The 57,671-nt window shown below is 41.4% G+C and carries 52 protein-coding genes and 1 rRNA gene; 36 read left to right on the top strand and 17 right to left on the bottom strand.

Features of this window, described 5'->3' with window-relative positions:
• Positions 1–48 precede the first annotated feature (48 nt).
• The 13 genes from GJU41_RS13255 to GJU41_RS13195 all read left to right on the top strand — a co-directional run bounded on the left by GJU41_RS13255 (position 49) and on the right by GJU41_RS13195 (position 18,694).
• On the top strand, positions 49–561 hold the full coding sequence (locus GJU41_RS13255) for a P-loop nucleotide/nucleoside kinase family protein (RefSeq protein ID WP_070879701.1): 513 nt from the start codon (positions 49–51) through the stop codon (positions 559–561).
• A 120-nt stretch (positions 562–681) separates the two neighbouring features.
• Positions 682–1,422, top strand: a complete 741-nt coding sequence (gene map / locus GJU41_RS13250) for a type I methionyl aminopeptidase (RefSeq protein ID WP_070879702.1) — start codon at positions 682–684, stop codon at positions 1,420–1,422.
• 206 nt (positions 1,423–1,628) lie between these two features.
• A complete protein-coding gene (locus tag GJU41_RS13245; RefSeq protein WP_070879703.1) occupies positions 1,629–3,176 on the top strand; it encodes an HNH/ENDO VII family nuclease in 1,548 nt (515 codons plus the stop codon).
• Between the two features lie 15 nt (positions 3,177–3,191).
• On the top strand, positions 3,192–3,638 hold the full coding sequence (locus tag GJU41_RS13240) for an SMI1/KNR4 family protein (RefSeq protein ID WP_070879704.1): 447 nt from the start codon (positions 3,192–3,194) through the stop codon (positions 3,636–3,638).
• A gap of 132 nt (positions 3,639–3,770) precedes the next feature.
• On the top strand, positions 3,771–3,968 hold the full coding sequence (locus GJU41_RS13235; protein WP_070879705.1) for a hypothetical protein: 198 nt from the start codon (positions 3,771–3,773) through the stop codon (positions 3,966–3,968).
• 452 nt (positions 3,969–4,420) lie between these two features.
• Complete coding sequence (locus GJU41_RS13230; RefSeq protein WP_070879706.1) at positions 4,421–5,077, top strand: Type 1 glutamine amidotransferase-like domain-containing protein; 657 nt, start codon at positions 4,421–4,423, stop codon at positions 5,075–5,077.
• A gap of 212 nt (positions 5,078–5,289) precedes the next feature.
• Positions 5,290–6,426, top strand: a complete 1,137-nt coding sequence (locus GJU41_RS13225; RefSeq protein WP_070879708.1) for a DEAD/DEAH box helicase — start codon at positions 5,290–5,292, stop codon at positions 6,424–6,426.
• A 444-nt stretch (positions 6,427–6,870) separates the two neighbouring features.
• On the top strand, positions 6,871–9,252 hold the full coding sequence (gene nirB / locus GJU41_RS13220) for a nitrite reductase large subunit NirB (RefSeq protein WP_154318910.1): 2,382 nt from the start codon (positions 6,871–6,873) through the stop codon (positions 9,250–9,252).
• Positions 9,253–9,282: 30 nt separating this feature from the next.
• Positions 9,283–11,430 carry an assimilatory nitrate reductase catalytic subunit NasC gene (nasC, locus tag GJU41_RS13215; protein WP_070879711.1) on the top strand — a complete coding sequence of 716 codons (2,148 nt, stop codon included), beginning with the start codon at positions 9,283–9,285 and terminating at the stop codon, positions 11,428–11,430.
• A 179-nt stretch (positions 11,431–11,609) separates the two neighbouring features.
• Positions 11,610–14,021, top strand: a complete 2,412-nt coding sequence (gene nirB / locus GJU41_RS13210) for a nitrite reductase large subunit NirB (RefSeq protein ID WP_083328405.1) — start codon at positions 11,610–11,612, stop codon at positions 14,019–14,021.
• A 35-nt stretch (positions 14,022–14,056) separates the two neighbouring features.
• Positions 14,057–14,377: a nitrite reductase small subunit NirD gene (gene nirD / locus GJU41_RS13205; RefSeq protein ID WP_070879712.1), complete on the top strand. Its 321-nt coding sequence runs from the start codon at positions 14,057–14,059 to the stop codon at positions 14,375–14,377.
• A 73-nt stretch (positions 14,378–14,450) separates the two neighbouring features.
• A complete protein-coding gene (gene cobA / locus GJU41_RS13200) occupies positions 14,451–15,221 on the top strand; it encodes a uroporphyrinogen-III C-methyltransferase (protein WP_070879713.1) in 771 nt (256 codons plus the stop codon).
• 302 nt (positions 15,222–15,523) lie between these two features.
• Positions 15,524–18,694 (top strand): ATP-binding cassette domain-containing protein, encoded by a 3,171-nt coding sequence (locus GJU41_RS13195; RefSeq protein ID WP_070879714.1) that lies wholly within the window; start codon positions 15,524–15,526, stop codon positions 18,692–18,694.
• A 200-nt stretch (positions 18,695–18,894) separates the two neighbouring features.
• On the opposite strand, the gene GJU41_RS13190 is transcribed toward GJU41_RS13195, so the two are convergent.
• The 6 genes from GJU41_RS13190 to GJU41_RS13165 all read right to left on the bottom strand — a co-directional run bounded on the left by GJU41_RS13190 (position 18,895) and on the right by GJU41_RS13165 (position 24,157).
• Positions 18,895–20,100: a NarK family nitrate/nitrite MFS transporter gene (locus GJU41_RS13190; protein WP_070879715.1), complete on the bottom strand. Its 1,206-nt coding sequence runs from the start codon at positions 20,098–20,100 to the stop codon at positions 18,895–18,897.
• Between the two features lie 481 nt (positions 20,101–20,581).
• The gene (locus GJU41_RS13185) at positions 20,582–20,764 is read right to left on the bottom strand and encodes a YfhD family protein (protein WP_070879716.1); all 183 of its coding nucleotides are present in this window, start codon (positions 20,762–20,764) and stop codon (positions 20,582–20,584) included.
• Between the two features lie 81 nt (positions 20,765–20,845).
• Complete coding sequence (locus GJU41_RS13180) at positions 20,846–20,974, bottom strand: YfhE family protein (protein ID WP_083328406.1); 129 nt, start codon at positions 20,972–20,974, stop codon at positions 20,846–20,848.
• Positions 20,975–21,234: 260 nt separating this feature from the next.
• On the bottom strand, positions 21,235–21,792 hold the full coding sequence (locus GJU41_RS13175; protein ID WP_070879717.1) for a GNAT family N-acetyltransferase: 558 nt from the start codon (positions 21,790–21,792) through the stop codon (positions 21,235–21,237).
• A gap of 310 nt (positions 21,793–22,102) precedes the next feature.
• Entirely contained in the window at positions 22,103–23,230 is a 1,128-nt protein-coding gene (locus tag GJU41_RS13170) for an amidohydrolase (RefSeq protein WP_070879718.1), read from the bottom strand.
• A 24-nt stretch (positions 23,231–23,254) separates the two neighbouring features.
• On the bottom strand, positions 23,255–24,157 hold the full coding sequence (locus GJU41_RS13165; RefSeq protein ID WP_070879719.1) for a TIGR01777 family oxidoreductase: 903 nt from the start codon (positions 24,155–24,157) through the stop codon (positions 23,255–23,257).
• A 111-nt stretch (positions 24,158–24,268) separates the two neighbouring features.
• Between GJU41_RS13165 and recX the strand changes: the two genes are divergently transcribed.
• A complete protein-coding gene (recX, locus tag GJU41_RS13160; protein ID WP_070879720.1) occupies positions 24,269–25,078 on the top strand; it encodes a recombination regulator RecX in 810 nt (269 codons plus the stop codon).
• 5 nt (positions 25,079–25,083) lie between these two features.
• Here the strand turns inward: recX and GJU41_RS13155 are convergent, their stop codons facing one another.
• Positions 25,084–25,755, bottom strand: coding sequence for an SDR family NAD(P)-dependent oxidoreductase (locus tag GJU41_RS13155; RefSeq protein WP_070879721.1), 672 nt, complete (start codon positions 25,753–25,755; stop codon positions 25,084–25,086).
• 69 nt (positions 25,756–25,824) lie between these two features.
• Between GJU41_RS13155 and GJU41_RS13150 the strand changes: the two genes are divergently transcribed.
• On the top strand, positions 25,825–26,163 hold the full coding sequence (locus GJU41_RS13150; protein ID WP_070879722.1) for a YfhH family protein: 339 nt from the start codon (positions 25,825–25,827) through the stop codon (positions 26,161–26,163).
• A 39-nt stretch (positions 26,164–26,202) separates the two neighbouring features.
• Here the strand turns inward: GJU41_RS13150 and GJU41_RS13145 are convergent, their stop codons facing one another.
• Together GJU41_RS13145 and GJU41_RS13140 are read right to left on the bottom strand one after the other, a co-directional pair.
• On the bottom strand, positions 26,203–26,361 hold the full coding sequence (locus GJU41_RS13145) for a YpzG family protein (RefSeq protein ID WP_083328407.1): 159 nt from the start codon (positions 26,359–26,361) through the stop codon (positions 26,203–26,205).
• Between the two features lie 30 nt (positions 26,362–26,391).
• A complete protein-coding gene (locus GJU41_RS13140; protein WP_070879723.1) occupies positions 26,392–26,556 on the bottom strand; it encodes a small, acid-soluble spore protein K in 165 nt (54 codons plus the stop codon).
• Between the two features lie 114 nt (positions 26,557–26,670).
• On the opposite strand from GJU41_RS13140, the gene GJU41_RS13135 reads away from it, so the two are divergent.
• On the top strand, positions 26,671–26,940 hold the full coding sequence (locus GJU41_RS13135) for a YfhJ family protein (RefSeq protein WP_070879724.1): 270 nt from the start codon (positions 26,671–26,673) through the stop codon (positions 26,938–26,940).
• Positions 26,941–26,968: 28 nt separating this feature from the next.
• On the opposite strand, the gene GJU41_RS13130 is transcribed toward GJU41_RS13135, so the two are convergent.
• Positions 26,969–27,949: a metal-dependent hydrolase gene (locus tag GJU41_RS13130; protein ID WP_070879725.1), complete on the bottom strand. Its 981-nt coding sequence runs from the start codon at positions 27,947–27,949 to the stop codon at positions 26,969–26,971.
• 370 nt (positions 27,950–28,319) lie between these two features.
• Here GJU41_RS13130 and mutY point away from each other — a divergent pair, with 370 nt between their 5' ends.
• Positions 28,320–29,420 carry an A/G-specific adenine glycosylase gene (mutY, locus tag GJU41_RS13125; RefSeq protein WP_070879756.1) on the top strand — a complete coding sequence of 367 codons (1,101 nt, stop codon included), beginning with the start codon at positions 28,320–28,322 and terminating at the stop codon, positions 29,418–29,420.
• 190 nt (positions 29,421–29,610) lie between these two features.
• Here mutY and GJU41_RS13120 read toward each other — a convergent pair whose 3' ends face one another.
• Positions 29,611–29,835, bottom strand: a complete 225-nt coding sequence (locus tag GJU41_RS13120; protein WP_070879726.1) for a hypothetical protein — start codon at positions 29,833–29,835, stop codon at positions 29,611–29,613.
• An 88-nt stretch (positions 29,836–29,923) separates the two neighbouring features.
• On the opposite strand from GJU41_RS13120, the gene fabL reads away from it, so the two are divergent.
• Together fabL and GJU41_RS13110 are read left to right on the top strand one after the other, a co-directional pair.
• Positions 29,924–30,676 (top strand): enoyl-[acyl-carrier-protein] reductase FabL, encoded by a 753-nt coding sequence (gene fabL, locus GJU41_RS13115; RefSeq protein WP_070879727.1) that lies wholly within the window; start codon positions 29,924–29,926, stop codon positions 30,674–30,676.
• Positions 30,677–30,781: 105 nt separating this feature from the next.
• Positions 30,782–30,970: a gamma-type small acid-soluble spore protein gene (locus tag GJU41_RS13110; protein ID WP_070879728.1), complete on the top strand. Its 189-nt coding sequence runs from the start codon at positions 30,782–30,784 to the stop codon at positions 30,968–30,970.
• Positions 30,971–31,059: 89 nt separating this feature from the next.
• Here the strand turns inward: GJU41_RS13110 and GJU41_RS13105 are convergent, their stop codons facing one another.
• A complete protein-coding gene (locus tag GJU41_RS13105; protein WP_070879729.1) occupies positions 31,060–32,568 on the bottom strand; it encodes a phytoene desaturase family protein in 1,509 nt (502 codons plus the stop codon).
• Positions 32,569–32,589: 21 nt separating this feature from the next.
• A complete protein-coding gene (locus tag GJU41_RS13100) occupies positions 32,590–33,141 on the bottom strand; it encodes a methyltransferase family protein (RefSeq protein ID WP_070879730.1) in 552 nt (183 codons plus the stop codon).
• 230 nt (positions 33,142–33,371) lie between these two features.
• Between GJU41_RS13100 and GJU41_RS13095 the strand changes: the two genes are divergently transcribed.
• The 9 genes from GJU41_RS13095 (at position 33,372) to GJU41_RS13055 (ending at position 43,728) form a co-directional block, all read left to right on the top strand.
• The gene (locus tag GJU41_RS13095) at positions 33,372–33,620 is read left to right on the top strand and encodes a YgaB family protein (protein WP_070879731.1); all 249 of its coding nucleotides are present in this window, start codon (positions 33,372–33,374) and stop codon (positions 33,618–33,620) included.
• Positions 33,621–33,769: 149 nt separating this feature from the next.
• Positions 33,770–34,300, top strand: a complete 531-nt coding sequence (gene ntdP, locus GJU41_RS13090) for a nucleoside tri-diphosphate phosphatase (protein WP_070879732.1) — start codon at positions 33,770–33,772, stop codon at positions 34,298–34,300.
• A gap of 527 nt (positions 34,301–34,827) precedes the next feature.
• Positions 34,828–36,549, top strand: coding sequence for an ABC transporter ATP-binding protein (locus tag GJU41_RS13085; RefSeq protein ID WP_083328409.1), 1,722 nt, complete (start codon positions 34,828–34,830; stop codon positions 36,547–36,549).
• A 339-nt stretch (positions 36,550–36,888) separates the two neighbouring features.
• Positions 36,889–37,890: an ABC transporter ATP-binding protein gene (locus GJU41_RS13080; RefSeq protein WP_154319016.1), complete on the top strand. Its 1,002-nt coding sequence runs from the start codon at positions 36,889–36,891 to the stop codon at positions 37,888–37,890.
• Positions 37,871–38,839, top strand: coding sequence for an ABC transporter ATP-binding protein (locus GJU41_RS13075; protein ID WP_070879734.1), 969 nt, complete (start codon positions 37,871–37,873; stop codon positions 38,837–38,839). The genes GJU41_RS13080 and GJU41_RS13075 overlap by 20 nt, the downstream gene beginning before the upstream one ends.
• A gap of 50 nt (positions 38,840–38,889) precedes the next feature.
• Positions 38,890–40,497 (top strand): ABC transporter substrate-binding protein, encoded by a 1,608-nt coding sequence (locus GJU41_RS13070; protein ID WP_070879735.1) that lies wholly within the window; start codon positions 38,890–38,892, stop codon positions 40,495–40,497.
• A gap of 154 nt (positions 40,498–40,651) precedes the next feature.
• A complete protein-coding gene (locus GJU41_RS13065) occupies positions 40,652–41,653 on the top strand; it encodes an ABC transporter permease (RefSeq protein ID WP_070879736.1) in 1,002 nt (333 codons plus the stop codon).
• A 17-nt stretch (positions 41,654–41,670) separates the two neighbouring features.
• On the top strand, positions 41,671–42,567 hold the full coding sequence (locus GJU41_RS13060; protein ID WP_070879737.1) for an ABC transporter permease: 897 nt from the start codon (positions 41,671–41,673) through the stop codon (positions 42,565–42,567).
• Between the two features lie 597 nt (positions 42,568–43,164).
• Positions 43,165–43,728 (top strand): YdhK family protein, encoded by a 564-nt coding sequence (locus GJU41_RS13055; protein WP_070877009.1) that lies wholly within the window; start codon positions 43,165–43,167, stop codon positions 43,726–43,728.
• A 165-nt stretch (positions 43,729–43,893) separates the two neighbouring features.
• On the opposite strand, the gene GJU41_RS13050 is transcribed toward GJU41_RS13055, so the two are convergent.
• From GJU41_RS13050 to GJU41_RS13040, 3 genes are all read right to left on the bottom strand, one after another.
• The gene (locus GJU41_RS13050; protein WP_070877010.1) at positions 43,894–44,976 is read right to left on the bottom strand and encodes an aromatic acid exporter family protein; all 1,083 of its coding nucleotides are present in this window, start codon (positions 44,974–44,976) and stop codon (positions 43,894–43,896) included.
• 205 nt (positions 44,977–45,181) lie between these two features.
• On the bottom strand, positions 45,182–49,654 hold the full coding sequence (locus GJU41_RS13045) for a glutamate synthase-related protein (RefSeq protein WP_154318908.1): 4,473 nt from the start codon (positions 49,652–49,654) through the stop codon (positions 45,182–45,184).
• A gap of 312 nt (positions 49,655–49,966) precedes the next feature.
• Positions 49,967–51,262: a glutamate-1-semialdehyde 2,1-aminomutase gene (locus tag GJU41_RS13040; protein ID WP_070877012.1), complete on the bottom strand. Its 1,296-nt coding sequence runs from the start codon at positions 51,260–51,262 to the stop codon at positions 49,967–49,969.
• A 130-nt stretch (positions 51,263–51,392) separates the two neighbouring features.
• Between GJU41_RS13040 and modA the strand changes: the two genes are divergently transcribed.
• The 6 genes from modA to perR all read left to right on the top strand — a co-directional run bounded on the left by modA (position 51,393) and on the right by perR (position 55,844).
• Entirely contained in the window at positions 51,393–52,181 is a 789-nt protein-coding gene (gene modA, locus GJU41_RS13035; protein WP_154318907.1) for a molybdate ABC transporter substrate-binding protein, read from the top strand.
• A complete protein-coding gene (gene modB / locus GJU41_RS13030; protein ID WP_154319014.1) occupies positions 52,171–52,827 on the top strand; it encodes a molybdate ABC transporter permease subunit in 657 nt (218 codons plus the stop codon). The genes modA and modB overlap by 11 nt, the downstream gene beginning before the upstream one ends.
• A 318-nt stretch (positions 52,828–53,145) precedes the next feature.
• Positions 53,146–53,550: an ion channel gene (locus GJU41_RS13025; RefSeq protein WP_070877014.1), complete on the top strand. Its 405-nt coding sequence runs from the start codon at positions 53,146–53,148 to the stop codon at positions 53,548–53,550.
• A gap of 63 nt (positions 53,551–53,613) precedes the next feature.
• Positions 53,614–54,084 carry a thioredoxin-dependent thiol peroxidase gene (gene bcp, locus GJU41_RS13020; protein ID WP_070877015.1) on the top strand — a complete coding sequence of 157 codons (471 nt, stop codon included), beginning with the start codon at positions 53,614–53,616 and terminating at the stop codon, positions 54,082–54,084.
• A 326-nt stretch (positions 54,085–54,410) separates the two neighbouring features.
• Positions 54,411–55,289, top strand: coding sequence for a D-2-hydroxyacid dehydrogenase (locus GJU41_RS13015; protein WP_154318905.1), 879 nt, complete (start codon positions 54,411–54,413; stop codon positions 55,287–55,289).
• 117 nt (positions 55,290–55,406) lie between these two features.
• Positions 55,407–55,844: a peroxide-responsive transcriptional repressor PerR gene (gene perR, locus GJU41_RS13010; RefSeq protein ID WP_070877016.1), complete on the top strand. Its 438-nt coding sequence runs from the start codon at positions 55,407–55,409 to the stop codon at positions 55,842–55,844.
• 80 nt (positions 55,845–55,924) lie between these two features.
• Here the strand turns inward: perR and GJU41_RS13005 are convergent, their stop codons facing one another.
• A complete protein-coding gene (locus GJU41_RS13005) occupies positions 55,925–56,278 on the bottom strand; it encodes a YgzB family protein (protein WP_070877017.1) in 354 nt (117 codons plus the stop codon).
• Between the two features lie 214 nt (positions 56,279–56,492).
• On the opposite strand from GJU41_RS13005, the gene GJU41_RS13000 reads away from it, so the two are divergent.
• Both GJU41_RS13000 and GJU41_RS12995 read left to right on the top strand, forming a co-directional pair.
• The gene (locus tag GJU41_RS13000; protein ID WP_070877018.1) at positions 56,493–57,365 is read left to right on the top strand and encodes a nucleotidyltransferase-like protein; all 873 of its coding nucleotides are present in this window, start codon (positions 56,493–56,495) and stop codon (positions 57,363–57,365) included.
• A gap of 242 nt (positions 57,366–57,607) precedes the next feature.
• Positions 57,608–57,671, top strand: a 16S ribosomal RNA gene (locus GJU41_RS12995); the annotation flags it as partial.

Here is a 57,671-nt window from a genome sequence, read left to right as displayed (position 1 = left end):
ATAAAAACAGTACATGTTCAGCAATTATTAACAAGGGCGGGATTTAAATTGAAACAACTTGGAACGCTATACTTTTTCTGCGGAAAAATGGGCGCGGGAAAATCTACGGAGTCAAAGCGATTGGCGACAGATAAACGTGCAGTACTGCTGTCAGAGGATGAATGGCTTTCATCACTTTATCCGAATCAGATTGAATCATTTGTGGATTACAAACGATTTTCCCTTCAGCTAAAGCCATTGGTAAAAAAGCACGTTCAAAACATATTATGTGTCGGTACAGATGTAGTGATGGACTTTCCGGGCAACACTCAAAAGCTGCGAGAATGGTTTTTGACTATGGCTGCAGAGGTTCATGCAGACCATCAGCTGATTTATCTTAACCTGAGTGACGAAAAGTGCTTGCGCCAAATTGCTCAAAGACGTAAGGAACAACCCGAACGAGCGGTTTTTGATACGGAAGCGGTGTTTCATTATGTCACAAGTTTTTTTGAAGCGCCAGATGCATCTGAGGGTTTACATGTTTTAGAATTGAGTGGAGGATCAAAAGAGTTGAATCAGTAATTTAACAAAACGCCCTCCAAATATAGCCGGCAGATTGATCCTGAAGCATAATCCGGGTATTTTCAATTAAACAATGGAATAATGACTCCTATAGAAGAAAAAGAAAACGAGGTAGAAAAAATGATTGCTAAGACAGAAGAAGATTTCAGCGGTTTAAAGGAAATCGGAAAGATTATCGCGTCCATTCGGGATGAGTTGGTTCGAAAAACGGTTCCCGGCATTACGACGAAAGAGCTTGATGATTTTGCCGGGGAGCTTTTTGAAAAAGCAGGGGCCGTTTCAGCACCAAAAAGCGAGTATGATTTTCCAGGGTTTACGTGCATCAGTGTGAATGAAGAGGTGGCACACGGGATTCCTGGTGACCGGGTGATCCAGGAAGGGGATCTCGTCAATATCGATGTGTCTGCTTCCAAGAACGATTATTTCGCTGATACGGGAATCTCATTTGTCGTGGGAAAAGGTGAAGAAGTCTTAACGAAATTATGTGACGCTGCGAAGAAGGCTTTTGAAGCAGGCCTTGAGAAAGCAAAGCCCGGTTCCAAAAAAAGCAGAATTGGAAAAGCGGTCTTTGAAACAGCGCGACAGCATGGGTTCACCGTTATCAAAAACCTTACCGGTCACGGGATCGGCCGTAAAATCCACGAAGCCCCTGACCATATTTTAAATTATAATGACCCGTGGGATGATGAGATACTGAAGGAAGGAATGGTTATCGCCTTCGAACCGTTTATCTCCACCTCTGAAGAAGAAGTGTTCCAATTGGAAGACGGCTGGACCTTTGCTACGGAAAAGAGCTATGTCGCTCAAGTGGAACATACGATCATCCTGACGAAAAACGGGCCGATTGTTTTAACCCTTTAATGCTGGTTAGAAACAATTTTGAGAAAAGGTAACCAATATGATGCCCAGCTCCGTTCCACCAAGGATCGGGGCGTTACAATTTGTTCTAAAACAAGAAGCAGGAACGCGTCAACAGGTTCCTGCTTCTTTTCATTTACATTAAAACAGGATTCCATCGCGCCTTTCATGATAAAATAAAATTGGAAAATTACGACAAGAGGAGGCGGTTGGTTCTGAATGCGGTGTATGAAGCGGACAGTCTAATTTCAGCAATGGAAAAGCGTGCGAATGACTATAAAAACGTTAGGGAACAGCTGCTTGTCTTACAGAAGACCTTGGATAAAGTCGCTCAATCCCATGATAGTTTTCAGGGGGAAGGGGCGGAGGCTGTTCAGAGCTTTTACCAGGAAGAGGCGTCACTGGTGGATGAGTGGCTGATCCTCATTGATATGCAGGTTGCCTTCCATAACGGAGTTGCAGCAGATGCGGCTGATTCGAATTTGGCCGGCCGCACATCTATCCATATGGTGTTTCTTGAACATGACCTTGCTAATGGCTACAGACGGTCCAAGGAGATGGTTGCCGATCAGCAAAAGTCCCTGACCGGAATTTTAAGCAGCATCAGTGACCTTGTAGAGCTGCAGCCTTTCTATGCCGGCCCCTATCTTTCGTTTAAAAAGGAACAGGCCAAAGAGCGCAGAATCCAGGAACTTCAACAACAGCTCGAGCATCCAACTCTTTCTTTGGACGAGTACTTGAAAATAGCAGAGTCCATCGGGAATGAGCATTTAACCTCTGACCAGAAAGAAATTGTCAGGCTAATAAAAGTAAAAAAACAGCACGGAGAAAGGATAAAAGGGGTCAGCGCCGGCTTATGGAACTTCACGAAAGATATTGCTTCCGGCTTATGGAACTTCACGAAAGATACTGCTTCCGGCTTATGGGATGTTTTGATGACTCCTCCCGAACAGGTTCTCTGGGATCTAGGGAAAGCTGTAATCAACTATGAAGAAACCTATGCCCAAATCAGTGCAGCCATCGCCAGTTCCTACGAACGTGATATGGTCAACGGAAACGACTATACCCGGGCAAGATGGGTCACCTATGCAATCGCCACGACCGCAACTTCACTTGTAGGATTAAAAGGTGTTGATAAAACGGGGAAAGCGGGCTTTGCGGCGGGGAAGAATGCTGTGAGGGAGACGAAGAAGGCTGTTTCTAGTAAGATGAACTCTTTAAATTACTCTAGTTCTTTCCCACTAAGATATGCATTTGCTGAGGGCTTTGATGGTGTTCCTTATAATGCAGTTAAGTCGCTTGGATATAAGGAGCAGTTGGAAAAGCAGGTTTATATGTTTTTTAAGAGTACGGGTAAAGAATATAAAAACTATAAGGTTGTGGATTTCACTGGATCAACAAAGGTTGATGGAGAAATAAGAGATATTAGCAGACGAGTTTTTCAAAGGATTGACATTGATTATAAGAGAATTGATCCTAATACCGGCTTAACAAATCTACAATTAATGAAAAAAGGCAGAGCACCAATCTGGCAAGATGGAACAGTTATCGAGCTGCATCATTTAATCCAAAGAGAGCCAGGATCAATGGTGGAGATTCCTGCGAGTATGCATGATGAATATCATAAAATTTTGCATGGTTTGGTGGAGAATGGTGGGAGTTTTAGAAATAATCCTGTACTAAAAAAGCAATACGACAACTTTAGGAGCAAATATTGGAGATGGAGAGCTAAGCAAATAGATAATAGTAAATTATAGAGGGAGGAACCTTGAATGGATAAAGAGGAGTTAACAAATTTTATTAATGAACATAAGGAATCAGATGACTTTACAGGTGGAGTAGATGAAAGTCAAATCAATCTTGTCCAAAACGAGTTAGGGGTGGAATTACCAGGAAGTTTTAAGTGGTTTTTAACTGCCTATGGTTCTGGTGGTTTATTTGGAGTTGATATTTTAGGAGTGGCTAAGTCAAATCGAACTCCCGTGGTTGATAATACAAAGAGGTTTAGAGATTTAGGGTTGGAAAAAGATCTAGTGGTTATCGAAAATGCTGGAGAATATGTTTATTGCCTATATACAAGCAAAATGCAGAATAATGAGTGCCCAGTAATAGCTTGGAATAGACCAGGAGGACTTGATGACGACAACACAGCAAATAACTTTTATGAATTTTTATCACAAAGGTTGTTGGATGCACAAGAAGCATGGGAGGATTTTTAAGACATTTAAATACAAAACAATAGCCATATCTGCTTTGAATCAAAATTCATGGTTATAGACTTATCTTGGAGTAAGCACAGGCACGGTTTTGTTTCATTATATAAAAATCTGAATACAGGAGGCTGTTGTTATATGGAGGCAAATAAAAAATGGCTCTCTATTCCTAAAGAAATCAGAAGCGAACTTATAAACAATGTTTTTTGCAGGAATTGTAGTGATGTCGTTGCTATTGAGAGTTTTACGATTGAGGACAACCAATTTGGAATTGTATTAAAGGGAAAGTGCCAGCAGTGCGGACATGCAGTGGCAAGAGTAATTGAATCTGAGTAGTTTGAGATATTGATGCCTGCCCCGCCTTAACCCATATAAGAGGTAATATAAAGGAAAAATAAAAGGTGTTTGTCTAAAAGTACTTTTATTCATTAATGTACTGGGGGACAGGCGCCTTTTTTGCTTACACTTGAAAGTGTTATCTTTTCGGAATATTATAAAAATAAAATGTTGAAAATTGGTAGTCTAAAAAGTTTATGAAAAACTATCTTTAAAGCTTCGAAGATAGGGGGTGCATAAACCTGAAAATTGTTATTGCTTCTTAACTTGTTCATCAGAGGGGTTCTTAAGTAGGTTCTTACCAGGAAGTAAGGTTAGTAAGTACTTTATAACATCTATTTGAACAAGAATTGTACTAATCATGCTTTATATAAAGTTAGAAAAATCAGTTGCTGTCTTAGGAATATGGAAAACTTTTATGGTACACACAACTACAAGGAGTTGATTAAGTTATGAAATTTCTCCTCACATCTGCAGGCATCAAGAACAAGAGCATACATGACGCGCTGGTTAACATGCTGGACAAACCGATTTCCGAGGCGAGCGCCCTCTGCATTACCACTGGGATATACGCCATAACCGGTGGTGCAGGCAAAGCATGGCAGTTCTTCAGCGGACAGGCCACCACACCGATGTGTGAACTGGGCTGGAAGTCCATGGGGGTGCTGGAGCTCACCGCTCTGCCCAGCATCGATGAAGAGCTTTGGGTCCCTGTGGTCAAGGAGACTGACGTACTACTAGTGAATGGCGGTGACCCCTTGTATCTATGTTACTGGATGCGGGAGTCCGGACTGGCAGACCTCTTGCCGTCGCTAAGCGCAGTTTATGTGGGACTGAGCGCCGGGAGCATGGTGATGGCACCTAATATCGGGGAATTCTTTGTTGGCTGGACTCCACCAAGCGGCGGTGATGAAACGCTGAATCTGGTCGATTTTGCAATGTTTCCGCACTTGGATCACGAGATGCTGCCGTATAACACGATGGCTGCTGCAGAGAGATGGGCAGCAGGGATGCAGGGGCCGGCGTATGCAATTGATGATCAAACCGCCATCAAAGTGGTCGATGGAGAGGTCGAAGTTATCTCTGAAGGGCAATGGAAACTGTTGTAAATTAGAAGGGAAGTCTTTGTTAAGAAGCACGGAGACGGTTCTACTGCTTCGGAAGCAAGAGAACCGTCCCCGTGCTTTCCTGGTAATTTTCAGGGGGTTCTTACCCTTAGAAATAACAAGAGCTGTTTTTCCCTCCGCAGAAATGGTATATAATAAGAAAATGCGTCTTTCTCATGGAAAGACGGACTTCAGATACGAAAAGGTGAAAACAAATGAACAGCACATGGTCACTGCTTGAAGAAGCAAAACCATTTTTACAGGAAGCCTGGAATAAGGCTTCGTATACAACTCCAACCGCTATACAGGAAAAGGCGGTTCCTGCCATTTTGGAAGGACGCGACGTGATTGCCGAATCACCGACAGGAACAGGCAAAACGCTTGCTTATCTGCTGCCTGTCCTGCAGCGCATTAACCCTGAAAGCAAAAATATCCAAACACTGATTATGGCGTCTTCAAGGGAACTGGTAATGCAGATCCATGAGGAGATTCAAAAATGGTCAGCAGGGAGCGGCATTCTCGGAGCAAGCTTCATCGGCGGAGCAAATGTGAAAAGACAGCAGGAAAAGCTGAAAAAACGTCCGCAGATCATAGTCGGTACACCGGGCCGTGTCTCTGAGCTAATTAAACAAAAGAAAATCAAAATGCATGAAGTGAAAACAATCGTCCTTGATGAAGGCGATCAGCTCCTTCAGTCTGAACATTTGTCAGATATCAAAAACATCATCAAAACAACACTGAAGGACAGACAGCTATTGTTGTTCTCGGCAACCCTTCCAGAAAAAACAGAGGCAGAAGCGAAAAGCCTGATGCAAAACCCGGAAGTCATTAAAGTAAGCAGAGATGAAAGTATCCAATCACAAGTCGATCACATTTACTTCACTGCAGAAGCGAGAGATAAAATTGATCTTCTTCAAAAGCTTTCAAGATTAGAAGGGGCTAAGGCAATTGCCTTTGTAAAAGATATCGGCAATGCTGCTGTTTTAGCGGAAAAACTGATGTACAAAGGATTGCCCCTTGGCATTCTGCACGGGGATTCAACAAAGCGCGAGCGCGAAACTGCCATTAAAAGTTTCCGTACAGGGGAGCTTCCGATTCTTCTTGCAACAGATGTAGCTGCAAGGGGACTTGATATTGAAGGTGTAACGCATGTAATCCATTACGACCTTCCCGAAACAGTTGAGCAGTATGTTCACCGCTCGGGCAGAACAGGCCGGAATGGAGCAGACGGAACGGTCGTATCCCTAGTAACAGAACGTGAAGAGCGTGAACTGAAGCAAATTTGCAAAGGGTTAAAGGTTGAACTTCATAAAAAACGTTTTTACAAGGGTGAAATTGTAGAATCTAAATAAAAGGGATTGTCCAATAAGTCTCTAAAATAAAGCAGGCAGGAAAAACAAATGTTATTTCCTGTCTGCTTTTTTCTGTGGGCTTATTTTATAAACTTTGTTGTTATTAGACTCCATGTTACAAACTTTAAGTGGATTGTAGCGGAAGGAACTTGACTCCTGCGGGAAAATAGAGGGGAATGGGAGACCCCGCAGGCATGCCGAGGAGGCTCCCACCCTCCCCGCGGAAAGCAAGTTCCTGGAGCGGAAAGGAACGGACAACATTAATATTCCAAAACAACAATTATGCGAAAACAAACTTCCTGGACAGCCCCTTTCTATGTTTCCCGTCCCTTATACATATCACAAAACATGTAAGGAAATATAACATATTTACTACTTTTTTTAAGGAAATATGAAATAATGAAAATCTCAACTACCACATTTAAGGATGTTGGAGGTTTCAAAATGACTAAACAAAAATTAGTAGTAGTAGGAAACGGAATGGCAGGCGCGCGATGTGTGGAAGAAATGATTAAGAATGGCTCTGAAGCGTTTGATATTACCATTTTCGGAAGTGAGCGGCATGTTACCTATAATCGAATTTTATTGTCATCCGTTCTGCAGGGCAGCATGACTTTTGATGATCTTACAATAAATGACCTTAATTGGTATACAAAACATAATATCCAGCTGTTTACAGGTGAAACGGTTGTAAATATCGATACGTTGAATCAAATCATTCAAACAGATAAAGATAGGGAGTTATCCTATGACAAGCTGATTCTGGCCACAGGGTCTGTTCCTTTTTTTCTTCCTGTTCCAGGTGCTGATAAAGATCGAGTAATCGCTTTCCGCACAATTGATGATTGCCGGAAAATGATTGAAACTTCGCTTCAATATAAAAAAGCAGTGGTTATTGGAGGAGGATTATTAGGCTTAGAAGCGGCAAGAGGACTTTTAAACCTGGGGATGGACGTTAGTGTTGTTCATATTTCAGAATATTTAATGGAGCGGCAGCTTGATCAGACAGCATCCATCCTTCTTCAAAAAGAACTGGAAAGGCAAGGCATGCATTTTCTTTTAAAAAAGAAGACTCAAGAGATCATCGGAAACGGCCGTGCAAAGGGCGTCCGTTTTCAAGATGGAACAGAAGCAGAGGCAGATTTAGTGATTATGGCAGCGGGAATCAGACCCAATATAAAGCTTGCAAAAGACAGCGGCATTCATACAAATCGGGCTATCACTGTAAACGACTACTTAGAAACAAGTGCTGCCAATATTTACGCTGTGGGAGAGTGTGCAGAGCACCGGGGCATCGTTTATGGACTGGTAAAACCTCTTTATGAGCAAGGAGCAATAGCAGCAAAACATATATGCGGGATCAAAACTCAAGGTTATCAGGGATCCGTCCTTTCTACTCAGCTGAAAATTTCAGGAGTGGATGTATTTTCAGCAGGACAGTTCGCTGATCAAGATTCAACAAGATCAATAACAGCATTTGATGAGCTGGATGGGTGTTATAAAAAGGCGGTTTTTCAAGATCGAAAACTCATTGGCGCTGTTCTTTTTGGTGATACAAAAGCCGGTGCGAAATTATTTGATTTGATCTTGAAGCAAAAAGATATTTCCTCTGAGGAAAAGAACGCACTGTTCCAATCCGCATCAAATTCCGGCGGACGTTTGATTGCTGAAATGGCAAAGAGTGATGTGATTTGCAATTGTAACGGAGTAACAAAAGGGAGCATAATTGAAGCTGTACAAACGAAAGAATTAACAAGTTTTGAACAAGTGAAAACATGTACAAAGGCATCAAGTTCTTGTGGAGGCTGCAAGCCGGCAGTAAACGAGCTTTTATTATATATAAATAGTGATGAGTTTGATGAAGTGATTGAAAAGAAGGGCATGTGTTCTTGTACTGATTTAACAGAAGAAGAAGTCGTGCATGAAATGCAGCTCCAAAATTTATCATCTAATCAAGAAATCATGAATGCACTTGGATGGAAAAATAGTGAAGGCTGCCTAACCTGTCAGCCTGCTCTAACGTATTATCTGGGAATGATTTATCCGGAGTATGAAAAGAGTCAAAAAATGATTTTTATAAATGAAAAAATGAATGCTGTTCGGCAGGGCGATGGACTGTACACGGTTATTCCCCAATTGTACGGCGGAATCACGAATCCTGAAGAACTCCGGAAAATTGCGGATGCAGCAGATAAATACAGCATCTCGCAGGTTGCTGTAACAAGTGAACAGCGAATTCATTTAATGGGAGTTAAAAAAGAAGATCTCAAAGGGATGTGGGCTGATTTAAATATGCCTTTATCTTCTAAGGCCGGCAGCTATGTTCAAAACATTAAAACGTGTACGGGAGAGCATATCTGCAGGTGCGATAAACAGCAATCGCTAAAGCTTTCTGTGGCTTTAGAAAAGAAACTGGCACTCATTTCAGCGCCGTATAGTTTAAAAATAGGTGTTTCTGGCTGTATGCATAATGGGGCAGAATCCACAACGAAGGATATAGGCATTATGGGAATTGACAGAGGCTGGGAAATATATGTCGGGGGGAGCAGCGGACGCAATGTGCGGGCGGGGGAATTATTATGCGTCGCCAGTACAGATAAAGAAGCGATAAATATGACATGCGGCCTTATTCAATATTACCGTGAAACAGCCAATTATTCAGAAAGGACTTGGCAATGGATTGAGCGCATGGGTTTGCTTCATATCAGGGAAGTACTTTTTAATCAGGAACTTATCCTGCAGCTTCTTCATTATTTTGAACGGGATGCCTCTCAGCGAAAAAATGCAAGGGAGAACCAGCAGCTTATTAGCATTTTTGATAAATGATCAAGTGAATTTTCAGGAGGATGTGAGAGCTTGACAGAGTTATTATTGAAATATTTCCGCGAGAAGCAGCTGGAAGTCCAATCAGAAAAATCATATGATACACAATGTCCATTTTGCAGTATGCAGTGTAAGATGCAATTGCTTGAACAATCGATTGTCACAAGAAAAAAGTATATGACAATTGGCAAAGACAATCCGGTTTCAGAGGGCCGTTTATGCATAAAAGGCATGAATGCACACCAGCACGCTTTGCATAATGATCGTCTTAAATATCCGTTATTAAAAGTAAATGGTGAATTTATTCAAGTTTCCTGGGAGGAAGCATTGGACCACATTAAAGAAAATTTTGCTGAAATCCAAGCAGAAGATGGGTTAAATGCTTTGTCTGTATATGGAAGTGCTTCGATTACAAATGAAGAAGCGTATTTACTCGGTAAATTTGCAAGAGTGGCTTTAAAAACGAAATACATCGATTATAACGGCCGTTTGTGTATGTCTTCGGCTGCATCAGCAGCAAGTCAAACATTCGGGATGGATCGTGGGCTGACAAACAGCTTAACCGAAATACCATCCACCAAATGTATTATTTTGGCTGGGACGAATATTGCGGAATGCCAGCCGACAATTATTCCTTATTTTGAGAAAGCGAAGGAAAATGGAGCTTTTATCATCGCGATAGATCCAAGGGAAACAGCTACAACGGAACTCGCTGACTTACATATGAAAGTTAAACCAGGGAAGGACGCAGCATTGGCTAATGGATTCCTGAACGTGCTGATTGAGGAGAACCTTATTGACCATGCGTTTATCAGGAATCGCGTGAATAGATTTGAGGAAGTAAAAGAGCATGTTTCTTCTTTGGATTTGGAGGAAATTGCTCAAATGACAGGTGTTTCGGCTGATCAAATCCGTCTTGCAGCCAAAACGTTCGGGCAGGCAGAATCAGGAATGATTTTTACAGCGAGAGGTGTTGAACAGCAAACAGATGGATCTGCAGCTGTTCGGAATTTCCTCAATATTCTCCTCGTAACAGGGAAGATTGGAAAGCCTAACTCCGGTTATGGAGCCATTACTGGACAGGGGAATGGTCAGGGGGGGAGGGAGCATGGTCAAAAAGCAGATCAGCTGCCAGGATACCGTTCTATTGAAAATGATGAACACAGATCATATATTGCAAGTGTTTGGGGAATCGATGAAGGAGATTTACCGAGAAAAGGTGTTTCTGCTTATGAAATGATCGAGAAAATACATGAGGGTGAAATTACAGGCATGTTTTTAATGTGCTCAAATCCTATAGTCTCTAACCCAAATGCTGATTTTGTCAAGAAAGCATTAAAAAAATTAAAGTATCTTGTAGCTGTGGATCTGTTTGTTTCAGAAACTGCGAGATTAGCAGATCTTATTTTACCTGCTTCCTCCTATCTGGAAGATGAAGGAACAATGACAAATTTAGAAGGCCGGGTCACGTTGCGTGAAGCAAGCTTTCCTTCACCTGGAGAAGCGAAGCATGATTGGCAAATTATTTGTGATATTGCACGTGTTCTGGGAAAAGGAAAGTATTTTTCTTTTCAATCTGCTGAAGAGATTTTTAATGAATTAAGAGCGGCAAGCCGCGGGGGAACAGCTGACTATTATGGCATTACATACGATCGTCTAAGAAAAGAAGGCGGAATATTGTGGCCATGTCCAGCTCTTGATCATGAAGGGACAACAAGATTATTTGAACAATCATTTGCGCATGCGGATGGCAAGGCGGCTATGGCTTTAGTTCCAAACAGCCCGAAAGTCCCGAAAGAAGAACCAACTAAAGAGTTTCCGTTATATTTAACCACAGGGAGGGTCATGTCACACTACTTGACTGGGGTGCAAACAAGAAAAAGCCCGACACTTGCAGCCAGAAATTTTGAATCATTTATGGAAATTCACCCTAAAACGGCCGAGGAGTATCACATCCCCAATCATACTCTAGTAAAAATTGAGTCAAAGCGCGGCAGTATTACAGTCAGAAGCAGATGGTCTGAAAAGATTCGTCCAGATACTGTTTTTGTCCCATTTCATTGGGCAGACTCTCAAAATATCAATCTGCTTGTTTCAAAAGATTTAGATCCAGTATGCAAAATGCCTGGATTTAAGGTGAGTGCGGTAAAAATTGCACCTCTTGCCGAATCAGTACAATAATTCTCAAAATACTTTAAAATCGGCTGTTTTACAGCCGGTTTTTTCATTGAAACACACCTTATTGAAAATTTAATATTTTAAATTATCAAAAAACAATGTCAGAAAACCTTACATAAGAAGTTAAGTTTAGTTTTTGCTGTGATATAGTTTAAGAAACTTTCTAAGAGGAGGAACGCCAAGTGAAGAAAAAGCTAATTCTTATCGGTAATGGAATGGCGGGCGTCAGAACCATTGAGGAGGTATTGAACGTATCAAGAGAAGAATTTGAGATTAAAATTTTCGGAAGTGAACCGCATCCGAATTATAATAGGATTTTGCTGTCAAAGGTCTTGCAGGGAGATACAGAAGTTAAGGATATTACATTAAATGACTGGGATTGGTACAAAGAAAATAACATTCAATTACATACAGGAGAAACGGTCACAAAGATTGATGCGGAAATGAAGGCTGTTTTTTCTGATTCAGGAAGAGTAGAGTTGTATGATGAATTGATTTTAGCTACTGGATCCCTTCCTTTTATTCTTCCAATTCCCGGTGCAGATAAAAAGGGTGTTACGGCTTTTCGTGATATTAGGGATACGGACGAAATGCTTGAAGCCTCAAAAAAATACAAAAAAGCTGCTGTAATCGGAGGGGGATTGCTGGGGCTGGAGGCGGCAAGGGGGCTTTTAAACTTAGGTATGGATGTCTCTGTGATACATCTCTCGCCAAATTTGATGGAGCGTCAATTGGATCCTATAGCTGGAAGGCTCTTGCAAAAGGAACTGGAAAATCAGGGGATGAACTTTCTTTTAGAAAAGCAAACTGAAGCAATAATGGGAGATGATCGGGCAGAAGGACTGAAGTTTAAAGACGGTACGGAAATTGAAGCTGACTTAGTCGTTATGGCAGTGGGCATCAAGCCGAATACAGAGCTTGCAAAGGAAAGCGGACTTTCAGTAAATCGCGGAATTGTTGTCGATGATTATCTGCAAACCAATATTCCTCACATCTATGCTGTTGGAGAATGCGCAGAACATGATGGAATTGCATACGGGTTAGTTGCACCGCTGTATGAGCAAGCAAAAGTACTGGCTAAACAAATTTGCGGGAATAAAACAAATCCTTATAAAGGATCCATTGTATCCACTCAATTGAAAGTTTCTGGTGTAAACGTATTTTCTGCAGGCGATTTTACAGAAGGAGAAGACAAAAAAGCAATCAAGGTTTTTGATGATCAGGATGGAATTTATAAAAAAATCGTATTGCGGGGGAATCAAATCGTCGGCGCAGTTCTATTCGGAGACACAAATGATGGCAGCCGCCTCCTCTCAATGATTCAAAAGCAAGCAGATGTTTCAGAGATATCCAAAGTATCCATTCTTCAGCCTGCAGGGGAAATGGCAGGGAAAAGCCTTGTAGAAAACATGAGTGCTGAAGAGATGATCTGCGGATGTAATGGTGTATCAAAAGGATCCATTGTTCAGGCTATTCAAAAGCAAGGATGCTCATCAGTTGATGAAATAAAAGCTTGTACCAGCGCTTCCCGTTCTTGCGGAGGCTGCAAGCCGCTTGTCGCAGAGCTATTGCAGTGCACGCTCGGAGACAAATTTGATGCCGGCGCTCAAAAGGAAGCGATTTGCGGATGTACTGAATTATCAAGAGATGAAATCGTCGATGAAATTAAAGCCAAAGGATTATCCCATACAAAAGAAGTCATGAACGTACTTGGCTGGAGTTCTGAGGAAGGCTGTTCAAAATGCCGTCCGGCTCTTAATTATTATTTAGGAATGGTAAAGCCGACAGAATATGAAGATGAGAGAGAATCACGTTTTGTAAACGAGCGCATGCATGCGAACATTCAGAGGGACGGAACATACTCGGTTGTACCCCGTATGTACGGCGGTGTAACAAATGCCAAAGATTTAAGGCGAATTGCTGATGTAGTGGATAAATATGAAATTCCGCTGGTGAAAGTAACTGGCGGACAGCGCCTGGATTTGTTTGGAGTGAAAAAAGAAGATTTGCCGGATGTATGGAAAGAGCTTGATATGCCTTCTGGTTATGCTTACGGCAAATCCCTTCGTACAGTGAAAACGTGTGTTGGGGAGCAGTTCTGCCGCTTCGGCACACAGGATTCCATGTCACTTGGAATTGCCCTTGAAAAAAAATTCGAAGGATTGCAAACTCCTCATAAAGTGAAAATGGCCGTTTCTGCCTGCCCGAGAAGCTGTGCCGAATCGGGATTCAAAGATATTGGGTTTATTGGCATTGAAGGCGGATGGGAACTTTATGTCGGCGGAAATGGCGGTACGCACGTCCGCGGAGGAGACTTGTTGATCAAAGTGAAAACGGATGAAGAAGTGATGGAAATCACAGGGGCTTACTTGCAATATTACCGCGAAACGGGAAATTATTTAGAGCGTACTTCTGCATGGATAGAGCGCGTTGGATTGACTCATGTTCAATCTGTATTGGAAGATAAAGAAAAATGCAAACAGCTTAATGACCGAATGAATGAAGCTCTATCTGTCTATAAAGACCCTTGGAAAGAAATTGTAAATAATAATAAAACAAAGAAAGAATTGTTTGAGAATGTCGTCATGTCTTAAAACAGCGGTCTGAAAAGATTAGGGGGAAATCATTCATGGTAAACAATAGTTTAACAAAAGTGCTCGTTTGTGCTGCTGATGAACTTCCAGAACGTTTAGGAAAAACGGTTCGTGTTGAGGGCAATGAGGTTGCGGTATTCAGATTATCAGACGGAAGAGTCCGTGCAGTCGAAAACCGATGTCCTCATAAAGGAGGGGTGCTAACAGAAGGAATTGTCAGCGGCGAATATGTTTATTGTCCAATGCATGACTGGAAAATCTGTTTAGATGATGGCAATGTCCAGGAGCCAGATGCAGGCTGTGTTAAAACGTATCAAACGATAATAGATGACAATGATATTTACCTTCTTTTATAGAATGGGATCCGGTTATTGCAAACAGTATGAAGTCCTGAATCAGTAAGGGAATGAGCAGATTGGGAGGAAAAGGATGAAAAAGGGAAAAGTATATATCGTTGGAGCAGGACCAGGTGACCCGGAATTAATTACTCTCAAAGCTGTGAAATGTCTTGCAGCAGCGGATGTCATTCTATACGACCGTTTAGTCAATCCAGTCTTGCTGGAATATGGGAAGGAAGAGGCTGAGCTCATATACTGCGGTAAAATTCCGGGGAATCACTGTGTCTCACAGGAGGTTATTCAGAAGTTGCTCGTTGAAAAATCTCTTCAAGGTAAAACTGTTGTGCGATTAAAAGGCGGTGATCCATTCATCTTCGGGCGGGGCGGAGAAGAGGCAGAAGTTCTTGCCCGACATGGCATTACATTTGAAATTGTTCCTGGAATAACAGCGGGAATAGCGGCTCCTGCGTATGCTGGCATTCCTGTTACCCACAGGGAGTTTGGGGGTTCCATAGCATTTGTCACAGGTCACTGTAAAACAGGTAAACCGGATAACATCCGATGGGATTATTTAGCGAAAGGTGTTGATACTATATCCATTTACATGGGAATAAAAAACCTTCCTTATATATGCAGAAAGCTTCAATCCTGCGGTAAAAATCCTCAAACGCCAATCGCTGTCATTGAACAAGGAACGACAATGAATCAGCGTATTGTAACAGGTACCCTCGAATCAATAGTGGAATCTGTTAGAAGTGAAGAAATCACAAACCCGGCCATGATTATAATAGGAGAAGTTGTTAAATTGTCGGAGCGTTTAGCTTGGTTTTCACAAAGGAAAAGAGAGAAGGTATTTATTTAAGGCTGATCTATATCTATTTATATTATAAATGCTGGTTAACTGCTTTGATTTACAATTGGGCGCTTATCTATAATAAGGTAAGTGTCTTTTTTTAGTGGAATAAAAGATTGAGTTAATTCTGTGATTTTGAAATAATTGGTATTAAGCAAACATGACAGGGTGATTGAAGAAGTTTATTTTAAAATAACTGAAGAGGTAAGTGAAACCTTTGCAGGATGTGTGCCGATTTAAAAACGACTATATATATTATCATTTATACAAACATGGAAAGACTAAATTTAGAGAATTGAAAGGATATCATAATGAAAATAAATCAATTAATTTCGAACAATATTAATAAATTAGATGCAATACTGCCAGTAGATAAATCGTTGGGAGTTGCTGGTTTATCCGGATCTGGCAAAACCACATTTTGTCAAGCTATTGGCGAAGAATCCAAGAAGCGTCTCGTTTCCTTATTGCCAAAGGCTGAATATCAGTATTTATTTTCTAATATAATGGAAACGAATTTCAGTGCCATCAAGATGGAAGAAATACCTTTAGTGCTTTTTCTCGGGAAATCATCGATTTCTTCTAATCCGCGGTCAACGATTGGCACCCATACCGGTGTGTTTAAAGAGATTCGTGTTACGCTTGCGGAAAAATTTAATCTTTCTCCAGAAGTTTTTTCCTTTAATAATGCATTAGGCTGGTGTGTTGAGTGTAAAGGACGCGGTACTACCAAAAATGTCGAATGTAAAAAGTGTGAGGGCAGGCGTTATAATCCGGAAGTTGAGCAATATAAGATAGATTTATGGAATCAGCCGCATAGTATTTCCGATCTCAACAATTTAAGCATTGAATCGATTCATTCTCTTTCAGAGGAATTACATATTAATGAAGCAAAACAGCATATTCTTAAAAATATAATCAATATGAATATTGGTTACTTAACATTAAACCGGATCATGGGTACATTGTCAGGAGGGGAATTAACACGGCTTTACTTGGCAGAATTCATGGCAGTAAGTGAAAATACCGTGATTATTATTGATGAAATCTCTGTGGGCCTTGATCATCAAACCCTATTGAAAATTTTAGAACAGATTAAACAATTAGGCTATAAGAATCAAATTTGGCTTATTGATCATTCTGATACAGTGCTGGATACGGCGGATGAGCAATTGTTCTTTGGACCTGGCAGCGGTAAATACGGTGGAAAAATTGTCGAAGAATCGCCTCGTCCAAAACCTGTTTTTAGGGAACGGAATAAGGAAACGCCAACAGATTACTATCAATTTCATGATCTATACTGCCGTAATATTCAAATGGCTGAAATTCAGATTCCGAAAAATAGACTTGTAACCTTTACTGGTGAGTCGGGATGCGGGAAATCGACTCTTGTAAATGAGTGTATCTCCAAGGATTTTCAGAAACGGTATCCAAAAGATAAACTGGTTATGGTAGGGCAGGATCGAAATCAGTCGATTACCAGCCGGTCAACCGTTGCGACTTTTCTTGATATCAAAAAGAAACTCACCAAATACAGCGAAGATATTGATGACATTTTTCAGCGCTCAATTGAAGATATTATCCAGGACCTTCCAAATGAAGACGTTGCTTATAAACGCTTGAGTTTACTGATCAAACTGGGACTTGGTTATTTGACGCTAGAAAGAAAAACACAAACCTTGTCGACAGGCGAATTTCAATGTGTTCATTTAGTTTCTGAGCTGTTTTCGAACTCAAGAAACCCCCACACGCTGTTTATTTTTGACGAGCCTTCAAAAGGTTTATCACAAAATATTTTAAACCAATTCATTGATAGTGTAAGGGTCATTCTGCAGGATGAATCTGTCTCAATCATGATGATTGAACATAATGCCTATATGTTAGAAAGCTCTGATTTTATCGTTGATTTTGGTAAAAGACAGCTGGCACCTGTTGAACATCTTGATGTTGTCAGTCATGATGATTATTTTCATCAAAAAAAGAGTGCAGATAGAGCTGCCCTATTGCATATTTCTTCATCACTCAAGCAACAAAAGGGTATTCACTACTTAGAAGAAAATCATATTGCCTATTTTAAGAATGCAGAAAACGTCTTTAAGGGCGGCATCTTAAAAAGCTTATCATCAATGGCCCGTCTAATTTATGGTGAATACGAATCTGAAACCATTGCTCCCGTTATTGCCATTGATCTTGAAAGACATTTGTATAGCCAATATAGTTTTCTCTATGAAATTGGCGGACTGATCAACCATATTGTGGCAGCGCATCCGGCCAATAAAGATACTGGAAGCTTCGATTTCTATTTTCACGAAAATCATTGTCCCTGCTGTTCGGGACGCCGCGTGATTGAAAAATTTGATATAGATGTTGTCATTCAGGACAAAACCGTTCCATTTTGGGATGGCCTATTGCATTCAGACGTGATGGAGGTATTAAAATATTATCAATATCCAAAATTACAATTCCTATTTGATGAGATAAAGATTGAACTTGGTCAAGATATTAGTAAAAGCTATAATGAGATGACAGAAGCAGAAAAGCATACATTTTTATATGGTTATTGGGAAAAGTCATTCTATGATAAAGCAGGCAAGGCACGGAGAACATGGGAAGGCTTTAATATAATCATCGGGCGTTATATGTTTATTTCGAAATCGATCATTAAAGAGCATATGAAAGCATCAAAAGAGATGATTACTTGTCCGATTTGTTATGGCACCGTGTTAAATCATCATAAAAAACTCAAATTTGGCGACACGGATATTCGTGAGATTATTCATCAGCCGCTTGATCAAGTTATGAAAACTGCAGGGGAGTTACCGGAACTGGTAAAAATGAAATCTATTGTTGGCGGCGATGTGGCTTTGACGGAAGATGTCTCTCTATTGCCAAGGGAAACACAAGTAGCGCTGAAAATGCTTGAACTGGAACTAGCAAGCTTTGCTGGTTATGAACTGGTATTACAAAATGTCTTGCCATTCTGGAACATAATCAAAGGCAATATCGAATTCATCAGCAAAAATAATCAAGTGACCATCTGTGATTTTCCTGCTATCAATGAAACAAGAGAAACGATCATAGATAAGTATTTCACAAATGGAAAATACAAAAAACTAACATATGTATATGAAGCATTTGGTTACAAAAAATTAGTTACCCAAATAAATAAAATTAAAAAAAGCTATCCATGTCCATTTTGTAAAGGAAAGAAAGTAATAACAGAAGATAATCTGCATGATGGTGTATTTAAATTAACAATTCCATGTGTAAGTTGTTACGAAAGTGGCATCAATGATGAAGGGCGCAAGGAAATCGTGGATGGCACAGACGTGCAAACGTGGCTGACCGGCAAAGTAAGTGATGTTATTGCTGAAAGCGAACTGCCGGAAGCTGTTGCTGATATTCCAATTTTTAATCGAATTCGTGAGTTAAATAAAAGAGATATGATGGCGGTTTATCGATGCCTTGAGCAAAGTAAATAAATTGAAAGATTGCTCAATCATATTCATCCAATGCAGCTTCGTTGTTTTGGAGTATATGTATCTCAAGAATTTCCTCAAAAAACGCTTAGGAAAATTCCTAAGCGTTTTTTGATTTTTACCAACTTATTTGTCAAAGGGATGAAGAATCTGCCTTTTGACACTATCTTAACTCTAATATAGAAGGAAATGCGTAATGATTTCTAAATTTTAACCGACTTCTTACCGATAACCCAAGTCTTTCTCCATGAAAACTGTGCTGATAATAAAATCGTCAGTGCAGCAATTCCTACAACAGAAAAGACTGCAAATCCAGCATCATATGTTCCGGTAATTTGTTTTAAGGTGCCCAGGATGTTTGGTACAAAAAATCCTCCTACACCGCCAGCTGCCCCAACAATTCCGGTAATAAAACCAATTTCCTCGGGAAATCGCTGTGGAACTAACTGAAAGACCGCTCCATTCCCCATACCAAGAAACAGCATGCCGAGAAACAGCAGAATCGTGACGGCAGTAAAAGATGATAAAACGCTGACGCCAAACATGCTGATTGCTACTCCAACAAATAGGAACAATAGAAGTTTAACCCCGCCAATCTTATCTGCAATAAATCCTCCTACTGGACGAAAGAAGCTGCCTGCGATCACACATAATGTAACAAAATCACCTGCTCTAACCCGGGATAAACCGAACTCATCCACAAAATAGATGCTTAAAAAGCTGGTAAAACCTATAAAACCTCCAAAGGTAACACTGTAAAGCAGACAGAAATACCAAGTATCCTTCATTTTAAAGACATTAAAATACTCTTTGACAGGTTTAGCAGCTGGCTGGGAAGGAGCGTCCTTTGCAATTAACACATAAATGACGAAGACAATAGATAATGGGATTAAGGCTAATCCCATTACATTATGCCAGCCGATTGATTCTGCAAGACGCGGTCCAAATAAAGTTGCAAAAAGTGTACCGCTATTGCCGGCTCCTGCTATCCCCATTGCAAGGCCCTGCAGGTGCGGCGGGTACCAGCGGCTGGCCATAGGAAGAGCAGCAGCAAAGCTTGCACCTGCAACTCCAAGCAAGATTCCAATCATATAAAGTTCTGCTAAACTTTCTCCTGATAACCATCCCCATAAAAGGGGAATCATTGTAACGAGCATACCTCCAATTGCTGTTTTCCGAGGGCCAATGCGGTCAGTCAGAATACCTAAAATGAGCCGGAATAATGATCCACCTAAAATAGGAATGGCAACAATTAATCCTTTTTCAGCTGGTGACAGCCCAAAATCCTTTGTAATATAAACACCTAATGCGCCTAATAAAACCCAAATCATAAAACTGACATCAAAATAAAGAAATGATGCAAACAGAGAAGGGGCATGACCGCTTTTTCTCAAATTATGTAATTTCATTATCATCTCTCCCGTTTAAATTTTTTAAATATTCACTTATTCTACTATTAATGAATTTAGATTTCTTTATATATGTAAGGAAACATGACATGTTTTTAGTCAGAGGTGCTATAAATAAAATAAGAGCTGCCTGCGGGCAGCTCTTTCATTGATATCGTGATGTCAATCATTGGTGTATATTTAAAATTTGTAAAAAGCAAAGAAAATATGCGCAGTAATCCTTAAATATTTATCCACAATAAAAATCCATAAAACTAAAGGCTCCACAGGTTTATGCACAGTATCCACAGTTTAAAGTCAGGTTGTCCACAACTTTATTAAAAAATCTGATAATTTCTTATCTAACTGTATTAATAAGCGTCTTTTTAATCTTATCCACAAAATACACATGGCTGTGGATAATTTTATCCACAGTTCATTAAAAGAAAATAATAAAGGGAGTGCATAATGCACTCCCTTTTCTGAATCGTATCTAAATCGCTTACTTCCCTTGACGCTCATCAGCAGCTTTTGCTCTTGCCTGAGCCGTTTTATCTGCTTGATCTGCGAGTTCAGCCGAATATTCTTCATAAACTCCGTCAGATTCTTTTTTAAGGTTTTTTGGAACCTGTGCTAAATTATTTTTGCTTTTGCTTCTAGAATGCTGGCTGTTAGCTCTGCCCATTTTTTAGCCCCCCTGAAGTTAGCTTGAACATCATGTGTTCATTTTTAGTTTTATCTGAACAGGAGGAAGGTATGCTGGCATTTAATGACTTGATTTGCTGTTTATGTATCCGCCGGCACGGTCAGCCATCTTAAATGCTCTTGAATAGGTAACTTCCTGTGCACCGCTTAAAGAATTGCGGGTTTTTTCGCGTTTTCTCTTATCTGCCATTTCGTTCACCCTTTCTATTATGTCATGAGGAGAAAATACACTGTTCTGCACTTTGATGTCTAGCTTTACCGCCCAACTCCTCGGCCAGAACGGATCCGAAAGTATTGGCAAAAAGCGCCTTTTCTGTCGGATCCTTATCTGTCATGCCTGCGCTAAACGGGCGCCTCCGCTTTTCTTAGTGTCAGCACTATTTTTGTCATCTTTAAGGAATCTCATACAAAAAAACCTGCTCGATTATCTCCTGAGCAGGTTTAGTTTCATTAGGCTTCTTTAAGATGCTGTTCTTCCATTTCTGAGGCGGTGCGCATCGTATAAAAAGTATATAGGTCTTTTGAAATTTCGTATAAGTTGTAAATATCCTCGCCCTGATTGATTTCGTCAAGAAGAGGCTTTCTTATTTCGTTTGCATTTACAACGTAAGGCAGCTTTTCAGCGGCTTTTGTTGAGCGTACGTTTTTCTTTCTGATCCGGAGAAAAATACGTTCAATGTCAAGCTCAAAAAAGAGCTCGTTGAAAAAAGCATCTTTTGCAGCCTGGTTATAGCCTTTTCCGTGGAATGGCTTCCCAAGCCATGTTCCAAGAAACCCGGCATTGTCCTGAATATCAAATAAACTGATGGTTCCGATTGGAGAGCCCCATTCATCGAGAATGGTACGTGAAATCAATTCCCCGCGCTCTTCTGCTTCAATCGTTTGTTTTGTTAAAAATAGATATTCATCAATTGATGCTGCTTTGTGGCGCACAAAAGGGAAGACATCAGGGTGAACCATTTGATCATATAGCGGCTGACTGTCTTGAATATCACGTTTTTTTAGCATCTGCTATCCCTCCAACCAGAGGGCAGACTTACAGACTTGTCGTGTTGAAGTCCCACCCTCGAAATTTTTTAAATTAGATAAAAAAATTTCGGGGTGGGAATCGAACCCACTAGGACCAGTTTACTGGTGGCGCACCATTTGCCTTCCCACGCATTTGCATCATTTGGTTTTTAGTAACTATTTTATTACTCTTTCCTCTCGTATCATACTCGATTTTTTTTCAAAATGAAACAATTTTTTTTGTTAATTTTTTATGAATTTGAGCACATTTTTTTATGCCATAATTTGCACATATTACAGGCAGGAAAATTCAGGTTTTTTGGAAGACAATTTTCCCGTTAATCATTGTCAGGCCGGGCTTTGCAAGGTAGTGAAAAGGGTGATGATTCCATAGGACTATGTCAGCATCTTTTCCTATTTCAAGACTCCCGGCCCGGTCGTCAATTAATAAGTTTTTTGCAGCGGTAATCGTTATCGCTTCCATGGCTAATTTTTCATCAAAACCTTCTCTTACGGCGATGGATGCCACAACATTTAAATACTGAATTGGCGTGTATGGATGGTCTGTTGTAATGGAAACTTCTACGCCGCGGTCTGCCAATGCCTGATACGTAAGCCAGCTTTTATTTTTAAGCTCAATTTTGGATCTTCTTGTAAGCGTTGGACCTACGCTCACCTTAATATTTTTGCCGATGAATTCATCGGCAATCAGGTGTCCTTCGGTACAATGTTCAATTCGGAAATCAAGATTGAATTCTTCAGCAAAACGAATCGCTGAGAGGATATCATCTGCCCGGTGAGCATGAATGCGCACCGGTATTTCCCGATTAAGCACTTTGCGGATGGAAATCGATCTGAAATCATCCGGTTCTTTGCCGCACTTTGCGTTATAAAAAGCTTCTCTGAGCATCCCCATGATGCCCATTCTCGTAATGGAGTCTTTATTGCCGTGACTGTGAATGCGTTTTGGATTTTCGCCAAGTGCGATTTTTAATGCTGCCGTTTCAACAACGATCATGTCCTTAATATTAACGCCATGAGTTTTAATGACAGATGTTGTGCCTCCAATCACATTTGCACTTCCAGGCATGATATGAACGGTTGTAATGCCGTATTGAACGGCATCCTTAAAGCCTTGATCAAGTGGATGAACTCCGTCAAGAGCACGAATGTGTGGAGAGAGCACTTCTATGGTTTCATTGGCATCATTCCCTGCCCAGCCTGTTCCTTCATCGTATAAACCGAGATGTGTATGAACATCAATAAAGCCAGGGAACAAAAATTGCTCTTTGCAGTCAATGATTTTCGTTCCTTCAGGGCAAGGCAGATGTTTGCCGATCACCTTAATTTTACCTTCTGAAACAAGGAGATCGGATTGATAAAGTGTTTTTGATGTAATGGGGTATATTGTTGCATTCCTAAATAAAATGCTATCCATGTTAAACTCCTATTCTGAGTGTCCTTATGTGGATTTTAATATGTCAGATAGAGCTTCTTCAAGCACTGGATGTGAAAATTGAAAATGATTTTCAAGTGCGGCTTTCGGAATCACGCGCTGTCCTTCAAGAACAAGAATGCTTTTTTCCCCGAGTGCAAGCTTTAAAGCAAAGCTTGGAGCAGGAACCCAATGAGGGCGGTGCAGCACTTTGGCAACCGTTTTTCCGAAATCCTTCATTTGAACAGGGTTTGGAGATGCTGCATTCACAGGACCTTCAATCGATTTTTGATGAAGCAAAAAGTGAATAAGTTTCACTACATCATTTATATGAATCCATGACAGCCATTGTGTGCCGGAGCCAACCGTTCCTCCTGCAAATAATTTATAAGGCAGTACAATAGAAGGAAGTGCGCCTTTTTCTCCCAAAATAATGCCAAAGCGTGTAAATACCGTCCGCACCCCAAGTTCGGAAATTTTTGCTGCTTCCTTCTCCCATTTGATGACGGTTTCAGAAAGGAAGTCTGATGCATTTGGACGGGATTCCTCTGTAAATGTTTCTTCTTTAGAAGTTCCGTAAATTCCGACCGCGCTTGCGTTTATCAGCACCTCAGGCTTTTTTTTCAGAGTGTCAATGATTCTGTAGACTTCACGAGTTGTTTTGACGCGGCTTTCCACAATCTGTTTTTTTGATTCTTCAGTCCAGCGGTCATTGATTGATTTTCCTGCAAGGTTAATGAAAGCATTTATTCCTTCCAATTCCCGTTCAGGAGCTGCGCCTTCAGTCATCAATTCAACGTACTTAAGCCCAGGTTTCGTGCTTTCTTTTTTTGTTCTGCTTAAAATCAGCACTTCATCTCCGTTTTCTAAAAGGTAGTCCGTGAGCTTTTTTCCTACAAAACCAGTCCCTCCAGAAATTGCTATTTTCATTGTATCACTCCTTGTTATTCTCTTTCCTTATAATTTAACAATCAAACCCTGATAATCCTTTTTTAAATGTTCTGAAGGCGAATTATGATAAGATGAGGATGAGGTGTAAATATGCCAACTATAACGAAAATAACCGCTCAAAAAAGCAGTGAAGAGCGTTTTAATGTGTTTTTAAATGACGGCAGCGGCGAGAGATTCGCATTCAGCGTCGATCAAAATGTTCTCTTGAAATTCGGCCTTAAAAAAGGCCTTGAACTGGACGAGATGGAAATCCTTGAAATTCAATATGGCGATTCGGTAAAAAAAGCTTTTAATAAAGCAATCGAATATTTAGGTTTTAGAATGCGATCTGAAAAAGAAGTAGCAGATATGCTTCTGAAAAAGGAGTACGCAGAACCAGTTGTCACTGAAGTGATGCATCAGCTGCGGCACTATAAATACGTAAATGATGATGAGTTTGCAGATGCCTATATCCGCACGCACTGGAAAACCGGCGGAAAGGGACCTGGAGTGATGAAACAGGAGCTTTCATTAAAAGGCATCAGCAAGGACACTGCTGAAAAAGCCCTTCAGCAGTATTCAAAAGAAGATCAAGTGGAACAAGCGATGGTCCATGCCGAAAAAGTGGTCCGTAAAGAAACGAAGATCTCCACAGTGCAGATTAAGCAAAAAGTGGAACAGACACTGATGAGAAAAGGCTTCAGTTATGATGTTATCTCTATTGTAAAAGAAGAGTTAATGTATGAAAATAATGATGATGAAGAGTGGAATTCTCTTGTGATTCAGGCAGAAAAACTGAAAAGGAAGTATGCCAAAGGAGCGCAGGCTCAATATAAAATGAAAATGAAGCAGGCTTTATACAGAAAGGGTTTCTCGATTGAAATCATCGATCGCTATTTAAACGAAGAAGAGCAGGACTAATGATCCTACTCTACAATGATTTCTGCTCTGCCGTCATCAAGGCTATAAATTTTTTCTGCGATATCTTCCGGTGATTTTAGACGGGATTTATCTTTAATGTGATCATTGTTGTCCCAAAAAGGTGTATCCATGCCGCCCATGTAAGCTCCGGCAATGGTAATGTCAGTTCCGCCCAGCTCTTTTACAAGACTTTCTGTAAAACCTCTGACGGCGAATTTAGATGCGACATACACACTTTCGTTCACCTTGCCGCGCAGTCCTGCGGTTGAAATGATGTTTAAGATTTTGCCTTTCCCTTTTTTCTGAAACTCTTTAATAAAAGCCTGAGATAAAAAAATGGTGCCTTTTACATTTGTGTCGAGCATTTCACTGATCTTATCACCTGATAATGAAGTGACAGGGCCAAAGTGGCCTACACCAGCATTATTGATAAGGGCACCTGCATCATGCTTTGTGAACAATGAGGTGCATAATGATTCAACTTCATTTTGATTTTGGACATTTACGGTATATGTAAACACTTCAAGCTCCCGATTTTGCTGCAGGATATCTTTTGTTTGCTGAAGCCGTTCATGATTTCTCCCGATTAAAATGATTTCATTAAAATCTTTGCTGTACTGAAGAGCGAGTGCTCGCCCCAGCCCTGAACCAGCTCCTGTAATAACGATAGCTGACATTAGCTCACTCCTTCTGAATCATACTTATATTTTATACTTAATTGACTGAAATGCGAAAGGATGATCATTTTGCAGACAAAACGCTACAGCACCCTGTCTGAATATGAATTAAAAACCGAAATTGCCCTGCTGCGTGAGAAAGCCCGTAAAGCGGAACAGTTGGGAATGATAAATGAGTTCGCTGTATTAGACCGTAAAATTACAATGGCACAAGCCTATTTGCTGAATCCGGACAGCTTTTTGCCGGGTGAGATCTATGAAATAGAAGGGGCGCCAGGAACATTTTTTAAAATCTCCTACATGAATGGAGTATTTGCCTGGGGAAATCGTCTGCAAACTCCAGATGAAGAAGAAGGTCTTCCTATTTCAATGCTCGGACAAAAAAAGAATGAAAACGAACCACACTGAACATGGATCATTCAGCATGATTCGTTATACCTTGAAAAGCTAAGATCTTTTTCTTGTTTGAGCTTCTAATATAATCAAGTCTTGGGTTTGCTGTGTCTGTCCATTAACCTGAGCATGTGCATGCTTAGGATTGGCCCAAGGCTGCTGAAACGGATTTGCACTTCTGTTGTTGTAGAACTTTTTATGGTTTGAACCCATTATAAGCACCTCCGCAAAATTTGTGCAAAATCAAGAACCAATATCATTGCGTTCGCCTGAAGCTCTCATTCTTTCCTGCGGGTTCGTGTTGATTGTCCCATTTGCTCGTTTTGAAGCGAAATCGTCTTTTGCTCTAGGTTCACCCTCGAACTTGTTGCTGGATTGAATCGGAAAGTCTTTTGCTTTATTCCGCATGCGTATGACCTCCAATGGGTTTAAAATAGCTTCATGTGACTGAAGCGTATTTATAGTATGTGATGCTGCAGCTAAAACTATAAGCAGTGAATCAATGCCTCGAGGTGATGAAAAATGGAAACTTATTATGAACGTTTAACCAAATTGCTGATGGAAAAAAATCCGTCCTTAAGCTATGAAAAAGCCAGAACCTGGATAGAACTTCTTTGGGAGGATTTTGAAGCAACCTACGCAAAGGCCGGCGAAAAATACCGCGGCAAAAATGTCACAGAGAAAATCGTGACGCAGTGGATCACAAATTACGGTGAGCATTTGCATGAGTTTTTAGCAACAAACCCTAAATATAAGCATTTGCTGAATGATGAAGATCATTTGCTGCATTAAAAACTTGGCTGCGCTTTAGCCAAGTTTTTTATTCAGGCAGTAAATCCAATTTCTTTCTGAGCTTTTCCTCACTGAATATCCAGCCTGTATACGAACTGACGATGTTTAAATCCTGATCGAGCTGAACGATGGCAACAAAGGGATAATGGCCTTTGCTCCGGTAGCGCAAGTCAATGAATTTCACCTCGTAATGGTCTGTATATTCGTCAACCTCCCACCTGTAAACGGGTGAAAAAGACAGGAATGCAGAGATGTTTTCATCCTGTTCTGCAGCCTGAATGATGTCCGTTTGAGGCACGGGAACACGGTCATATTCATCAAGGATTGTCAGTTCATCATTATTTGATCGTCCAACATAATAATGGTTTTTTGAAATAATCGCGATACGCCATCTTCTGAATCTCATTGTCGGAGAAATAATGATTTTTTCAACATCGCCATATTTTTTGTGGATTTTATGGATAATTCTTCTTTTCATGATAAAGCGAAGAATGTAATACCCGAACGCAACAATAAACACTGTTAAAAATGTGTAGCCGGCAGGTACTCCAAATATCCAAACGACAATGCCTGCTGAATAAATAAAGAACAAAAAGGGATCGAAGGTATTGATCATGCCAAGGGCGATCCACTTTTGTGAAAATGGACGCAGTGCCTGGGTTCCGTATGCATTGAAAATATCAACAAATACATGAAGAACGACAGCGACTGAGATCCATATTGCTAAATGCAGCAAATCAGCTTCCGGAAAGATCCAGTACAATAAAGCAGTAATCAGCACGGACCAAAGAATTACAGCGGGTATCGAGTGAGTGATGCCCCGGTGATTTCGAATATATTTAGCGTTGTTTCTGAACTTTAATATGGTATCAAGATCCGGCGCCTGAGACCCTGCGATGGCTCCGATCATAACGGCCTGTGCAGTCACAGGATCTGCGCTCACTGCCGGATCAAGTGTTGCAAGTCCGCCGAGAGCAATCCCCATCACAACATGTGTGCCTGTATCCATTCATTAAAACCTCCTGTCACAATCATATGATGAAATAAGGTTTTCCCATCCCTTTATTTTATAGGATACATTACCGATTTTTATGGTTTTTGTGAGAAGGCATGCCTGCCCCTTTTTAAAATGCGGCGAATGCTGTATGATTTTTTAGTTGAACTAAGAAAAGCGCAAGCGCCCGTGTAGATTCGATAGACAGATAAGAAATCACTCGAAAAGTCCGGGATTGACTTTTTGGGGGATTTTGTTCTGGCAGTTGGGCGCTGGAGCTAGACATCAAAGCGCAAAATTTTATTCTTTGTTAAAACTCAAAAGAAAGCCTACCATTTATTTTCCCAAATTTCCTATAAAAATAACATGCGGAGGATATTTAAATATGCTCGATTCAATTGATAAAAATTTACATTCATTGAATATAGAAGATTTTAGAAAAGATTTAATCTCCTGGTATTTGCTTGAGAAAAGAGATCTTCCCTGGAGAATTAATCAGGATCCTTATAAAATTTGGGTGTCTGAAATTATGCTTCAGCAGACAAGAGTGGATACAGTCATCCCGTATTTTCTTGCCTTCACAGAGAAATTCCCAACGCTTGAAGCCTTGGCTGAGGCCGATGAAGAGGATGTTCTGAAAGCATGGGAGGGGCTTGGCTATTATTCAAGAGTCCGCAACCTGCATTCGGCTGTTAAAGAGGTTGTGAGCAGCTACGGCGGAATTGTACCTGATACACCAGAGGAGATCAGCAAATTAAAAGGGGTGGGTCCTTATACAAAAGGAGCCATTTTGAGCATTGCCTATAACGTGCCTGAGCCTGCGGTGGATGGAAATGTGATGAGAGTGATGTCGCGTATTCTTTCAATCTGGGAGGACATCGCAAAGCCGAAAACACGCACGATTTTTGAAAACATTCTATATGAGGTCATTTCGAAGGAACAGCCTTCAGAATTTAATCAGGCATTAATGGAGCTTGGCGCAATCATCTGTACGCCAACCTCACCGTCCTGTCTGATGTGTCCTGTAAGAGAGCATTGCCACGCATTTCATGAAGGAGTGCAAAGAGAGCTTCCAGTAAAAAGCAAAAAGAAAAAACCCAAGCAAGTGACAATGGCAGCTGCCGTTCTGAAAGATGCAGAGGGCCATTACTACATTCATAAGCGCAATTCCTCGGGTTTGCTTGCTAATTTATGGGAATTTCCAAACTGTGAAACGACGATTGACATCGTTTCGCAAAAAGAGCAGCTGGTAAAGTTTCTGAGTGATGAATATGAGACAGAAGCTGAGCTTGAGCCGCTGACAGGGACCATTCAGCATGTATTTTCACATTTAGTCTGGAACATTTCCGTCTATGCTGGTCAGCTTAAGCCCGGCAGCAGCTATAAAAATCTTGTAAAAGTGACAGAAACTGAAATGCAGAGATACGCATTTCCTGTTTCACATCAGAAGATTTATAAGATGTCGCTGCAGACGAATGAACAGTAGAAACAGCTCATAGTGAGAAAGGAAGCAATCTCAGAAAAATGAGCCCGAAACTTTCTAAGAAGCCTAAAATACACAAAATCGGCCTGATTCCGGCCGATTTTTAGGGATGAGAAAAGATTAAATTTTGCGCAGTGGTGTCTAGCTCCGCCTCCTAGCCCCTCGGCCAGAACGGGCGATTCCGCTTTTCTTATCAATCATAGCTTATTTTTGTCCCGTGTGTGTAATCAGCTTCATTGCGATTTAAACCGCCGCGTTCTTCAATTTCCAGAATGATCTCACGGTGTATCGTCTGTCCTTCGGCGTTTAAATATGGCATCATTTGCTGAAGTCCATGATGGAAGTAAGCTAATTCACTATCCTTCCACTCGTGGATGGACATCATGGATAATTCAGTCATATCACGGCCTACATACATAAGCAATCCTCCTCTACTACTCGCTTGTCCTATTGTTTGATACAATATAGGCAACTATACGATTAACAGCAAATAAGGAGATGTAAAAATGAACCAGAACAAAACAGCTCTAATTACAGGAAGCAGCAGGGGAATAGGGAAAGCAATCGCACTCCGTCTTGCTAAGCAGGGATACAATATCGTCATCAATTATGCCAGAAGCAAAGGTGCGGCACTTCAAACCGCGGAAGAAATTGAAGCGCTTGGCGTAAAGGCTCTTGTAGTAAAAGCAAACGTAGGAAAACCTGAAAAGATAAAAGACATGTTTGCCGAGATTGATGAAACCTTCGGCCGTTTAGATATATTTGTGAACAATGCTGCATCAGGGGTATTAAGACCTTTAATGGAGCTTGAAGAAAGCCACTGGGACTGGACAATGGATATTAACAGCAAGGCCCTTTTATTCTGCGCTCAGGAAGCTGCGAAGAGAATGGAGAAAAACGGCGGCGGAACGATAGTCAGCATCAGCTCATTAGGTTCAATCCGCGTTCTTGAAAATTACACAACAGTTGGAGTATCGAAGGCTGCACTTGAATCTTTGACACGTTACTTGGCAGTCGAGCTTGCATCTAAAAACATTGTTGTCAATGCTGTTTCAGGAGGAGCTGTTGATACAGAAGCACTGAAGCATTTTCCAAACCGGGAAGAACTGCTTGCGGATGCGAGAAGAATGACGCCTGCAGGGCGCATGGTGGATATGGAGGATATGGTTGACGCAGTTGAATTTCTCGTTTCAGACCAGGCATCAATGATTAGAGGACAGACCATCATCGTCGATGGCGGACGTTCTCTTCTGATGTAAAATCAGCAGCAGTCATAGGGCTTTAACAAAATCAAAAAAAATTTAAAAACCTTTGGATATTAATTTCACCTCCGGGACATGATAAATTTCGTGGAGGTGATAAACATGGCAAACAATCAACAACAACCAAACAAAACTCAATCTGGCACTAGCGTACAACACGTGAAACAACAAAACGCTCAAGCTGCGCAAGGTCAACAACAATTCGGAGCTGAGTTCGCTAGCGAAACAGATGCTCAACAAGTGAAAAAATCCAACCAACAAGCAGAAGCTAAGAAAAACCAAAATTCTTAATTTAAAAACCGCTTGAATAGAGACACTTCTTCCTTGTGAGAAGAAGTGTCTTTTCTATTGTTGTTTTGCGGATAATTAGTGCACACGCATTATTTTGCGTTCACAAGCTCATTCTTCTTGATCAGATCAGCTGTAAGCTGGCCTGACAATGTAACCATCGGAACTCCGCCCCCTGGGTGAGTCGATCCTCCAACAAAATACAATCCTTCATAAATATCGCTCTTTGCAGGAATTTTAAATCCGCTGTTTTTCTTTTTGTCAGATGCGACCCCATAGATTGAACCGCCATTTGGTCCATAAAGCTCCTCAAGGTCCTCTGGAGTGAAGCGGTATTCAAATTCAATTGATTTCCGCAAATCTTTCATCCCCATACGTTCAAGTTTGTTTAAGACAAGTTCCCGGTACTCCTCCCAATCAAAGCTTGTTTTAGCTCCTTCCTTTAGAGGAGGGACGTGGGTAAGGACGAATAAATTGTCTTTTCCATCGGGAGCCTGGCTTGCGTCAGATCTTGAAGAAATACCGATATAAATCGTCGGGTCATCAGCCGGCACCCCCTGATTGAATATTTGCTGAAATTCTTTTTCCGGATCCTCTGAGAAAAAGAAGTTATGATGCTTCAAATCATCAAATTTACAGTCTGTCCCAAGCAGCAGCACTAATCCGGAAACACTTGGAATAAAGGTTTTGCCCAATTTTTTAATTTCTTTTTTAACTTCTCCGGTAGAAGGAGCAAGATTTCGGTATGCAGGGATTGCCTCTAAGTTCGAAATAACGACATCTGCATGATAAACATCCCCATTCTCCGTCATGACGCCTTTAACAGTTTTTCCATCCAGCTCCAGACAGGCAACAGGGGTATTGGTTTTAACTTCAATTCTAAGCTCATCCATTAACTTCTGCATCCCTTCAGCAATTCCGTACATGCCGCCTTTTACATAGTGAATGCCAAGACCGAGCTGCACATAAATCAGCTGATTAAGGATGGCCGGTGCGGAATAAGGATTAGATCCCACATACATTACGAAGAAATTGAACAGCTGCTGCAGATACTTGTTGTCCAGGTGCTTTTCAGTTCCGTCTGCTGCGGTGCTGAGGGGATCCATTGCCATTAGATCCTTAAGAGTATGATGTTTCTTTAAATCCTTTAAATCTTCAAGGCTGAATTTATAAAAACTTTTCAAACAAAGATCATACATTTTTTCACTGTAGGAAAGAAGGCCGCTCAGGTTGCCATGAGGCTCCTTAGATACCTTTGCCATTTCTGCTATCATTGTCGGAAGGTCGCTTGAAACATCAATTTTTGTGCCGTCTTCAAAAAACGTTCGCCATTGAGGCTCTACCCGTTCAACTGTTATGTAGTCTTCCAAGTGCCTGTTTACACTTCTGAAAAGCTGCTCGAGCACCCAAGGCATCGTTAAAATGGAAGGGCCTGTATCAAAAGTGAATCCTTTGCCGGAGCGGCGATTTAGTTTTCCTCCAACATTGCTGTTTTTCTCTAGCACGGTCACATCATATCCATCTGCAGACAGCCGAATTGCAGCAGACATTCCTCCAAGCCCGGCTCCGATTACGATAGCTTTCTTTTTTTGATTGATCATTCCAGCACCTCCGGTTAATAGTTAATAAATAGGGGGAAAGAGCCGATATCTTTTTTTTGCCCAGCTCCTGTATTCCTCTCCATATGCTTTAATGAGCATTCTTTCTTCAATTCGGATCCTTTGAATTATGCTGAATGCTCCTGCAGCTCCGCCAACAATTGCAAGGACAGGATTGCCCAGAGAAAGACAAATCCCGATTATGATCAGCAAAAGCCCGGTATAAAGCGGATGTCTGAGCCGCCTGTATGGGCCTGAGCTCACAAGCTCGTCGCTTATGCGGACGGATACATGCCGTGTAAATTGCTGACGCAGGTGGCCGATTCCCCAGTATCTTAATAAAACCCCAAGCGCGTAAAGCATGAGTCCTATTAATTGAATATAGGTATTTTCCCAGTAAAATATCCCCCATTCTTTCATTAAGACCGCACTTACGATTGTTGAAGAAAAAACAAATAAGATAAAGGGGTAAGAGCGCTTCTCTTTTGTTTCTTCTTCTGTGAATCCCCTGTTGCGGTAAAGGATGAATTCAGCGATCCAAATGAAAGTGATGATAAAAAATAAAAGGGAATTCAAGATGAACGTGCACCGCCTTAGTATTTTTAGGAAAATTCAGACTGTTTGACGTTTCCCTCATTTTAATCGATACAAACCAAAATCAGGAATCTCAATGTGCTGTAAGCTTAGATTTACACATCCGACAAAACCTCTTATTCCTCAACATATAAAGTCAAAGGAAAATCTTTAGCAGAGAAGAAATAATACGTGTACAAATCAGCAGGACGGAAGAAAGAGGTGTCATTAGATTGAAAGAATTTGATCAATTAGTCGGCAATCAGCTCCAGACGATGGAGAAGCTGCTGAGCCTGCAGTCCGAAATTGAGAGATGCCAGGAGTTAAAAGAGCAGCTGAACAATCTTCCTGATGAAATACAATGCAAGGAGATTGAGTCTGAGATTCATCTTATGAAGGATGAGCTGCATATGATTCAGAAGGTGTTTGAAAAGCAGACAGAAGAGGTCATCCGTTCATATCAGGCTGTGGAGGTTACATAAATAAATAGGTTTTCTTAAGAGTCTGCCAAAACCTCAGGGCGGCTCTTTTATTTTCTTTTTTTTCCTGCAAACGGTATAATAGTAAAAACAAATAATTGAAGATCTTTGCCCTTTCAGCAAAGCGGCGATACGGAAAGTAGGGGAGTAAAATGGGATTTCCCAAGGAAGGAGATAACATACAAATTCATAGTTACAAACATGATGGGCATATTCACCGAATTTGGGATGAAACAACCGTTTTAAAGGCTAGTCAGCATTGTATTATCGGCGGAAATGACCGTACAGTTGTGACAGAATCTGATGGCCGCACATGGATTACCCGTGAACCTGCGATTTGTTACTTTCATACAAAGTACTGGTTTAACGTAATAGGGATGATCCGGGAAGACGGCATATATTATTATTGCAACATAAGCTCGCCATTCGCTTGGGACGATGAAGCGCTGAAATACATAGATTATGACCTTGATGTTAAAATTTTTCCTGATATGACCTATATCATCTTAGATGAAGATGAATACGAATATCATCGTAAAAAAATGAATTATCCTGACGTCATCGATTTGATTTTGAAGAGCAACCTTGAAAAACTGCTCCGCTGGATCAGACAGAAAAAAGGACCGTTCTCCGCAGAATTTATCGATGAGTGGTATGAACGTTATTTAACACATGTAAAATGATTTGTTGTCAGTTCACACTTCCTGAAGTACAGCACATAGATAGCAGATTCAGGGATGCTTAACCTGAAAGCCTGTTTGATAAACAGGCTTATTCTTTGTTTAGGAAATTATAAAATGTAAAAGGTTGTGGATAATTAAATAATGTTATCTACGTCCAGGTCCAGCACCAGCGCCTAGATCCTCCGTCAGAACGAATCCGACAAAAAAGGCGGGACCCGGACTTTTCTGTCGGATTCTTATCTGCCTGTCGGATCTGAACCAAGGCGCTTTAGCCGGGATTTTTTTGTTAGTGATTCAGGCGAAGCAGCGGAACGTATGAGATGTTCCGCTCCGCACAAAATAGAAAAAGCTGTGTTCGTATAAATAGATATTCCTTACGCGTCAAGTTCTCAGTCGAGCTCTTTTCCTTGAATTTGAAGAAACAGTGGCACTTAAAGAACGCGGTTTAATTAAAACAAAAATGTTTACGAATAGAGTATAGAAAAAGAAAGGGGGAGACAAGGCCCTTGAGTTCAGTAAAGCGTTACATGAAATTCGTCAAACCTTATAGATTGCAAATTGCAGGAACGATTCTTATCGGAATTATTAAATTCTCTATTCCTTTATTAACACCGCTGCTGCTTAAGTATGTAGTCGATGATATATTAGGCGGAAAAATGTCAGCAGATGAAAAAACGGCAAAGCTGCTGACAATCATGGGAATCATGTTTGCCATCTTCCTTATCGTCAGACCGCCAATTGAATATTACCGTCAATATTTTGCACAATGGACAGGAAGCAAGATCCTTTATGATATAAGGGACAGCCTGTTTACCCATCTGCAAAAGCTCAGTCTCCGCTACTACGCAAACACAAGAGCGGGAGAAATTATCTCCAGGATCATTAACGATGTTGAACAAACGAAAAACTTTGTCATCACCGGTCTGATGAACGTGTGGCTGGATATTTTTACAATCGTGATCGCAGTGATCATTATGTTTACTATGGATATCAAGCTTACACTTGTTTCCATTATTCTGTTCCCTTTTTACGGCTTTTCGGTTAAATACTTTTACGGTAAGCTGAGACATCTGACCAGGGTCCGCTCTCAAGCATTGGCGCAGGTTCAGGGACATCTACATGAGCGGGTACAGGGGATGCCTGTCATCCGCAGTTTTGCCATTGAAGATCATGAGCAGGCTGAATTTGATAAAGAAAATCATAACTTTTTAACGAAAGCGCTCGATCATACAAGCTGGAATGCGAAGACGTTTGCCGTTGTGAATACCATTACGGATGTTGCCCCGCTGCTTGTTATTTCATTTGCAGCCTATCAGGTTATTCATGGGAACATGACAGTTGGGACAATGGTAGCATTTATTGCCTATATTGATCAGCTGTATAATCCGCTCAGACGTCTAGTTACTTCATCAACTACTCTCACTCAGGCCCTGGCATCGATGGACCGTGTGTTTGAATTGATTGATGAAAAGTATGATATTACGGACAAACCCAATGCCATTGAAGCAAAAGCGGTAAATGGCACAATTGAATTTGAAGAAGTGTCGTTCAAATATGAGGAGAAAGAACCGATGATCCTCGATCATGTCTCGTTAAAAGTGAACAGAGGGGAAACGGTTGCTTTAGTAGGAATGAGCGGAGGCGGAAAATCGACCTTCATCAGCTTAATTCCCCGTTTCTACGATGTTTCTGAAGGTCGCATTCTTCTTGATGGAACAGATATTAGAGATTATCGTGCTCAAAGTCTGAGAGATCAAATTGGCATGGTGCTGCAGGATACATTTTTATTCAGCCAGTCTGTTAAAGAAAATATCCTGATCGGCAAGCCTGGAGCGTCAGATGAAGAAGTGTTTGAAGCGGCAAGAGCAGCAAATGCGCATGACTTCATTTTAGGCTTTCCTGAAGGCTATGATACGAAAGTCGGTGAACGCGGCGTTAAACTTTCCGGCGGTCAAAAACAAAGACTTGCGATTGCAAGAGTGTTCTTAAAGAATCCGCCTATTCTTGTTCTTGATGAAGCAACGTCAGCTCTTGATTTAGAAAGTGAGCACCTGATACAGGAAGCGCTTGAGAAACTTGCTATGGACCGGACGACGTTTATCGTAGCTCATCGTCTTTCAACCATTACCCATGCTGATAAAATTGTTGTCGTAGAAAACGGAAAAATTGCAGAACAGGGAACTCATGCAGAATTAATGGAGAAACAAGGCCATTATTATTCTCTATTCCAAATTCAGCAATTAGATTAGACCATATTTTTCTATCATAATAAAATCACTTCTTTAGGCAAATAGAATTCCATAATAAGTAAAAATAAGCAATCCTTTCTGGATTGCTTATTTTTTATGATTAAAAAGGCATGAGTTTAATTAACATAATCACTTTATTAATGTAATGCAATAAAACTATTTAGGTACAAAGGACTATTTTAATATTTAGAATTTTTAGTCTATAATTTGTACATATCCAATTTTTTTGTATTTTGAATAGTATCTTACAGAAATATCAAGAGAGAGCATAGAGGATGATCCGACATCATATGTTTTTAAGGTGATTGGAAAAGTATCCTCAAACAGGGGGTGAGCGGTCTGTCACGGGAAAAAATATTAGAAATCAGAGATTTAAGCATCACATTTATGCAAATCAAAGAAGAAACGCGAGTCGTGGACTCCATTCGTTTTGACGTACATAAGGGAGAAGTTTTAGGAATCGTAGGAGAATCGGGATGCGGAAAAAGTGTGACTTCGCTTTCGATTATGGGGTTATTGCCAAAGAAAACATCAAAGCTTACAGGAGAAGTGCTTTTTCAAGGAAAGGATCTTCTGAAGCTGAATGAAAAATCACTCCGAAAAATGCGCGGAAATGAAATTGCGATGGTCTTTCAGGAGCCAATGACTTCACTCAATCCATTATTTAAAATAGGCAACCAGCTTGAAGAGTCACTTCGTGTTCATCAGAACTTAACTAAAAAACAGGCAAAGGACCGGGTCATTCAAATTCTGAAGCTTGTAGGACTGCCAAGACCTGAGGAGTTATACGGGGAATATCCCCATCAGCTCTCAGGAGGTATGAGGCAGCGTGTCATGATTGCGATGGCAATGATTTGTGATCCTAAGGTGCTGATTGCTGATGAGCCGACAACTGCACTGGATGTAACGATTCAAGCACAAATATTGAAATTAATGAAAGACCTCAATCAAAAGCTTGAAACGTCCATTGTCTTTATCACACATGATCTTGGAGTAGTAGCGGAAATGTGCGACCGCGTCATGGTCATGTATGCAGGACAAGTCGTGGAGGAGGGAACGGTCAAAACAATTTTTAAAAATCCTAAGCATCCTTACACAAAAGGGCTTATGAAATCAGTTCCGGATATCCGGAATAAAAATGACAGATTATATTCCATTTCAGGGCAGGTGCCGCGTCCTGGCACTGTTCAGCAGGGATGTCTGTTTGCAGGCCGCTGTGAATATGCAATGGCTGAGTGTCTGAATGATGCACCTCCGCTGTACAAGTTAGAGAATTCCCATCAATCAAGATGCTTTCTGGCACGAGAGGAGGCAATTCAGCATGACGAAGCCTTTGCTTAAAGTGGATAAGCTGTCAAAGCATTTTCCGATTAATGGCGGCGTGTTTGGCAGAAAAGTCGGTGCGGTCAAGGCAGTCAATGATTTGTCTTTTGAAGTATATGAAGGAGAAACACTTGGAATCGTCGGTGAATCCGGCTGCGGGAAGTCAACTATGGGACGGCTTCTGCTGAAACTGATTGAGGCTACAGAAGGTTCGGTTTCTTTTCAGGAAGAACAGCTGCTCACCAAGTCTCCAAAAGAGATGAGAAAGATGAGGCGGGAGCTGCAGATGGTCTTTCAGGACCCTTATGCATCGCTGAATCCGAGAATGACGGTTGAGCGCATTCTTGAAGAGCCGCTTATTGTACATAAAATAGGAAACAAGGAACAGCGCAGGCAAAAAGTAAAAACGATGCTGAAAATTGTCGGTCTTGATGAAGCATACGGCAAAAGGTATCCCCATCAGTTCAGCGGAGGACAGCGCCAAAGAATTGGGATTGCAAGAGCACTGATGACGAATCCGAAGCTGATTATTGCAGATGAACCCGTTTCTGCTCTTGATGTTTCCATTCAATCTCAAATTCTGAATCTATTAAAAGACCTGCAAAAGGAATTTTCATTAACGTATATTTTCATTTCCCATGACCTCGGAGTCGTTCGCCACATCAGCGACAGGCTTGGAGTGATGTATTTGGGAAGTTTAGTAGAGCTTGCAGACAGCGAGAGGGTGTATGCTGAACCATTGCATCCTTATACAAAAGCGCTGCTCTCAGCCGTGCCTCTGCCGGATCCTGAGGCAGTTAAAGAACAGATTGTTTTAAAAGGCGATCTTCCGAGTCCGTCTGATCCGCCTAAAGGATGTGCTTTTCATACAAGATGTCCTGCTTGTTTTGAACCATGTAAAGTGAAAAAGCCAGAATGGACTGAAGTAAAAGAAGGTCATTATGTCGCGTGCCATTTATATCAATAATGGCACAGATGTGATTGATAGATTGAAATAGGAAATAGGGGGATGTATACGTGAAAAAGAAAAGCCTGTTGGTCTCAATTATGTTTGTGCTGCTGTTATCAGCGGCATTGATGGGATGCAGTTCAAATGAAACCTCATCAGATGGCAAATCAGAAGGCGGAAGCGAAAAGAAACAGGACAGCCTGGTTTTTGGACGCGGCGGTGATTCAACATCACTTGATCCAATTACAACGACAGAGGGAGAAGCATTTAAAGTAACGGTCAACGTATTTGAAACACTATTGAATTACGGCGAGCAGGATACAACTGTTCAGGAAGGTCTTGCAACAAAATGGGAAGTTTCTGATGATAACCTGACGTATACTCTTACTTTAAGAGAAGGCGTTAAATTCCATGACGGCACAGACTTCAACGCTGAAGCTGTTGTATTCAACTTCGAGCGCTGGATGAATGGAGATGCCGATAAATTCCCTTACTATACAATGTTTGGCGGATTCAAAAAAGATGAAGGCCACGTCATTAAAGAAGTAAAAGCAGACGGGGACAATAAAGTTGTCTTCACACTTAAACGTCCTCAAGCTCCGTTCTTAAAGAACCTTGCGATGTCACCATTTGGAATTGCAAGTCCTGCTGCTATTGAAAAGCACGGAGAAAAATTCAGAGAAAATCCTGTTGGAACAGGTCCATTTAAATTTGTAGAGTGGAAGCCAAACGACAGAATCGTTCTTGAGAAAAATGAAGACTACTGGATGAAAGGATATCCGAAATTAAATCAGGTTATCTTTAAATCAATTCCGGAAAACTCAGCTCGTTTAAACGCATTGCAGACGGGTGAAATTGATCTAATGGATGGAGTGAATCCATCTGATACTGAATCTATTACAAGCAATAAAGACTTACAAACGTTTGAGCGTCCGTCCATGAACGTAGGATATGTTGGATTAACAACAAACCGTAAGCCTCTTGATAACAAACTTGTGCGTCAAGCATTGAACCATGCAGTAGACAAACAGGCGATCATTGATTCTTTCTATGGCGGACTTGCTGAGCCAGCGAAGAATCCAATGCCTCCTTCATTAGAAGGCTATAACGATGATATCGAGCCATACCCATATGATTTAGAAAAAGCGAAAGCGCTTCTTGCTGAAGCTGGTCATCCTGATGGCTTTAAAATGGAGCTTTGGGCAATGCCTGTACCGCGTCCATATATGCCAGAAGGTATGAAAGTGGCTGAAGTTCTTAAATCAAGCTTTGCAAAAATCGGTGTTGAAGCCGAAATCAAAACTTATGATTGGGCAACTTATTTAGACAAAGCAAGCAAAGGGGAAGCAGATTCCTTTATGCTCGGCTGGACTGGTGATAATGGAGATGCAGATAACTTCATTTATACTCTATTAGATAAAGACAGCATCGGCAGCAATAACTACACGTACTACAGCAATGATGAATTACATGACATCCTGATTGAAGCACAATCAAATGCGGATCAGGAAAAACGAAATGAGCTCTATAAAAAAGCGCAGGAAATCATTAAAGAAGATGCACCATGGATCCCGCTTGCTCACTCAACGCCAATCCTTGCTGGAAGCAGCAGTATTACAGGCTTCATGCCGCATCCAACTGGATCTGACATTTTAACAAAGGTTGAATTTAAGTAATCTAGAAGGAGGAGGACTTGTCCTCCTCCTTTTTTCAGAAAGGCTCTTTTCGTAAACTTATTGCACGACAGGACTTCTATATTTGAACAATACGAATACACAATACAACAATCTATGCGAAAACAGCCTTCAGAAATAAAAGCGAGGTGAGACGATGGTTTCATACACAGTAAGAAGAATTGGATTGCTCATACCGGTTTTAATTGGGATGACACTGGTCGTTTTTTCTATTATCCGAGCCATTCCGGGCAACCCGGCACAGGTCATTCTCGGGCAGCGTGCTACACAGGAAGCGATTGAAAAATTAACGCAGCAGCTTGGTCTCGATCAGCCTTGGTACATACAATATTTTGATTATGTCGGAGGACTGCTGACGGGTGATCTTGGCCAGTCTATCCGAACAGGAGCCCAAATCAGCCAGGAGATGACTCCTTATTTGGCTGCAACAATGGAACTGACGATTTTCGCCATGATGATTGCCATCGTGGTTGGAATCAATGCAGGAATCATCAGTGCCTGGTTCCGAAATTCGTGGTTTGATTATACGGCAATGGTTATCGCATTGATTGGAGTGTCGATGCCGATTTTCTGGCTTGGATTGATGGAGCAATATGTCTTCTCCATCCAGCTTGGCTGGCTTCCAACGACTGGCCGGGAGGAAATTCGAAATCCTGTTGATTCAATCACAAATCTTTATTTGCTCGATACTCTTTTGCAGGGCAGATTTGATCAATTTATAGAAGTTCTCAAGCATATTCTTCTGCCGGGAATTGCGCTCGCGACGATTCCAATGGCGATCATTGCAAGGATTACCCGCTCAACCATGATCGAAGCCATGGAGTCGGATTTTATCCGGACAGCCCGTGCTAAAGGTCTTCACATGTTCTGGGTTGTCTATAAGCATGCTTTAAAAAATGCCATTATTCCAATCTTAACGATTATTGGACTTCAAACAGGATTATTGTTAGGCGGAGCTATTTTGACGGAAACCATTTTCGGCTGGCCGGGGATGGGAAGGTATATTTTTGATGCCATCAGCTATCGTGATTATCCAGTTATTCAATCCGGAATATTAATTATCGCTACAATATTTGTCTTTATTAATCTGATTGTGGATCTGTTATATGCTGCCATTGATCCAAGGATTAAATATTAGAAAAGGGGGAGACTGCTATGTCACTACCATCGCTGCAGGAGCAGCAGACTGCCATTATAAAACAGGAGAAGGTTGTCACACCTTTTCAGCAGAAGCTGCGCGTCTTTTTACAAAATAAATTAGCTATCGCAGGAAGCTTTCTCGTCCTTTTCTTTATTGTTATTGCAATCGCTGCACCTCTGATTGCCCCTCAAGGCATTGATGAGCAGGAGCTCTCAAAGAGACTGCTTCCTCCTTCATCAGAGCATTGGTTTGGAACGGACGACTTTGGGCGTGATATTTTTTCAAGAGTCCTGTTTGGTGCCAGGATTTCACTGTGGGTCGGCTTTTTCTCGGTTCTTGGATCAGCAATAGTCGGAACACTGCTTGGTATTATGGCAGGTTATTATGGAAAAGTCATTGATACGATCATCTCTAGAATTTTTGATATTATGCTTGCCTTTCCGAGCATCCTGCTTGCTATAGCGATCGTTGCTATTTTAGGACCTTCCCTGCAGAATGCACTGATTGCCATTGCTGTCATTAACATTCCAAACTTCGGCAGACTGATCAGAGCGAAAGTGCTGAGTGTAAAAGAAGAAGAGTACATACACGCAGCAAAAGCAGTAGGAACAAGTGATACGAGAATTCTGCTTGTTCATGTGCTGCCAAATAGTCTTTCGCCGATTATTGTACAAGCTTCTCTGGCGATTGCTACTGCCATAATAGAAGCAGCTGCTCTTGGATTCCTTGGACTTGGCGCTCAGGCTCCAAATCCGGAATGGGGAAAAATGCTTGCCGATTCCAAGCAATATCTGGTTCAGGCCCCTTGGACCCTGTTTTTCCCCGGCCTTGCCATTATGCTGACCGTTCTTGGGTTTAACTTAATGGGTGACGGACTTCGGGATGCACTTGATCCTAAAGGGAAGCATTGATAAAGGAATATACATGAAGAGTCCAGATCCTGTGGGATTTGGACTTTTTGTATTCCATCTCTTAGTCCTTCAGCCAGAACAAATTCTCCTAAAAAGTCAAACCCGGACTTTTCGGGTGATTTCTTATCTGCCTGTCGGAGCTGAACAGTCGGTTCCGCTTTTCGTGGTGTCTAGCTTCATCGCCCAACTCCTCGGTCAGAACGGCTCATCCAGCAAAGGCAAAAAGCGCCTTCACGGGCTGATCCTTATCTGCCTGTCGGGTCTGAACAGTCGGTTCCGCTTTTCGGTGTGTCTAGCTCCATCGCCCAACTCCTCGGTCAGAACGGCTCATCCAGCAAAGGCAAAAAGCGCCTTCACGGGCTGATCCTTATCTGCCTGTCGGAGCTGAACAGTCGGTTCCGCTTTTCGTGGTGTCTAGCTCCACCTCCTAGCCCCTCGGCCAGAACAAAATCCCCCAAAAAGTCAAACCCGGACTTTTCGGGTGATTTCTTATCTGTCTGTCGGGTCTGACCAGTCGGTTCCGCTTTTCGGTGTTGCACAAATTCTGCACAATTCTTTTGTATTATTGGGTCAAAGCTTATGGGAGGATGGTTTGATATGTTGAAGAAGAAAATGATTTTATCGCTTGTTGCGGCTGTTTCATTGTCTCTTGGTGCTTGCGGAAACAGTGACGGTGATCAGGGAGAGAAAAAAGAAGATTCGGAGCACATGGATCATGGCAGTATGAATCACTCGAGCTCTGGAGAAGTGCCTGAAGGGTTAAAAGAGGCTCTGAATCCTGCTTATGAAGTTGGAAGCAAAGCAATCATCACGACAGATCATATGGAAGGCATGAACGGGGCAGAAGCAACAATTTCGGGTGCATATAGTACAACTGTATATTCCATCTCTTATACTCCTGAAGGCGGGGGTGAGCCTGTTGAGAATCACAAATGGATCATTCATGAAGAAATCAAAGCTGCTCCTGAAGAACCGTTTAAAGCAGGAGATGAAGTAACTGTTGAGGCGAGCCATATGGAAGGCATGGAAGGTGCGGAAGCTGTCATTGATTCTGCCGAAAAAACAACCGTATACATGGTTGATTACACACCTGAAGGCGGCGGGGAAAAAGTGAAAAATCATAAATGGGTGACAGAGAGTGAGTTAGAGAAGGCTGAATAGGTCTCAATGACTACCTAAACATTTGATTTTCCGCGATCAAGGGTGTCAAACTTGGTCAGTCCTCATACACACAGCAAAAAAATCGCCAGCCCTTCTGAAAAATAAAGAGATAGAGAAAAGGACTAACCATCATCGGTTAGTCCTCTCTTTTATTTTGAGTGAAAATCAGCTGCTCTCTTCCAGTTCATTAATTTGCAGTTCATTTTCTTCTTTATGATAATTATGGAAGCTGTTTATTAGAGTGTCCAAATGCTCGAGCTGCTCGCTGTAGTCAATAATGACAGCGATAAGAGGCAGCAGGTGATAGAAGCACTCCTGATCAATGCAGCTGCCTTTAAATTTCATGAAAGTATCGACGAGCTCCTGCTTGTTAAACTGGCCTTCTTTAATAAGATCTGTTGTTGACTGAGGTTTAATTTTGCCAATGAATTTCAGAAGGCTTCTTTCATGAAAATCGATCAAATAGTCGAGCTCGTTTGCAAGTATCTCTTTAAAATCTTCTGGAACGTGATGCAATTCATTTTCCAGCCTGTGGAGCTTTTTCAGAGTATCCAAGGAACGATTTGTTGTAACAAGCATTTGTCTGAACAAAACGAGTTTGCGGGATTTTGCATAGATATTTCGTTTGAAATAAGCGCGTTCTTCCTTGTACAGCAAGTAAAGCTGATCAAGTTTAATCATTTTATCTTTTATTTTTTCGATGTCTGTTTTCAGCTCGCTGTATTCGGAAACCTGCCTCATGTTAATGCGGATCCATTTAATGATTTCCTCCGTATTATCTACAATTCTGTAGTAGAGCTTAGTTTCATACTTTGGCGGGATAAAAATTAAGTTAACTATGAATGCCGATAAAACCCCCAGCAGAACCGTTCCAAAACGGATCAGAGAAAATTCGATGAAATCTTCCCCGGGGCTTTCCAGAATTGCAATAACTGTAACAATGGAAACAGGAATCGTGTTTTCGATTTTTATTTTTAAGTTAATCGCAATGACAATAATGACGGTTAGACCGATAACAAACGGATGGGGACCAAAGATCAGCCCGAACAGAATGGCAAAGGCTGCTCCGATGATATTTGCCTGTACTTGCTCAATGACGGATAAATAAGAGCGATAAATGGTTGGCTGGATCGCAAAAATAGCTGCGATACCTGCAAACGCGGGAGACGGTATTTTTAATAACGTGGCCAAGTATAGAGCCAGCGTAATGGCTATCCCCGTTTTTATAATGCGGGCACCAAGTTTCATGGGGTGTGTATGGACATTCCCTTCTTTACTGATTGTTGTTGGCTATTTTACACGAATTGCCGGAAAAAGAACAATCTTTGCAGAAAAGCCTTCTTGTTAAACAATTAATGACTATACAACTTTTAAACAAATTATTCAAGTTACTTTTTCCCGTTTTAGTAAAAAAAATAACACCTGACAGGCAGGTGTTATTTGGAAGGAGAAATTATTCAGTTGAAACAGACGGATCTGCCTGCTCTTTAACAGGGACCAGCTGAATAAAGTTATTTGTTAAATCCTGCAAAAGAGGTTTCAATTCTTCAGCTTCATCATTCTGACCATGTCGCTCTAGGGCCTCGATGTATGTTGTAAGCAATTCTGATACATCACTCTGGCCTTTTGAATTTAATGGTGAAATTTCAATTTTAGCGCCTTTTGCAATTCGGCGTTCTAAAGCCTGCTTCGTTAATCCAAGCTCAGGCTGATGTCTGATATACACAACCCCGCCGGTCATCCCTGCGCAGATCCATGGACCTGGATCTCCAAGGACGAGCCCTCTGCCGTTCGTCATGTATTCAAACGCGAATCCTTTAATATTGGCGTTTACACCAATATTGCCCAACTCATTTGCAGGAATTGGCTTATCAATCTTGCCGCCGATAATCATATCAGCTCCTGAGAGGCGAATTCCAGCGCGTGCATCTGCATTTCCCTGTACTAACAGCAGACCGCTTTGCGCGCCGTACCCGAATCCTTTGCCAACAGAACCGTTGTAGTACTTGCCGTCAGTTCCTTTAGATTTGAATACTTGAATGGTTCCTCCAAATGACGTTTTTCCGGTGCCGTCCTGTGCTCCGCCTTCAACACGGATATGAATGCCGCTTGAATTGTAGGCGCCAAGACCGTTTCCTGGAATTGAACCTTCTTTATAGTAAAGCTCAACATCATCCAGTTTCTTGTACGAGCCATCAAGACGGCCGCGCACTCTGTGACAGGAAACCCGGCTGCCCAGGATTCGCTGTTCAGAAGTGACGCTTCGGAATTCTCTTGAATCATGCAGTTCATTGTCATCATAATCCAAATATTCAGCTCCCGCTGCAACAGCTAGACGTTTGCTTTCTAAGCTTGCAGCAACCTCTTTATGAGATAGATTCTGAATATCCAATGTTTCAAGCAAGAGTGACAGATCCATTTCTTCTTTGCCTCTCGTTTGTTCAAGCAAGTCAGATCTTCCGACAAGATCCTGAAGATTTGTAAATCCAAGTGAGGCTGTTAAGGCCTGCAGTTCTGAACCGAATGCGCTGAACATATTAACAAGGCCCTGCACAGCCGGATCGTACTTTCTTGGAACAAAGCGTCTTAAGCCATGCTCTTTTGCCTGTGCTTCTGATTCAATTTGAGTGGCGATTCCCACGTGGCATGTATCTAAATGACAGCCGCGGCATGTTGTACAGCCGATGGCAATCATCGATAATGTTCCAAACCCGACGCGGTTCGCTCCCAGCAGCACGACTTTCATCACGTCGAGTGCACTTTTTATTCCGCCGTCTGCCCAAAGCTCTACTTTTTCTCGCAGTCCGGCTTCAAGCAATGCGTTATGTGCCGCTTTAACACCGATTTCAACAGGCAGCCCAACATGCTGAAGGGCATGTATGCGGGCAGCACCAGTACCGCCGTCAAACCCGCTCAGCGTGATGATGTCCGCTCCGGCTTTTGCAATTCCGACTGCAATCGTTCCGATGTTGGGAACAACAGGGACTTTAACAGAAACCTTTGCCTGATCATTAGCTGTTTTCAGTTCAGAAATCATTTGCGCCAAATCCTCAATCGAGTAAATATCGTGGTTATTTGACGGCGAGATGAGATCTGAGCCGATTGTGGCATTTCTGGATTCGGCGATTTTCGCTGTTACTTTAGAACCCGGCAAGTGACCGCCTTCACCAGGCTTCGCTCCCTGGCCGATTTTAATTTCGAGCAGGTTGGAAGAGTTAAGCAGCTCTGCATTTACTCCGAATCTTCCTGATGCGATTTGCTGTCCGCGTGTGCGCGGATATTTGCCGAGCATATCTTTAATTTCTCCGCCTTCACCATTTAGGCTCACCATATTTAATTGTTCAGCAGCTTCAGCGTATGCACGGAATGCTACTTCATTTTGTGAACCGAAAGACATGGAGGCGATCACAAATGGAAGACTGTGCTCTCCGACTCCGATATTTACTTTTTCTTTTGGCACGGCAGATTTAGCCGTTTTTAAATCAGTTAAATGACGAATGGTTATTGGATTGCTTTCTTCTTGCTCTGTCAATTTTTCGCGATATCCGTCATAGCTGCCCGTTTTTGCCACATCGCCAATTGCTTTCCAGATTCTCGGGAAGATGTGGAACGTCTTGCTCGGGCGGGCTTTTTCATTTTCAAAGTCCTGGCTGCGTTCAAGTGCATCTGCTTTCAGGCTTTCAAAGTTAAATTTAAGAGAACGGGAGCCTAAGAAGTTTACAATGTTAAGCTCTTTCTCAATTTCTTCATTTAATCCGATAGCAGAGAAGAGTCGTCCGTATCCTCTAAGCTCATGAATGCCGATTGTAGAAATGACCTTCTCAAGTCCTTTGTTTAATGATTCATATAAGTTAACAGCAGGTTTTGCTGATTCTTCCTCCGCAACAGTTGCAAAAAGAATATACGGACTGATTAGGTTTGCTCCAAGGCCGTATGCAATCATAATGTCATGCAGGGATCTGATGGCCCCTGTGCGCAGTACGATTGAACAGTTTCTCCGCAGGCTTGCTTTAACCAATGCCTGATCAATGACAGAAGTAATCAAGTGCGGATCAATCCACAGCTTTCCATTTTGGTGGGCTTCCTGATCGTCAAGCACAAGTAACACAGCGCCATCCTTTACAGCTTGAATGGCTTCAAGCTTCAGACGGTCAAGAGCGTTCTTCAGGCTTTCACTCTCAGAGAAGACAGCGGATAGAACATGCAGCTGTTTTTCCTTTGAAAATGTATCGATGACTTCTTCATAAGGAAGCTGATCAATCTGTTCAGATGCCATTATGCCAAGCTTGCCTTCAAGCAATAAAGGTGATGGCAGCTCAATCATTGCTGTTTTTTCATGCTGCTCTGTCAGTGAAGGACGTTTCCCGATCACTGAGCGAATGGAGAAATGCTCTGACTCGCGGTCGCGGTCAATTGCCGGATTGGTAACAACAGCTACACTTTCTTTAATGAAATCAGCAATGTTTTTCCGGTCTGGATGGATTGCCGCCAGCGGACCATCATGACCGAGTGAGCGAATAGGCTCTGCTCCTTTTTCAGCCATTTGTTCAAGCAGCTGAATATGTTCGCGATCCCAGCCGAATGCAGCGTAATGACCATTGTGAACTTTGAAGATAGGAGATGCTGAACATTTGCCTTTGCTGACTGGATGAGCCAATCGTTTGCGGTAGCCGCCGATATCCGTTCTGTCTGAAAATCTTTTATAGACTTCCTCCTGAAGAGAAGGGTATTCAAACAGTTCAATATCATCCTTGTTCCATTTAAGGCCAAGCTTTTCGCCAGGTCCAAGCGGCTTAGGATCGCCGGCATAAAGAGAAGTTGGAATGATTCCCGGTTCAGAAGCAAATATATAGGAAGATTCTGATTCTACCTTCCATAGCGGTCGAAGTCCAAGAGCATCTACACTGAAAACTGCTTCATCTCCAAATCTCGAAATGATGCCTGCAGGACCCTGAGCAAAATGGCCCCAAGCTTCACGGATATATGTGTATAAGTCCTGAAGGTGATCAGGATATGCTTTGATTTCATTAACAATTGGCGGGAAAAGAACATCCAGTGCTTCAAACAGGCTGTATCCGTCTCTCGCTACCAGTGTTTCAATCGTTCTGTTCAAGTCTTGAGAATCACTTCCGCCGTCAGTAAGCGGAACATTCATCATTCTTGCTTCGTCGCGAAGCTTTGCAATTGTATTGATTTCACCGTTATGGCCTAACAGGCTAAATGGCTGCACACGAAAAAAAGTAGATAATGTATTAGTAGAATATCTGTTATGTCCCAGAGTCATCGTTGATGCTGCAAGCGGATCTGCAAGATCATGATAAAACTTCGGAAGAACATCTCCAGCACCCATAACTTTATAAACAGCAGCATGCTGACTGAGTGATGCGACATGAACATTGAGGTTTTTCTCAATCTGAATCGTCAGCTCAAATAGATCCTTATTAAGAGAATCATGTTTTCCAGCTGGAATCATGGCAAATTGCCAAAAGAGAGGTTCTTCTTGCAGGGCGATGGGTCCTAATGCAGATGATGTTGTAACTTTGTCTGTTTCGAAAACAAGCTCGAAATTCTTTTCGGATAGTAGGTTTCTAATTTCTTTCTTCAATTTATCAGGATTTTCATTTTTAGATAAAAAGAGGTGTCCGACGATAAAATCGTTTCGTTCGGCTAATTGCTGATCAGCCTTTGCGTCAGCAAGCTTCTGCTTCCACAGAGCTCTTGGAATATCAATATGAATGCCGACACCGTCTCCTTCGCCGTTAATAAACCCGGCTCGGTGATTCATCGTAATTAATGCATTTATACATAAATCAATGTTTTCTTTAGTCGGCACGTTCCGTTTTTCGATGACTGATACGATGCCGCAAGCGTCATGCTCTGCGTTGTAATATTCCTTAAACTTACTTGGGCTCCAATTTTCTTTCATAAAAGCGGCTTGAAAGGGGGATGTGTTCCCGCTTATAGCCTTCACCTCCCGATAAAATATGAATCTATCATTTAAAAACTATAGATTGCCTTGTGAGATTTAATAACAAAATTTTCAGAAATGTAATACTTATCATATCATTTAGATTGAGAAAATTCAATTATTTATGCATGATTTTGGGAGGGGCATACAAGTTTGAAAAGTTTAAATATTCTCAAAATCATTTACAACGCTTAAATGGAAGCGTTTTCAACATTTTTAAAATAATATAAAAAACAGGGACTAAAATCCCTGTTTGAATAAATTGTATATTTATACATTTTGCAATTGCTTGAATGAACGCTCGACTGCAAGCAATGTATCCTTGATATCTTCTTCTGTATGAGCTGTTGTCAGGAACCATGCCTCGTACTTGGATGGAGCAAGATTAATCCCTTCATGAAGCATCAGCTTGAAGAATTTGGCGAACATTTCGCCATCGGTTCTTTCTGCCTGTTCGTAATTGACAACCTTCTCTGTCGTAAAGTAGATGGTCAAAGCGCCCTTCAAGCGGTTCATTGTAATTGGAATTTGATAGGTTTCAGCATGTTTTTGAATGCCTTCTTCAAGCATTTGTCCAAGTTTATCAAGGTTTTCATATACACCTTTTTCCTGCAGCACTTCAAGACAGGCAATGCCTGATAATATCGAAGCGGGATTGCCGGCCATTGTTCCGGCTTGGTAAGCAGGACCAAGAGGTGCAACTTGTTCCATGATCTCTTTTTTGCCGCCATATGCACCGATTGGCAGACCGCCGCCAATGATTTTGCCGAGGGCAGTCAAGTCAGGTGTGACAGCAAGCATGTCCTGTGCTCCTCCGTACATAAAGCGGAAGGCAGTGATGACTTCATCATAAATGACGAGAGCTCCGGCATTATGAGTAAGCTCGTTAACTGCTTCTAGAAAGCCTGGATAAGGTTCAACAATCCCGAAGTTTCCTACGATTGGTTCAACCAGAACAGCTGCAATCTCATCTCCCCATTTCTCAAGTGCTTCTTTAAAAGGTTCAATATCATTAAAAGGAACCGTGATCACTTCTTTTGCAATGCTTTTTGGCACCCCTGCAGAATCAGGTGTGCCTAGAGTGGAAGGTCCGGAGCCTGCCGCAACAAGCACAAGATCAGAGTGACCGTGATAGCATCCTGCAAATTTAATGATTTTGTCCCGGCCTGTATAAGCCCGTGCAACACGAATTGTTGTCATGACGGCTTCCGTTCCCGAGTTAACAAACCGGACTTTGTCCATTCCTGGCATAGCCTGTTTCAGCATTTTCGCGAACTTCACCTCATGTGGAGTCGGAGTGCCGTAAAGTACGCCATCTTCTGCCGCTTTTTGAATGGCCTTTGTAATGTGCGGATGAGCATGTCCGGTAATGATCGGGCCGTATGCTGCGAGGTAATCAATGTATTTATTGCCGTCAACATCCCAAAAATAAGCTCCTTTTGCACGTTCCATTACGACTGGAGATCCGCCGCCGACTGCTTTATAAGAACGGGAAGGGCTGTTAACCCCTCCGACAATATGCTGTAACGCTTCTTCATGAAGCTCTTCAGATTTAGTGAATTTCATGTCTTCCTCCTGAAAAAAAGTTCTAAAGTCTATTTTAGCATGTTTAAAATGGATGAAAAACTTTTGCGCATTCATTTAGTATAATAGAATGAAAATGATGATTCTGTAAGTAAAGGATGGACGCTGACCAGTGCTGAAAAAATACCTGATTCTTCTTATTAGTATAGTTGTCTTAACATCATGCGTCCCTCGGGAGGACGGCTCTGAAAAGAAAACCGTTTTGCTCGTTTCGGCTGCAGTGAGTTTAAAAGATTCATTGAATGAAATAAAAAAACAATTTGAAGAAGAGAACCCTTCTATTGAAGTGCGCTATAACTTCAGTTCAACTGGCGCTCTGCAGCGTCAAATTGAACAGGGGGCTCCAGTAGATGTCTTTTTCTCCGCTTCAAAAGATCTTTTTGAACAGCTTAATAAAAAAGGGCTGATCAACCAATCTCTGCAAATGGATTATTTAGGCAATAGCTTAGTGCTTATTACAAATAAAGAGAATGAATCATTAAAGATGGAGGATCTTGCTTCTGAAGACTTTGGAAAATTAGCAATAGGCACACCGGAAACAGTTCCTGCCGGCAAATATGCAAAGGAAGCTCTTGTGCATGATGACTTGTGGGAAAGTAATAAAAAACGAATGGTATTTGCTAAAGATGTGCGACAAGTTCTCTCCTATGTTGAAACAGGCAATGTACATGCAGGGATTGTATATAAGACAGATGCCATGACTTCAAAAAAAGTGAATCTGACCCCTGTAGAACCGGCCAATTATGAAAGCATTATTTATCCAGCCGGCGTTTTGAATGAAACAGAACACGAAAATGAAGCAGAAGCTTTCTTTCACTTTCTGCAGCAAGAACAATCGTTAGAAGTATTTGAACAGCAGGGGTTTGAGGTGCTTTATAAAGGTGACCGTGATGTGGAGTGAATTCAGTCAGCCTATTGCGCTGTCCCTTCAGGTTGCGGTTATCTCGAGTCTAATCGTCATAATAAGCGGAACGTTCATTGGGAGGATCATGGCAAATACCTCTTTTAGAGGGAAAACGGTGATTGAGACGTTTCTCATGCTGCCGCTTGTCCTTCCGCCTACAGTTGTTGGATTTCTGCTGATTGTGATTTTTGGCATGAACAGCCCGGTCGGTCACTTTATTGAAAGCATTTCAGGCTTTCCAGTCATTTTTACTTGGTGGGCAGCCGTTATTGCCGCATGCGTTGTTTCTTTTCCGCTTATGTATCAGGCTGCAAAGCTTGGGTTTCAAATAATTGATCGTGAAATCGAGGATGCTTCAAGGGTGGACGGGGCTGATGATCGGCAGGTTTTGAGGTATGTTTCGATTCCGCTGGCAATGCCGTCACTTGTCACGGGGGCTGTTCTTTCGTTTACAAGAGCCCTCGGTGAGTTTGGGGCAAGCCTGATGTTTGCCGGTAATATTCCGGGACAGACGCAGACGGCTGCAACGGCTATCTATGTAGCAATTGATTCAGGAGATATGACGATGGCCTGGCTTTGGGCGGGAGCGCTGGTGCTGCTTTCGTTCAGTCTTTTACTCGCAGTCCAGCTTATAAGAAAATAGATGCGGTGAGAAATTTTAGGCTGTTTTCGCATGGATTGTTGTTTTGATGATAAATGTTGTCCGTTCCTTGCAGCGAGAGGAACTTGCTTTCCGCGGGGAGCATGGGAGCCTCCTCGGCGTTGCCTGTGGGGTCTCCCAATTTGCTCTATATCCCGCAGGAGTCAAGTTCCTTCCGCTGCAATCCACTTAGGGTTTTTAACATTTAGTCTAATAGCAACAATATTAACGAAAAGAGCTAAATTTTAAGACAGGCCGAATAATAAAAACCTTCTTGTATATATTGTACCATTACGTGTTTTGGACATGGGGTGCACATATATGGGAGGGTTATTTGCTTTAGCTGTATCGCTTTGTTTACTGATGAGCTTTAACATTTTCATCCGCACATTTAAAGAACGAAATTTTCTTTCTATAGATACCCTGTTAATTGTCATCTTCTTATATCTTTCCATTTTGATTGGATTCAGTATGATTTTCTTGATTTTGGACTCCGGCGGGTTTGAGGTTCTTGTTGATAATGGGGTTATTATGGAAGGAAGCTATCTTGAACGTTTGCATACTTGCCTGTATTTCAGCGCCGTTACTCTATTTTCTTTAGGGTATGGGGACGTCATTCCGATTGGTTTTGGCAGACTGCTTGCCGTACTTGAAGCGCTTATAGGATATGTACTGCCTGCTGTATTTGTTGCAAGAACAGTATGGGGGCTTGATAAAGGGTTATAAGTTGTATCATTCTTAGGAATTGGGTAGTCTTAAACTAAACCAATTTTTGCGGAGGCTGATATCGTGACAACTCAAATCGGACAAACAGCACCAGATTTTGAACTGACAGCTGATAACGGGGAAAAAGTGAAGCTTTCAGAGTTTAAAGGTAATCATGTCATTCTTTATTTTTATCCAAAAGATATGACTCCGGGCTGCACAACGCAAGCATGTGATTTCAGAGATCAGCACAAAAGCTTTGAGGAGCTTGATGCTGTCATCCTTGGAGTCAGTACTGATGCACAGAGCAAACATGAAAAATTCAAAGCCAAGTACGATCTTCCTTTTCTTTTATTGGTTGACGAAGATCACGAAGCTGCTGAAAAATACGGAGTATGGAAGCTGAAGAAAAACTTCGGCAAAGAATATATGGGGATTGAACGTTCAACTTTCCTTATCAATAAGGACGGCGAGCTTGTTAAAGAGTGGCGTAAAGTAAAAGTGAAAGGCCATGTTGAAGAAGCACTTCAATATTTGAAAGAAAATATTTCATAAATGGCCTTTTTTTAAGGAACTGAGTCAAACGTCCAGACAAAAATCATAACCCGGAGTATGTTGTAAAGAAGGCATAACCTCCTCATTCGTTAGCGCAATTAAGTGCAGGAACCATAGTTCCTGCACTCTTTTTAATATTTAAGAAAGAATAAAATTTTGCGCTTCGATGTCTAAATCCATCGCCCAACTCCTCGGCCAGAACGGCTCCGAAAGTATTGGCAAAAAGCGCCTTTTCTGTCGGATCCTTATTTGTCATGCCTGCGCTAAACGGGCGCTTGCGCTTTTCTTATTTTTGGTAAAATAAAAGGAAAAAGGGGAAATTGGTTTTGAAGATTTTATCAACAGTAAAGCTGCCCGGTTATTTAAAGGAAGAATTAGTAAATGAGTTTCCTGATTTGGATTTTAATTTTGACAACAGGATAAATGATGTCCTTAATGAAGTAAAAGAAGCTGAAGTAATTTTGACATACGGGGAAGATCTGACAGCTGACATAAATCAACAAAATATACTGGTCACCAACTCTAAAGGAGTGCATAAGATTCCAATGGCGGAATATACAATTTCAATGATGTTGCAAATTTCAAGAGAGTCACAGCAGCTGCATGAGAATCAGCAGGAGAGAAAATGGGACCGCAGAGTCAAAATGCACGAACTTCATGGGAAAACGATCTTTATATTAGGAGCGGGTGCCATCGGAACTGAAATTGCAAGACTCGCTAAAGCTTTCGGGATGAAAACAGAAGGTATGAACAGATCCGGCAGAACCGTTGAATATTTTGATGGAATCCATACATACAATGGTTTAGAAGCAGGAATGAGAAAAGCAGACTTTGTTGTTTCTGTTCTCCCTAGTACAAAAGAAACAAAAGGGCTGCTGGATTATAAAGCATTCAGCTGGATGCAACCAGAAGGCATATTTATTAATATCGGACGCGGAGATGCTGTACGCGAAGCGGATTTAGTAAAAGTTTTACATGAGGGAAAGATAAAGCATGCAGTGCTTGATGTGTTTGAAGAGGAGCCATTGAGAGAAAATCATTCATTCTGGAGCATGAAGAATGTCACAGTAACACCGCATTTGTCGGGCATAACTGAGAACTATCTGCCAAGAGCGATGGATATCTTTAAGAGAAACTTGGCGTTATATATAAATGGAGATTATTCATCCATGGAAAACACAATCGATCTAAAACAGGGATATTGAGGCTTAAAATAAATAGAAGGCTGTCTAACCGTAATTGACAAAAGTCCCGGTCACGATGTACACTATTTATAAATATTATAAAGTAAGAATGTTTTTCAGGAAAGAGGTGCATAGCGGATGTCTGAACATCAGTTAAAAGAAGCACTTGACACGCTGAAGCAGACTGGAGTGCGCATTACTCCGCAGCGTCATGCCATTTTAGAATACCTTATTCAATCTATGACTCACCCTACAGCTGATGATATTTATAAATCCCTGGAAAGCAAATTTCCAAATATGAGCGTTGCAACGGTCTATAACAATTTGCGTGTTTTTCGCGAGGTAGGCCTTGTAAAAGAACTGACGTATGGAGATGCTTCGAGCAGATTTGATTTTGTCACAACGGAGCATTACCATGTTATTTGTGAAAAATGCGGAAAGATTGTAGATTTTCATTATCCGGGACTAGATGAGGTAGAACATCTTGCTTCACACGTGACAGGTTTTAATGTAAGTCATCACCGCATGGAAATCTACGGAGTGTGCGGCAGCTGCGAGAAGAAAGAAACGCATTGATCAGACTGAATGTCTTTATAAGCATTCAGTCTTTTTTGTCTAAAAAAATAAGCGGGGTGCACAGGCTGCACTCCGCTTATTTATTCTACTGTTTTCCGATTGTACTTTTCATCAAAGTCTTTGCCTTCGAGATTTGGATCCAGAGTCAGCGGTTCATTGCAGTACATACACATATCAACTCTGCCGAGAATCTTTGTTGTTTTGCCGCATGAAGGGCATGTTACTTGAACAGCTTTAGTTGAGAGCATGCCGATCCAGAAGTAAACCACCGTGCTTCCTACTATAGATAATAACCCGAGCATCATGAATATCGTCATAACAATCGGAGAAGTTCTGAAGAAGATACCAATATACATAATAAAAAATCCAATAAAGACTAAACTCAATGCAAACGTGCGGATTTTATTAATCTTGCTAGAATATTTCGCTGCCATTATTCCAACCTCCCAAATACCAATATAGCATAAATGTAAGGGATTTCGCAGAAAAGATCCAATGGTCCTTTAAATAAAAACGACAGGAAATCTCAGAAAATAATAGATTCTCTCTCAGCATTCACTTATAATTTTGAAGTGCTGTATTTGAAAGGGATTTTATCTCCTATGTAGAATTCTGATATATATACATAAATTAAATGGGGGAATCACAATGGAAAATCTTCTCCGTCCTATTTATCAAGAGAGAGCAAGTCATCCAGACACATTAGCAATCGTCATGATTGAAAAGAGAAACCAAACATCACCGCTTACAGATAACTTGGATGTCGCGCTGCTTGTGATTGTAAAAGAAGCAAAGCAGCCTGTTTATATTAAGCATTATGAATTTGACAATCAAAAAGCTTCACTGAATATAGTGACTGATGAACAGATTCAGCAATGGATCCTGCTTGGTACGAACCGCCGCATTGTAGAATGGATTTTAAACGGAAAAGTTCTATTTGACAGAAATGAATACCTAGGACAGCTTGTTGACCGTCTGAAAATGTTTCCTTTCTCGGAGCGCAGATTAAAAATCGGCCTCGAGTATGGCAAGCTTATTAGAAGATACTTGGAAGGCAAGGTGTTTTTTGAGTCAAAACAGTTCCTCGATGCATACAATCATATCGTGCACGCCCTTCATCATCTGGCAAGACTCGAAGTGATTGATCACGGATTTTATCCGGAGGTTACGGTCTGGAATCAAGTGAGACAGATGGAACCTCAGGTTTACAAGCTGTATAAAGAGCTGGTTGAAAGCGAAGAGTCATTAGAAAAAAGGCTCGAGCTTCTCTTTTTGGCCAGTGATTTCCTGATCCACTCGAAATCAGAAATTGGAGCGGGACATCTGCTTGGCATCCTTTCTGAAAAAGAAGTGTGGCATTATGCAGAGCTTCTCCGGCATCCGGAAGCTAAATATTATTCAGTGGATTTAAGTGTGTTATTAGAGTTTCTTGTAGATAAAAATTTCGTTGAAGTTGTTAAGATTGAAACGAAAGGACAGAGAATTTTTCATCGCGGATATTCTGTTACAAAAAAGTATTGACTTTAGTTTTTTACGGTGATATATTAATAAGCGTCGCTGCTGAAGCAAGTTCAATCATGACGGCGCAGACAGCGACTTTCAACTAAAAAAACTTCTTAAAAAAATGTTGACACTGAGTTAGCGAAATGGTATATTAAGAAGGTCGCTTCAAGAGCGAAAATGATCTTTGAAAACTAAACAAAACCAAAAGCGTACCAAACGTTTTAAATTTTTAAGTCAGCAACAAATCGAGTCACAAATTTTCTTCGGAGAGTTTGATCCTGGCTCAGGACGAACGCTGGCGGCGTGCCTAATACATGCAAGTCG

The organism is Metabacillus idriensis, assembly GCF_009674765.1.
Classification (GTDB): Bacteria; Bacillota; Bacilli; order Bacillales; family Bacillaceae; genus Bacillus_P; species Bacillus_P idriensis.
This window is presented reverse-complemented; position numbering and strand designations above follow the sequence as displayed.

Bases quoted from the DNA above. Each gene is read 5' to 3' on its own strand.
- GJU41_RS13000 (WP_070877018.1), top strand. From the start codon at position 56,493: ATGGAAAATCTTCTCCGTCCTATTTATCAAGAGAGAGCAAGTCATCCA.
- GJU41_RS13225 (WP_070879708.1), top strand. From the start codon at position 5,290: ATGAACAGCACATGGTCACTGCTTGAAGAAGCAAAACCATTTTTACAG.
- GJU41_RS13105 (WP_070879729.1), bottom strand. From the start codon at position 32,568: ATGATCAATCAAAAAAAGAAAGCTATCGTAATCGGAGCCGGGCTTGGA.
- GJU41_RS13120 (WP_070879726.1), bottom strand. From the start codon at position 29,835: ATGTATGTAGGCCGTGATATGACTGAATTATCCATGATGTCCATCCAC.
- GJU41_RS13005 (WP_070877017.1), bottom strand. From the start codon at position 56,278: ATGGCAGCGAAATATTCTAGCAAGATTAATAAAATCCGCACGTTTGCA.
- perR (WP_070877016.1), top strand. From the start codon at position 55,407: ATGTCTGAACATCAGTTAAAAGAAGCACTTGACACGCTGAAGCAGACT.
- GJU41_RS13145 (WP_083328407.1), bottom strand. From the start codon at position 26,361: ATGGGTTCAAACCATAAAAAGTTCTACAACAACAGAAGTGCAAATCCG.
- fabL (WP_070879727.1), top strand. From the start codon at position 29,924: ATGAACCAGAACAAAACAGCTCTAATTACAGGAAGCAGCAGGGGAATA.
- GJU41_RS13025 (WP_070877014.1), top strand. From the start codon at position 53,146: ATGGGAGGGTTATTTGCTTTAGCTGTATCGCTTTGTTTACTGATGAGC.
- GJU41_RS13065 (WP_070879736.1), top strand. From the start codon at position 40,652: ATGGTTTCATACACAGTAAGAAGAATTGGATTGCTCATACCGGTTTTA.
- GJU41_RS13165 (WP_070879719.1), bottom strand. From the start codon at position 24,157: ATGAAAATAGCAATTTCTGGAGGGACTGGTTTTGTAGGAAAAAAGCTC.
- GJU41_RS13155 (WP_070879721.1), bottom strand. From the start codon at position 25,755: ATGTCAGCTATCGTTATTACAGGAGCTGGTTCAGGGCTGGGGCGAGCA.
- GJU41_RS13195 (WP_070879714.1), top strand. From the start codon at position 15,524: ATGAAAATAAATCAATTAATTTCGAACAATATTAATAAATTAGATGCA.
- nirB (WP_154318910.1), top strand. From the start codon at position 6,871: ATGACTAAACAAAAATTAGTAGTAGTAGGAAACGGAATGGCAGGCGCG.
- GJU41_RS13040 (WP_070877012.1), bottom strand. From the start codon at position 51,262: ATGAAATTCACTAAATCTGAAGAGCTTCATGAAGAAGCGTTACAGCAT.
- GJU41_RS13110 (WP_070879728.1), top strand. From the start codon at position 30,782: ATGGCAAACAATCAACAACAACCAAACAAAACTCAATCTGGCACTAGC.
- GJU41_RS13230 (WP_070879706.1), top strand. From the start codon at position 4,421: ATGAAATTTCTCCTCACATCTGCAGGCATCAAGAACAAGAGCATACAT.
- GJU41_RS13140 (WP_070879723.1), bottom strand. From the start codon at position 26,556: ATGCGGAATAAAGCAAAAGACTTTCCGATTCAATCCAGCAACAAGTTC.
- mutY (WP_070879756.1), top strand. From the start codon at position 28,320: ATGCTCGATTCAATTGATAAAAATTTACATTCATTGAATATAGAAGAT.
- GJU41_RS13185 (WP_070879716.1), bottom strand. From the start codon at position 20,764: ATGGGCAGAGCTAACAGCCAGCATTCTAGAAGCAAAAGCAAAAATAAT.
- GJU41_RS13050 (WP_070877010.1), bottom strand. From the start codon at position 44,976: ATGAAACTTGGTGCCCGCATTATAAAAACGGGGATAGCCATTACGCTG.
- map (WP_070879702.1), top strand. From the start codon at position 682: ATGATTGCTAAGACAGAAGAAGATTTCAGCGGTTTAAAGGAAATCGGA.
- GJU41_RS13235 (WP_070879705.1), top strand. From the start codon at position 3,771: ATGGAGGCAAATAAAAAATGGCTCTCTATTCCTAAAGAAATCAGAAGC.
- GJU41_RS13130 (WP_070879725.1), bottom strand. From the start codon at position 27,949: ATGGATACAGGCACACATGTTGTGATGGGGATTGCTCTCGGCGGACTT.
- GJU41_RS13240 (WP_070879704.1), top strand. From the start codon at position 3,192: ATGGATAAAGAGGAGTTAACAAATTTTATTAATGAACATAAGGAATCA.
- nirD (WP_070879712.1), top strand. From the start codon at position 14,057: ATGGTAAACAATAGTTTAACAAAAGTGCTCGTTTGTGCTGCTGATGAA.
- cobA (WP_070879713.1), top strand. From the start codon at position 14,451: ATGAAAAAGGGAAAAGTATATATCGTTGGAGCAGGACCAGGTGACCCG.
- GJU41_RS13170 (WP_070879718.1), bottom strand. From the start codon at position 23,230: ATGGATAGCATTTTATTTAGGAATGCAACAATATACCCCATTACATCA.
- GJU41_RS13085 (WP_083328409.1), top strand. From the start codon at position 34,828: ATGAAATTCGTCAAACCTTATAGATTGCAAATTGCAGGAACGATTCTT.
- GJU41_RS13190 (WP_070879715.1), bottom strand. From the start codon at position 20,100: ATGAAATTACATAATTTGAGAAAAAGCGGTCATGCCCCTTCTCTGTTT.
- GJU41_RS13060 (WP_070879737.1), top strand. From the start codon at position 41,671: ATGTCACTACCATCGCTGCAGGAGCAGCAGACTGCCATTATAAAACAG.
- GJU41_RS13175 (WP_070879717.1), bottom strand. From the start codon at position 21,792: ATGCTAAAAAAACGTGATATTCAAGACAGTCAGCCGCTATATGATCAA.
- modB (WP_154319014.1), top strand. From the start codon at position 52,171: ATGTGGAGTGAATTCAGTCAGCCTATTGCGCTGTCCCTTCAGGTTGCG.
- ntdP (WP_070879732.1), top strand. From the start codon at position 33,770: ATGGGATTTCCCAAGGAAGGAGATAACATACAAATTCATAGTTACAAA.
- recX (WP_070879720.1), top strand. From the start codon at position 24,269: ATGCCAACTATAACGAAAATAACCGCTCAAAAAAGCAGTGAAGAGCGT.
- GJU41_RS13180 (WP_083328406.1), bottom strand. From the start codon at position 20,974: ATGGCAGATAAGAGAAAACGCGAAAAAACCCGCAATTCTTTAAGCGGT.
- GJU41_RS13045 (WP_154318908.1), bottom strand. From the start codon at position 49,654: ATGAAAGAAAATTGGAGCCCAAGTAAGTTTAAGGAATATTACAACGCA.
- GJU41_RS13055 (WP_070877009.1), top strand. From the start codon at position 43,165: ATGTTGAAGAAGAAAATGATTTTATCGCTTGTTGCGGCTGTTTCATTG.
- GJU41_RS13135 (WP_070879724.1), top strand. From the start codon at position 26,671: ATGGAAACTTATTATGAACGTTTAACCAAATTGCTGATGGAAAAAAAT.
- GJU41_RS13075 (WP_070879734.1), top strand. From the start codon at position 37,871: ATGACGAAGCCTTTGCTTAAAGTGGATAAGCTGTCAAAGCATTTTCCG.